Origin of the sequence: Amycolatopsis rubida (assembly GCF_900115345.1) — a bacterium.
GTDB classification, from domain to species: Bacteria; Actinomycetota; Actinomycetes; order Mycobacteriales; family Pseudonocardiaceae; genus Amycolatopsis; species Amycolatopsis rubida.
Map to the genome: position 1 here is coordinate 171,449 of NZ_FOWC01000006.1, position 55,226 is coordinate 226,674.

Here is a 55,226-nt window from a genome sequence, read left to right on the forward strand (position 1 = left end):
GGGGCGGACAATTCCGCCGCCGGGCTGACGCGGTCGGGCGTGGCGGGAAACGTCGTCCTCGTGTCGCATTCACTGGCGGGCGAAGTCGCTTTCGCCCGGAGCCGTCTGCAATGGGCTGCGGGTGCGGTGGACGCCGATCTGCCGCAGTTCTTCACTCCGGAGGAGACCGCCAAGCCGGTGGCGTTGAACGAGGAACAAGCCGAAGAGTTCCAGAAGGCGCCGTCCACCCGGCAGACCCGTCAGCCGGCGACCTGGCCGTCCGGCATTCCGGCGGCCGTGATCGTGTCCGCCGGGACGCCGGTTCCGGCTCCCGAGGACGCGCGCTCGTGGCGGCAGGCGCAGCAAGACTTCGCGCACGCCGCGCCGAACCGGACCCTGGCCACCGCTGAGCACCGTTCCCGTGACGTCCCGCTGGATCGGCCGGACGCGGTCGTCGCGAACCTGCTGAAGCGCTGACCGCCGGAAAGCGAACGCGGGACCCCGCCGCGGTGCCGGGGTCCCGCGTTCTTCGCGCGAAAGTCAGTCTTTCTTCAGCGCGTTCTTGACTTTGCCCGCAGCGTCGCCGAGAGCGTCTTTCACGTTTTCGGCGGCTTCTTTGATCCCGGCCTTCGCCTGGTCGGCTTTGCCTTCGTTCTCCAGCTTCTCGTCGCCGGTCAGCGAACCGGCGGCCTCCTTGGCCTTGCCGCCGAAGTCGTCTGCCTTGGCACCGATCTTGTCACCCGTCGACATGGGTCTCCTCCTTCATTGGCGAACAACGAACGCGGAATGCGTCAGAGTGGACGACAACGCGGATCCCGAATCGTCATTCACCCGATGATGTGATTGTCGCCACTCGTTCGGGGAGTGAGCTTTGCGCGGCGGCCGGGTCGAACCGATGAACTGAACAACGGGAACCGACTGGAGGAGATTCGATGGCTTCGACGACTGACACGGCGGCCAAGTCCCAGGACGTGGAGAAGGTCAACGCCGGTCCGCTGACCAGTTCGCAGGGGACGACCACCGTCGCGGACGTGGTGGTGCAGAAGATCGCCGGGCTGGCGACGCGCGAGATCCCGGGCGTGCACGACCTCGGCGGCGGCGCGGCGCGGGCGTTTTCGGCGCTGCGCGAGCGGATCCCCGGCGCGACCGCGTCGGCCGGGCAGGGCGTCTCGGTCGAGGTAGGGGAGAAGCAGGCCGCGGTGGACCTGCAGATCGTGGTCGAGTACGGCGTCTCGATCGCGGACGTCGCGCGCTCGATCCGGCGGAACGTGATCAGCGCGGTGGAGGGGATGACCGGGCTGGAGGTGGTCGAGGTCAACATCAACGTGGGCGACCTGCACCTGCCGTCCGACGACGAGGAGGACGCGTCCGGCGACAGCGGCCGGGTGCAGTGAGCGCGGTCGCGGGGCCGGGCCGGATCGTCGCCGCGGTGCGGCTGCCGGTGACGGCGGGCGTGCGCGGCGGGCGGTCCGGCCCGGCCGCGGGGCTCGGGCCGGGCGACCGGGTGAGCGAGGCCGGTCGCGTCCGGCGGTGGCCGGGGGCGGCGGGTCCGCTCGCTGATCCCGCGAGTGTCGCGGCGGCCGGCGTGCGTGCCGGTCGCGTCCGGCCGGGCGCCGCGAGCCGGAGCGCTGCTGCGGCGCGGAAGCTGGATGTGCGCGGCGGGGACCGTCCGGCGGCCGAGGCGATCGTGTCCCGCGAGGGCGGGCGGGTGCGATGAACCCCCTGGACGAAGCCCGCCGGATCGCCGCCGCGGTGCGGGAGCTGCCGGAGGTGGCGGACGTGCACAGCGGCGAGTTCGGCCGGGTCGCGACGCTCGGGCCGGGCGGCCGGGCCGGCGGAGTGCGGGTGACCGAAGAGGACGTCACCGTCGGCGTGACGGTCCGGGCCCCGTTCTCGGCCGGTGCCGTGGCGGCCGCGGTGCGCGCGGCCGTCGCGTCGCCCGGCCGTCCGGTGCACGTGCTGATCGCCGACGTCGAAGTGCCGGCCGCGGTGGAAACCGCGCCGGAGAACCGGAAGGAGACGGTGTCGTGAACGCAACGGGATTGGGGCTGATCACCGGCCTCGCACTGGGCCTCGCCGCCGCGATCGGCGGGTTCGGGGCGTTCCTGCTGGTCCTCGTGCTGGGCGCGGTGGGGCTGCTCGTCGGCCGCCTGCTCGACGGCAAGCTCGATCTGTCGCAGCTCACCGGCCGCGATCGGGGCTGAGCCGTGGCTGTCGCAGCGGAGGAACGGGGAAGCCTCACTATCAGCGAACACGCCGTCGAGCGGCTGGCCGCCCACGCGGCGAGCGAGCTCGACCGGGTGGGCGGGGCCGCCGGGCGGACGCTCGGGATCATTCTCGGCGGAGAAGCGCTGGACCGGTCGGCGAAAACGTCCGCCCGGATCGGGGGCGGCGAGGTGGAGCTGGACGTGCGGATCTCGCTGGAGTACCCCGCCCCGGTCGGCGCGACCACCGAACGGGTTCGCGGCCACCTGCGCGGACGGGTCGAGGAATTGACCGGGATGCCGGTCCGCCGCGTCGGCATCACGGTGACGGCCTTGCACGCTGAGGCCGCCGGGCAGAGGAGGGTGGAGTGAAACGCCGAACCCGCCGGTCTTTTCCGGCGAGCTTGACCGCCGTCGTGCTGCTGGCCGTGTGCGTCCTGGCGGCCGTCGCGGCGATCCAGCGGCTGACCGGGCACCAGCCGTGGCTGGACTATCGGGCGGCCGCCACCGCCGTCCACAACGCGCGCTGGACGGACCTCGTCCCCGCGCTGGTCTCGGCCGCGGTAGCCCTCGTCGGGCTGGTGCTGCTGTGGGCGGCGCTCCTGCCGGGCAAGCGCCGGATCCTCCCGCTGACGGGCGACCCGGATTCCGGGGCCGACACCACGGGCTACCGGTCCGCGTTGCGCGCGGCCGCGGCGGACGTGGACGGCGTCGAGCAAGCCTGGCTCTCGACCGGTTCGCGCAAGGTCAAGGTACGGGTGAAAACCGCGCGCACGCGGACGGACGGCCTGGCCGCCGCGGTCCGCGCGGCCGTCGAGTCCCGGCTGGACCACATCGCACCGGCCCGGCGGCCCGCGGTGTCGGTGCGAGTCCGTGCCGAGAGGGAGGCTTCATGAACCGCCCGGCCACGCTCAACCGCTTCTTGCTCGCGGTGATCGGCCTGGTGCTGCTCGCCGCGGGCGGTTTCGGTCTGGCCACCCATTTCCGCGTGCTCAGGCTCCTCGATCCCGAGGCGCCGCTCGTACCGGGGACAGCGGAGCCGCCCAGCTGGGTGTTCTACGCGATCGCCGCGGCGGCGGTAGTGGTGGGACTGCTCGCGCTGCGCTGGCTGCTGGCCCAGCTCGCGCACCGGCCGCGCACGGGAGTGTGGCGGTTCGAAACCGATCCCGCCTACGGACGCACCGAGTTGCGCGCAGACGACGCGGTGGCCCCCTTCACCGAGGAACTGCGCGGGTATCCCGGAGTGCACAAGGCGAGCGCGTCGCTCGCCGGAACCCGGGAGACGCCGTCTCTGGCGCTGATCCTCACGTGCGAGCAGGACGCGGACCTGGGCGAGATCCGCGGCCGCGTCGCCGGGGAAAGCCTGCCGCGGCTTGAGGAAGCGCTGGAACTGGAGGACATTCCGGTCTCGATCGAGTTCCGGTTCACCAGCCGGGCGCCCTCGCGCGTGGGGTGACGGTCGGCGAGGTGCGGACCCCGTGCACGCAGTCAGCGCGGAGCAAGCACCACGACCGGAATCTCGCGCTCCGTCCAGTCCTGGTACTTCGCGAAATCCGCGTACAGTTCGACCAGGCGCGGCCAGAGTTCGCGCCGCTCCTCCGCGGGCGCGACCCTTGCCGTGACCGGAACACCGCGGCGGCCCTTGAGATGCACGCGGGTCTCCGGCTCCGCGCGCAGATTGAAGTACCACTGCGGATGCTTCGGCAGCCCGCCCTGGGAGGCGACGACGACCAGGTCGTCGCCGGAACGCAGGTACAGCAGCGGAGTGGTGAACAGCTGTCCGGACTTGCGGCCGCGGTGGTCGAGCAGCAGGGTCGGCACGGGCTTGCGGAAGCCCGCCCCGACCCGCCACGTGTGGCCGACCCGGCCGTTGGTCAGGGTGAAGACCTTGACCTGGACGCGGGCCACGCATTTCATGAGCGCCGCCGTCACCGGCGAGTCCAGGCCTTTCGGCGCCTGTGCGGGAAGGGAAAAGCGTCCCATCGTGGCCTCCTGGCGGGGCGGGCGCGTCAGCGGGCAGGCGATTGCGGGTACCGCGCGGCGGTCGATCCGGCGAGCGGCATCGGGTCGAGTCCGAGCTTGCGGTGGTCCCAGGACCGGACCCGCTCCACGTCGACGCGGATCGCGACCCGTTTGCGGAGCATGAATTCCACCATCGGCTTCGCCTCGTCGGTGTACTCGCCGTGGTATCGCCGCCAGACGTCGACCCCGACGGCCCAGAGCGCGTCCGGATCGTCGACGACCTCGGCGCGCCCTTCGAGCGAGACGCCGCGCAGGACGTCGTAGGTCAGGCCGTCCTCGATCAGCACGGTGACGCGCGGGTCGCGGCGGAGGTTGACTGCTTTCTGCGCCTTGGCTTTCGTTTCGAACCACAGCACGCCGTCGATGACCGCGTACCACATCGCGACCGCGTGCGGATGTCCGCCGGGGCCGAGCGACACCAGCGTCGCGGTGCGCTGCGCGTCGAGGTAAGCCGACACCTCCCCGGGGGTCATCTCGATCTGTGCTCGCTGGCTGGTTCCCATCGGTTCCTCACTTCCTGCGGCGGGCCCCGGGCGGGCCGGCGAGCATCGAGGTCACGACGTCGACGAGGTCGTCGACGATCTGGCCGTCGGTCCAGCCCGCCTCGTCCGCGCTGTGCAGGCGGCGGGTGCGGCCGACGTCGCCGAGGACGTTCAGCGTCACGGTCATCGCTTGGGACAGCCGGAAATCGAGCGTCCGGCGGGGGACGCCCGGGCTCAGCCGGTCCAGCTGATCGACGAACGCGGCGTTGCGCTCGAAGAACGATTCGGCGACCGCGTCCAGCCCGTCGCCGCCGGTCGCCAGCAACCGGCCGACCAGCCGGATCCAGCATTCGCCGCCCGATTCGAGCACCGCGACCACCGGCCGCACGAACGCGCGGGCCAAATCCCGTGCGGCGACGTCTTTTCCCGGGGATTCCCGCAGCACCGCGTTCCGTTCGCCGGTCACCTGGTCGAGCCGGCTGCGCAGGACCGCGTCGAGCAGTCCTTCCTTGGAACCGAAGTGATAGTGGATCGCCGCGACATTCGTCCGCGCCGCCTGCATCACGGTCCGCAGTGACACCGCGCCGACGCCGTGCTCGGCGAAAAGCCGTTCCGCGGCGGCGATCAGGCGCTGTTCGGTCGCCTCCCCGCGAGCGGGGATCCGCGCGGCTTCGGTGCCCATGGCGCGGACTCTATCAGCCGTTTCAATCAGGTGATAGAGGTTGCCGCGGCGGTCGTACGGCGCGGCCAGCCGGGCGAGCACCGCGCCCGCGGCGTCGATCGCCTGCTCGTCGAGGTCTTCGGCCAGCTCGCGCGGCCCGGCGGCGAGGACCTGCTCGCGCTTCTCGTGCCGTCGACAGCCCGCGCCGCTCGACATGCGGCGGTCTTCCGAGACGGCCCGTCCGCGGGTGAGGTAACCGGCGCTGGCCAGGCTGTTGACCAGCTGGGTGACCGCCGCTCCAGTCGTTTCCACGAAGTTCGAAGGGAGCGGCGTCCTCTAACGCGCATTGTCGTTGTTCATAGACTGGCGGCGTGGAAGACATCGAGGCGATCGCCGTCCTGCAGGATCCGGTCCGGCGGCGGCTGTATGACTACGTGGTTTCCCAGGACCACGACGTGAGCCGGAACGAGGCGGCCGAGGGGGCCGGGATCCAGCGCACGCTCGCCGCTTTCCACCTCGACAAACTCGTGGACGCCGGGCTGCTGGACACGGAAAGCAAACGGCTGAGCGGACGTTCGGGCCCGGGCGCCGGACGTCCGGCGAAGCTCTACCGCCGGTCCGGAGCCGAACGCCAGTTCTCCGTCCCGGCGCGCGACTACCGCACCGCCGCCGACCTGCTGGCCGAGGTCGCCGAGGTCGCGCGTCTCGACGCCGAACTGCAGGCCGCCGCCCGTCGTGAGGGCCGCGCTGCCGCCGGTTCGGTCGAAGACATCGCCGCCGCGAAAGAACTGCTGGCCGCGCGGGGGTACGAACCCCGCGAGGACGGCGACCTCCTGCGCCTCGTCAACTGTCCGTTCCACGTTCTCTCGCAACGGCATCCGGGGCTGGTGTGCGGCATGAACCTGGCACTGCTGGAGGGACTGCTCGACGACGCCGAAGGCCTGCGCGCCCGGATGGATCCACGCCCCGGACTGTGCTGTGTCGTCGTCGGGCCTTCTAAAAATAATGAGAGTTGACATAGAAGGCCCGGCGATGGTGAGGTGAGGGAGTGACCGAACACCACCTCGCCCAGCTCAACGTGGGCATCACGAGATATCCCCTCGACGACCCCCGGATGCACGGCTTCACGTCGATGCTCGACACGCTGAACGAGGTCGCCGACAACGCGCCCGGTTTCGTCTGGCGCCTGATCGGGGACGGCGGCAACGACGCGACCGAGATCCGCACGCCCCTCGGCGACGACGTCATCGTCAACATGTCGGTCTGGGAAAGCCGCGACGCGCTCTGGGACTACGTCTACCGCAGCGGCCATCTGGACATGCTGCGCCGCCGGTCGGACTGGTTCGAGCTGCCGAAGGCGACGTTCCAGGTGCTGTGGTGGATTCCCGCCGGGCACATCCCGACCGTCGAGGAGGCCGTCGAGCGGCTGGAACTGCTGCGGGAAAAGGGGTCCTCGCCGAGCGCGTTCGGTTTCCGCGACAGCTATCTGCCCGAAGGCGCCGCCTCCGCGCCGTGACGGTTTCCGCGACACGTCCGGTGGGTCGCCGGGACCGGCCCGCGGGATGGCTAGGGTGTCCGGCGTGGCGAACATGTCCCGTTGGTCGGATGAGAATGGCGGCTTGGACTTCGGTCTGCTGGTGCTGCGGCTGATGCTGTCGGTCGCGATGGGGGCGCACGGGCTCACGCAGGTCTTCGGCCTGTTCGGCGGCGCGGGCATGGCGCACTTCGAGAACCTGCTGCGCGGCTACGGGTTCAGTCACAACATCGAGTTCCTGACCTGGCTGACCGGCGTCACCGAGGTCGCCGGCGCGGTCCTGCTGGCGCTGGGCCTGCTGGCCCCGCTCGCCGCGGCCGGCCTGCTGGGCGTGGCCATCAGCGCGGTCCGGGTGAAGTGGTCGGGCGGCCTGTTCGGCGGCAGCGGCCCGGGGTTCGAACTGGAACTGACGCTCGCGGCGATGGCGCTGGCTCTGCTGCTGACCGGCCCGGGGTGGTACGCCTTGGACCGGCATACGGCATGGCGGCAGAAACCGCTGGGCTTCGCGGTGGGCGGGCTGTTCCTGTCGGTGTGCGCGGCGATCGGGGTGGGTTCGCTGTTCTGATCGCTGGGTGGCCTCTGCCGGCCGGTCCGGCGCGCGATGCCGAAGTCCGTGAGGGCCACCCTGAGCGAATCCGATTCCCTCAGGGTGGCCCTCACGGACGTCTGCGGGCCGTCGCCGCACTTTCCGGTTCCCGGCGGCATGGCGCCTTTCCGCCGGGGAACTCAGGGTCTTGCCGGCCGTTCAATGAAGGCTGGCTGTTCGGAGGGCGGAAGACCGATCCCGTCCACCGCGTAGCGCTCCCGGCTCCCCGGTGCTATGTTCCTCCCAACCGCTTGCAAACCGCAATCACTTGGGAGGTCCGCCGTGCCGGACACCACCTGTCACATGTCGATGTCGCTGGACGGTTTCGTCGCCGGGCCGGCGCAGAGCCGGGAAGATCCGCTCGGCAAGCGGGGGCAGGAGCTGCACGGGTGGCACATCGGCGACCCCCGCGCCACCGACGCCGACAAGGCCGCGAATGAATGGCTGATGCGGCCGAGGGGCGCGTATGTGATGGGGCGGAACATGTTCGGCCCCGTTCGCGGCGACTGGGACGAGGACTGGTCGGGCTGGTGGGGCGCCGAACCGCCGTATCACGCGCCGGTTTTCGTGTTGACTCATCATGCTCACGAGCCGATCGAGATGGCGGGCGGGACGACGTTCTACTTCGTCACCGACGGGTTCGACGCCGCCTACGCGGCCGCGTGCGAGGCCGCGGGGGACAAGGGCGTCGACATCGCCGGCGGAGCGTCGACGGTCCGGCAGGCGCTGCTCGCCGGGGTGATCGACGAGTTCACGCTCGACATCGCGCCCGTTCTGCTCGGGTCGGGCGAGAGCATGTTCGACGGGGTGGAGTCCTTCGGTTTCGAGCCCGTCGAGGTGCTGCATTCGCCGCTCACCACCCACATCCGCTATCGCCGCGTCGGCGCGAGCTGATCAGGCACCGCCAGCGTTGCGGCGAGCAACGGACGCGAGCACCTCGCCTGCCGCGTACGGAATGTCTTCGTATCGGTGCCCGAGCAGGTGCTCGGTGACGAGCCGCGCACCGTCGAAGTCGTTGAACAGTACGCTGGGCGCGTCGTCCGGTGCTGCCCATTCGCAGGAACACGCCCGGCGTTTCGGCCGACAGCCGGGGCTTTCCGCCGGTGGTGACGAAAATCCCGCGCGGACGCAGTTCGGAGAACGCCTCGCCGTATTCGTCGGCGGGGCCCGGGCGGCAAATCGGTATTGCCGAGCAGAATGAGCAGTCCCCGGCGGCGTTCCTCCGCATCGAGGCAGCGCGGACATCTCGCCGAAGAAGGCGTTCGCGGTGTCCGGCGCCTGCGAGCGGGCCACATTGGACCGTCCGCCGCTCAACGCGCCGGTGAGCGGGTTCCGCCGGCAGCCGAGCGCGGACTTTCTGCCGGCCGAAGGCGAGGCCGGTCAGCCGCCATGCCTCGGCTGCGCCTGGAGCGGTTCGAGCACGTCGTCGACGCTGGCCTGCGATCGCGTCCGCTGGAGCCGCTTCACGCCGGCCGGAGGCCGTCCCGCCCACAGCACCGCCTGCGGCGCGTGACCAAGCGTGACGCGGTCCGCGAGCGTTTCGCGCAACCGTCGGCTGGCCCGGCTCACCCAGCCGGACGAGAGTTCGTGCACGGTGGCGGTCAGCAGCACCGAACTCAGCGCCTCTCCCGCGCGCAGCCAGGCGAGGTGATCGTCGCCGGGCGTGCTGAGCACCATCAGCGAAGCGCCGTCGCTTCGCGGTTCAGCTTCGCCTCGGGGGAACCGGTTTCCCGCCGCTCCCGCAGCGGCGCTGACGAGAACACCCTGCGCAGCGGCGAGGGATGTGCTTCGCACGTACGCCTCTTCGCGACGCATCTGGGCGGGAACCCTCGCGCCTTCGCCGATTGCGGTCATGAGGTATCTGCGGACTGCGCGGTCTTCCACTGGATGCAATACCGCGCCTTCGCGGGCGGCTGCCTGCGAAAGCCGGTCAAGGCAGTCCGACGGCACAGGCCGTCCGCCGTACGGCCGCAAGTCCTCTCGGCGCCGGGCGATCGACCTCGCCAGGACAACCTCTCCGGGAAGCGGTTCGCCCGGCCGCGGTGTCACGACGGCCAGGTGGTCCGGCTCCGGCGGGCACGGCAGCCGGTCCACCGCGCAGGTCCAGCCGAGATCGGCGAAGGCGATCCGGAGGTGGTGCAGGGCCGTGCCGCTGGCGAGCGTCTGCCCTCGCCCGGCGGGGTCGTCGGCGGCTCGGCAGCGGGCCGGATCCGCGTACAGGTGGAGAGTGCGGTAGCCGATGCGCCAGTGCCAGAACGGGGCGTCTGAGGCTCCCGGCGCGAGGAGAGCCGCGGCGACCGCTGCCTCGACGGCGGCGGGGCTGGGAACCCGCGAATTCGGCCGTGAATTCGGCATTGTTGCTTCCCAATCGAGTTGGGGGAGTGCATTCGGTCGGTGCCAGCTTCCATGGTGCGCTCCCGCGATGGCCCGCGATAGGGGCCGAGGTTCATCAATTCGGAGCGATTCGCGGCGGCGATCGGCGAAGCTCGCGGTACGCGCATTCGGGACGTCACGGCGCTTATCCGTGATCGCGGCTGAATCTCTCTGTCTCACTGCGGCCGGGCCGATCAGCGCGCGAGACCCCGGTCCCCTGCGATGTGACACTCCATGCGAACACATGTTCGACTCGCGTCCCGGGGTGCCGGGAACCGCGGGCGGCCGGGGAAGCGAGCAGGTGAGCCTGAGGTGAGCGAGTGGCCGTCGACCGTGCGGAAAGTGGATCCGCCGATGCCGGTGTGGGCGGGCGTGCGCAAGCTGCTCGTGCTGGGCACGGAGATCCGCGCGACCGTGCCGGCTGCGGATCGAGACCGAGCACCCGGGGCTGCTGTTCGAATGGGCGCGCCGCTCGGCTGGGTGACCTACCAGCTCGTCACCGGCGACGAGCAATGGTCGCGGCCGGTCAGCCACTGCGTGCCCGCCCACCTGCTCCGCCGCCGGGGGCCCGCGCGGCGCCACCAGTACGGCGGCTACCGGCCCCCGGACCCGCGGAGGACCGCGCCCGGGTAGTAATTTCCTTTGCGAGCGAGGGGAGCGGACGACAGTGGCACGTCTTCATGTCGGCTGCGCGATGTGGACGCACAAGGCGTGGCCGGGGCGGTTCCTGCCGCAGTCGCTGCCGGCCACGGAACGACTGCGGGCCTACGCGGGCTGGTGCAACGCGGTCGAAGGCAACACCACCTTCTACGCGACCCCGGCCCGGAGCACCGTCGAGACGTGGGCGCGGCAGACCGGTCCCGACTTCCGGTTCGTGGTCAAAGTGCCCAAGACCGTGACGCACGAGCGGCGGTTCGCCGGGGTCGAGACCGAGATGCGGGCGTTCCTGGACGCGCTCGAACCGCTCGGCGAGCGGGCCGTGCTGTGGACCCAGGTGCCCGGTTCGTTCGGCCCTTCGGACGTCGGCGTGCTCGGCCGCTTCCTGCGCCGTCTCCCCGCCGGCCTGCGGCGCGCGGTGGAGGTGCGGCACCCCGAGTTCTTCGGCGACGCCAGCGCGGCGGCGCTGCTGGAAGGGACGCTCGCGACCGCGGACGCGGAGTGGGTGCCCTTCGACACCACGGTCTTTTTCCGGCGCCCGCCGACCAGCGAGGCCGAGCAGGACGCCTGGGCGAAGAAACCGCGGCTGCCGCGCCGGACGCGAGCGCTGACCGACCGGCCGGTCGTCCGCTACCTGGGCCGGGACTCGGTGGAGGAGACTGTCGAGGGATGGCGGCCGTGGGCCGGGGTGGTCGCGGGCTGGCTGCGCGAAGGCCGCTCGCCGACGGTTTTCCTGCACACTCCCGACAACGGCGAAGCACCGGCGCTCGCCCGCCGGTTCCATGACGACGTGCGCGCGCTGGTGCCCGGCCTGGACGCGCTGCCCGAACCGGAGCCGGTGGAGCCCGCGACGCTGTTCTGAGCGCCGATGCCAGAAACTCGAGGCGACGCCACGACTGGCCGAGGCCAGCCGGTGGCGAGACGTTCGTGAGGGGAGCCCTGAGGGAATCGGATTCCCTCAGAGGGTGTTTCGAAACCCGCGTGGTCAGTCGCTGAATCCGTGTGTTACGCGGAAGCTTGCACACAACCGCCCAGCGAACGGCGCGCCACGCCGATATCACAGTCAACGCCCGACCACGCCACCGGGTTTCGAAACACTCCCTCAGGGTTCCCCTCACGAACTGCGGCGTTCCGGCCCGGACCATGCCAGGGTCAAGACCCGTTCCACGGCCGGATCCCGTTGTCCCGCACGGGTCGCCGCGACGACGGTCAGGGCCAGGTTGCCGCCGGAGTCCTCTGGGTGCAACGTCCGGAACACCACCCCGGGCAGCGCCCCGGCGGGCACCTGTTCGGGCACCAGGCACACGCAGGTCCCCGCCGCGACATGGCTGATCAAGCCGGGAAGACTGTCCGCGCGGGCTCCGTCGCGCGGGGCGAAACCGGCGGCGCGGCAGGCGGCGGCGACCTGTTCGGCGAGCCCGGCCAGCGCGGTCAGCGAGGGCAGCGAGAAGTTCTCGCCGGCGAGGTCGGCCAGGCGCAGGGTCGCGCGCCCGGCGAGCGGATGTCCGGCGGGCAGCGCGACGGCGAGCCGTTCGGTCGCCACTGTGCGCAGGTCGAGTCCGTCGGGGTCGGCGAGCGGGCCGCGCACGAAGGCGAGGTCGAGCCTGCCGGAACGGACCATCGACGCCAGCTCGGCCGAGGTGTTCTGGTGCAGGTGCAGGCGCAGCCCGGGAAAACGGTCCCGGGTCAGCCGGAGCACCCGCGGCAGGAACGTGTAGGAGATGCCGCTGATGAAACCGAGGTGCAGTTCGCCCTCGGTGCCGCTCGCGATCCGCTGTGCGCGGCCGACGGCGGCCTGCTGCGCTTCGAGCAGGTGCCGGGCGTCGCGGGCGAACGCGGAGCCGGCCGCGGTCAGCCGTACGGCGCGGGTGCTTCGGTCCAGCAGTCGCACGCCGAGGCCGCGTTCGAGGCGCTGGATCGCCTGGCTCAGCGGCGGCTGGCTCATCGAAAGCCGGGCGGCGGCCCGGCCGAAGTGCTCCTCCTCGGCGAGCACGACGAACTGCTCCAGCAGGCGAGTCGTCAGATCCATATCCCTCAGCATATGGATAGCGGGCCAAGAAGTATTGGCGATAGATGAATGACCTCGTCTTGACTGGGCGCGGCTGCCGAGGAAAACAGGGAGGTGCGGGCGATGTCGCCTGGCGAGGTGGACGACGGGAAGCCGCGAGGCCCGCTGACCGGAGTGCGGGTCGTCGAGCTGGCCACCGTGATCATGGGCCCGTACGCGGGCGCGCAGCTGGCCGACCTCGGCGCGGACGTCGTGAAGGTCGAGGCTCCGGGCGGGGATCCGACCCGGCATTTCGAGCCGCGCCGGCATTCCGGGATGGCGGGCGCGGCGCTGAACTTCAACCGCAACAAGCGCAGCGTGTGCCTCGACCTGAAGACCGGACCCGGACGGGACGCGCTGCTGGCGTTGCTGGGCACGGCGGACGCGTTCATCACCAACATCCGGCCGGGCGCGCTGGGCAGGCTCGGGCTGGCCTACGCCGACCTGGCGGCCGGGCACCCCGGGCTCGTCTACGTGAACGCGCAGGGTTTCCGCAGCGATTCCGCGCTCGGCGACAACGCCGCCTACGACGACATCCTCCAGGCCGCCTCCGGGCTGGTCTGGCTGAACGAGCAGGTCACCGGCGAGGCCTGCTACGTGCCGACAGTGCTGGCGGACAAGGTGTGCGGGCTGTTCATCGTCCAGTCCGTGCTGGCCGCGCTGCGCCATCGCGACCAGACCGGCGAGGGCCAGCACGTCGAGGTCCCGATGGCCGACACCATGATCGCGTTCAACCTCGTGGAGCACCTCGCCGGAGCCTCGCTGGACCCGACCGAGGAACCCGGCTACGGCTACCCGCGCGTCCTGAGCAAACAGCGCCGGGCGTGCCGCACGGCGGACGGGTGGATGTGCATCCTGCCGTACAACGACCGCAACTGGCGCGATTTCTTCGCCCACGCGGGCCGTCCCGAGCTTTTCGCCGACTCGCGCTTCGCGACCATGCCGGCCCGCGTGGCCCACGCCGACGAGCTGTACGGCCAGGTCCGCGAGCTCACCCCGCAGTTCACTTCCGCCCAGTGGCAGGAGTTCTGCGACCGCGTCAGCATCCCCGCGCATCCCGTGTACAGCCTCCAGGAAGCGGCCGAGAGCGACTACGCCCGGCAAGGCGGTCTCGTCTGGGCTGTCGAGCATCCCACCGAGGGCGCCTGCCGCCTCGTGGCCCCGCCGGTCCGCTATTCCCGCACGCCGCCGGGGATCTACCGGCAGTTCCCGCCGGTCGGCGCGGATACCGCCGAGGTGCTGGCGGAAGCGGGTTTCGACCCGGCCCGGCTCGGCTGAACCGAGTTCGTCCCACGACAACGCCGTCGTCCCGAGGAGAACCTATGCCCGCATCCGAACCCCTCGTCCCGCGCTCAGGAAGGGCGTGGACCGTCACCGCTCTCGTGCTGCTGTTCCTGCTGATCAACTACGCGGACAAGACAGTCGTCGGCCTCGCCGCCGAGCCGATCATGAACGACCTCGGCCTCGGCGAGCAGCAGTACGCCTTCGTCCAGTCCGGTTTCTATTTCCTGTTCAGCGTTTCCGGCGTCGTCGTCGGGTTCGCCGCCGCGAAACGCCGCACGAGCAGGGTCATGGTCGTGCTCGCCCTGATCTGGGGACTGACCGCGCTGCCCATGGCGGCCGGGCTCGGCTTCGGCGCCTTGGTCGCGTCGCGGATCGCGCTCGGCGCGGCGGAAGGGCCTGCGGTGCCCGCGGCGACGCACACCGTCTACGGCTGGTTTCCCACGCGCGACCGCGCGCTGCCCAACGCGTTGGTCCACATTGGACCGACGCTCGGCGTCGTGGCGAGCGCGCCGCTGCTCAGCTGGATCATCGCGGACTTCGGCTACCGGACCGCGTTCGGCGTGCTGTTCGCGCTTTCCGTGCTGTGGGCCGCGGCGTGGCTGTTGTTCGCGAACGACGGCCCTTACGCCACATCCGCCACACCAGCTGGCGTGAGTCGCGAACCGGTGCCGTACCGGGTGTTCTTCCGGTCGGGAACCGTGCTCGGCGCGATCCTCACCGGTTTCGTCGCCTTCTGGGCGACCACCACCGCGTTGGGCTTCCTGCCCCGTTACCTGTCCGCCGGGCTGGGGATCGGGCATCAGCAGGCAGGCACTCTCTCCGCGTTGCCGTCCTTGTTCGCGACCGTCGTGATCCTGGTGATGGGTGCGGTTTCCACGCGGTTCCGGCGCGGGGGAGCGGGCAGCCGCCGCGCGTACTGCCTGCCCGGGATGGCGCTGCTCGCGATTTCCGGTGCCGCGATGATTCTCTTCCCGCACACGGAAAAGGTCACCGCGATCGTGCTGATCACGATCGCGTTCGGGCTGCCGAGCGCGTTCTATCCGATGGTGTGGCTGCTCATCGGAGAGCTGGTTCCGCCGGAACGCCGCCTCGCCGTGACCGCCGCGACGACCGCTGTCGCCACTTCCGCCGGAGTGTTCGCGCCATTGGCGATGGGCGGCTTCCTCACCGCGGAAAACGGTTATGCGGCGGGGTTCGGGGTATGCGGCGCGTTGTTGCTGGCGGGCGCCGTCGCGGGTGCAGTGCTGATCAATCCGGAACGAGACCAGCGGCGGCTGCCCGCGCGCTCGCTGGAAAGCGTCAGTGCCGCATGAGGCGTGCCGACGAAGACGGAATCGCCGCCCTTGTCCTCGACTCGCCGCACAACCGCAACGCTCTGTCGGTCCGGCTGGCCGGCGAACTCACTGCGCAGCTGAGCCGCGCCGCCGAGGATCCGGCCGTCCGCGCGGTGCTGCTCACGCACACCGGCGAGACGTTCTGCTCGGGCATCGACCTGGCTGAAGCCCGGACGGGCACGGGGCTCACCGCCGAGCAGCTGACGAACCTGCTGCGCATGGTGGTCGAGATGCCGAAACCCGTGGTCGCTCGCGTGACCGGGCACGCCAGGGCGGGCGGGCTCGGGCTGCTCGGCGCGTGCGACATCGTCGCGGCGAGCCCGGCCGCGAGCTTCGCGTTCACCGAGGTGCGCATCGGGCTCGCCCCGGCCATCCTGTCGACCACGGTGCTCCCGCGCGTGGATTCGCGGGCCGCCTCTCGCTACTACCTGACCGGAGAACGCTTCGACGCCGCCGAAGCGGCCCGTATCGGCCTCGTCACGCTCGCCGCGGACGACGTCGACGAGGCGCTCGAACCAGTGCTCGCCGGACTGCGCTCCGCCGCGCCCGGGGCACTCGCCGCCGCCAAGCACCTGACCACGACAGCCGCGCGACAGTTCTTCGGCACCCACGCGAGCGAGCTGACCGCGCTCGCCGAGCGGCTCGGCGACGGCGCCGAGGCACGGGAAGGGATCGCGTCCTTTCTCGAACGCCGAAGCCCGGTCTGGACGGCAACCCGTTTCACCATCAGGAAGGAGTCGCGATGACTTCCACCCCCGGTCTCGACATCCGCGTCGAAGACCAGATCGGCTGGATCGTCCTGGACCGGCCGCGGCGGAAGAACGCCTTCACCGGCGAAATGCTGCGTGCCTGGGCCGAGGCGTACCGAAGTTTCCAAGCGGACGACCAGGTCCGCGCCGTGGTCGTCACCGGCACTGGCGACGCTTTCTGCGCGGGAGCCGATCTCGGCGATCTCGGCCGGTCCCGCACCCCGCTGGGCAGCAGGCGGCTGATGACCGAGCACGTGCACCCGGTCGCGATGGCCGCGGAAGACCTCGCCAAACCGCTGATCGCCGCTGTCAACGGAGCGGCGGTCGGCGCGGGCATGGACATGGCCCTGATGTGCGATTACCGGATCGCCTCCGAGCGGGCCCGGTTTTCGGAGGGGTACGTGCGGGTCGGTCTCGTCCCCGGCGACGGCGGCTGCCATTACCTGCCGCGGATCATCGGCCGGTCGCGAGCGCTGCGGCTGCTGTGGACCGGCGAGTTCGTCGACGCGGACCAGGCGCTGGCCTGGGGGCTGGCGGACGAGACCTGCCCGCACGACCGGCTGGCCGCGCGGGCCCGGGACTTCGCCGGGACACTGGCGGCGCGGCCGCCGGTCGCGGTCGAGCTGATCAAACGCGCGGTCCGGGCGGGCGAACACGCGGATCTGCGGACTTCGCTGGACCTGATCGCCTCGCACCAGGCCGTCGTCCAGTCGACCGCCGACTCCGCCGAAGCGCTCGCTGCGTTCGCCGGCGACCGGCCTGCGCGCTACACCGGGGAGTGAGCCAGATGACCGAAGATCTCCGCCGCCGGGTGCGGGACTTCCTCGCCGCCCGTCCGTTCACGCCGCGCTGCGATTCCTGGGCGGGCTCGTACGACCTGGGCTTCAGCCGCGAACTCGGCGAAGCCGGGCTGCTGGCCGTCTCCTGGCCGGAACGTCTCGGCGGCGGTGGCGGCACGGCTGTCGACCGGCTGGCCGTCACCGAGGAACTGCTGCGCGCCGGTGCTCCGCTGGCCGCGCACTGGGTGGGGGAACGGCAGATCGGCCCGGCTCTGCTCCGGCACGGCAGTCCGGAGCTGCGGGAGGAGTTCTGCCCGCCGCTGGCGCGCGCGGAGTGCACCTTCGCGCTCGGGATGAGCGAACCGGACGCCGGTTCCGACCTCGCTTCGCTGCGCACGTCCGCCGTCCGGGACGGAGACGGCTGGCGCGTCACCGGGCGCAAGATCTGGACCAGCGGCGCCCACCGGGCAAGCCACCTGTACGTCCTGGCCCGCACCTCCCGCGAAGCCGACCGGCACGACGGGTTGACGGAGTTCGTCGTCGCACTGGACTCCCCGGGGATCACCGTCACGCCGATCCTGGATGTGCGGGGCGAACACCACTTCAACGAGGTCGGTTTGGACGAGGTGGCTGTTCCGGACCGGTGGGTGATCGGCCGCGCCGGCGAGGGCTGGCGCCAGGTCGTCGGCCAGCTCGCCTTCGAACGGGGCGGCCCGGAGCGGTTCCTCTCGACATATCCGCTGTTGTCGGCTGTGCTCGACGCGGGGCTGGCGGACGGCATCGCGCGGAGCGGGCTGCGTGCGCTGGCGGCGCGGTTGCAGATCCTGCGCGCCTGGGTGCTGGAAACCGCGCGAGTGCTCGACGCCGGCGGTTCCCCGGTCGTGCCCGCCGCGACGAGCAAATACCTCGGCCACCAGTTCGAGCTGAGCGTCATCGAGTGGGCGCGGCCGCTCATGCCGCGCGCCGCGCCCGAGGTTCGCGCGCTCTACGACCAAGCCCTGGCCGCCGCACCCGCTTCCGGCCTGCGGGGCGGCGCGGCTCCCGTCATGCTGTCGATGATCGCCAAGGACAACCGATGACCACGCATTCTCTGGAAACCGACCTCGACGTCTCGGTCACCGAGGCGATCGCGGACTGGGACCGGCCCGGCGACCTCCGCGAGCACTGGCGGATCGCGACCGGGCTCGGCTGGACCGCCATCCTGGACGACTTCTCCGGCCGGCGGGAACTCCTCGACGCGGCGTGCGGCGCGGTCACCGCCCTAGCCCGCGGCGGGATCGCGCTCCCGCTCCGCCAGACGCTCGTGGCCCGCGCCGCGGCCGAGACCCCACTGTCCACAGAGGACGCCATTGCCGTGCATCCCGCCGCGCGAGGAATCTGGGCTCCGATCGCGGACGTCCTCGTCGGCGCGGACGGCAGGGTCACGACCGGTGCGCCCGCCGAGGCCGGGCGAGATCTCGCGGACCGGCCGTATTCTGTCTCGCCGTCGTCTCCGGAGATTCCTTTGCGGCTCACCGGGCTGGCCGAAATCCTTCGCTGCCAGGAAATGCTGGGCGCGGCCCAAGGAGCGTCCGCCGAAGCCCGCCGGTACGTCACCGAACGCGTGCAGTTCGGCAAGCCGCTGGCCGCCATTCCCGCGGTGCGGACCACGCTGGGACAGCTGAAAGTCGATGTCCGGCAACTGGAAACGGTCACGCACGAGGCCAGGCTCCGGTTGTTCGGCGACGACGGCGCGCTCGCCTTCGCGCTGGCCACCGCCCGCGAGGTCGCTGCGGAGGTCGCCCCGAGGATCGCGCAAACCGCGCACCAGCTGCACGGCGCGATGGGCATCACCTACGAGGCCGCACTGCATTGGCGAACCGAACTGCTGTGGGCGGACTGCGACGAAGGCGCGCGGTGGGGCGACGACGGGATCGCCGCCATACCGGTGGACGAAACCGCGCTCTGGTCGCTGACCGCTCCGGGAGACCGCGGCAAGCGTGATGAGCGAACCTGATCGCGAACAACGGCGGTTCGAGCGCGACCAGGACGGTTTTCCTGGTCCGCTCGGCCCAATTCTTCGCGAAACGGCTTTCGGTTGTCTCCCTTCGTGGTGAACTCGAGCCCGGTATTCACGGGCGAAGGGGATGAGTCGTGCTGGTGCGTTCCAGATCGTTGCCGGGTTCGAGTGTGCTCGCGGCCGGTGCGCTGGCGCAGCCGTCGTGCCGGTCCCGTGCGGCGAAGCGAGCCTGACCACCGCTGCCGCCACCGCCAACGCTCATCCGGGCAGCTCGATCGACCTGACGGAAGACTGTACCTATCAGCTCACCGCGGCATTGCCCGCGATCACCGCCGCAACGACCGTCAACGGCTATCACGCCATTCTCGCTCGCACGCAGACGACTGCCCCATTCCGCATCCTGCGCGGCGACGCGGCCGGGGTCGGCGAGCTGGTCGGGAGCCTGCCGCGGGTCGGCGCGGCAGAAGACGTCGCACCGGGACGCTTTTTCTCGCAGCCCGAGTGCTTTCGTGCGTTCGGCGATCTGCTTGATCAGCCACCGGCCGCGGCCGGTGTTCCGCCGCGAGCCGGGTTCGTCTCCGGCGACGTCGCCGCGTCCGGCGGGTGAGGACAGCTGATCGACTGGTCGGGCACTGCCAGGAACCTTGCGGTGGACTGGGACGTCCGGCCGGTCCGCAGCACGGACGCGACCTGGCGGGCGTGCAGTCCCGCGTCGGCAGGCAGTCATACGACGTGACAACGCAAGAGGCTTGGGGCCCGCCGAAATCTCCTGAGCTGACCTGGGGCGTCCTGGGCATCCACGACGGTGCTGTCTATGCCGCCACCGGTCCGGGACGCGGAGCGTTCGTCGCTTCCCGCTGGACACCGGGTGCGGAACCGGTGGACCTCGCGCCGCCGGTGCATCGGCGCGACCCGTTGTCCGGGACCCAGCTGCGAGAAGAAGCCAGGGGACTGGCGGTGTTCACCTCGTCCGGGGAACGGCTGGAGGCTGCGGAACCCTATCGCTGGCGTTTCGTGCCGGGCGGAGGTATTCGTTCCGGCACGATCCGCCCGCCGTGGAGCTGGTCGACCCGGCCACCGGGTCAGCCGCCCAGCACCCGCTTCCCGAGGGGTGTGACCTCAGCGAAACCGTGCCGGCCGCACCGGTCTGGGAAACCCCCGGCACCCTGGTCTTCTCCCAGCCGCACGGCGTTCGGGCATTTCGACCGGCCCGAAATCGCGGGATACCGCCCGTTCCCGATCGAACCGGTCCTCGCCGGAGGGCCGGACGCCCCGGGCCGCCGTCCTCGCGGCGACGACCCGGAGCGGTTGCCCGATCCCGGCACTCGAACCCGGGATCAGCGACGAGCCGCCGCGACTGCCAGCTTCCACACCGCGTACCCGATCGCGTCGGAGTTCTTCTCCAGCGGCGGGTCCGGGATGTTCGACGTCGTGTCGCAGGCGCGGTGGTAGCAGTTGTCGAACGCCGCGCCCGGCGTGCCGCCCCACTTCTCGGCCTGTTCGTAGCTCTTGATGTCGCCGGCTCCGGTCGCGAGACCGCCGACCGGGATGCCCGCGCGCTTGAACGACGCGTGGTCGGACCGTCCGTCGCCTTCGGTGTCGCCCTCGGTCTCGATGTTGACGGAGGCGAAGTACTCGTCGAAGACGGCCTTGACCGAAGCGACGTCGTCGTAGACGAAGTAGCCCCAGTTCTTCGAACCGATCATGTCGAAGTTGAGATAGGTCTTGATTTTCGCGCGCTCAGTGCTCGACAGCGTGCTCACGTAGTACCGCGAGCCGACCATGCCGGACTCCTCGTCGGCCCACCACGCGAACCGGACGCGCTTGGCCATCGCCGGATTGGTGCGGGCCAGCGTCAGCGCGACCTCGAGGATCGACGCGCTGCCGGAACCGTTGTCGTTGATGCCGGGGCCGGCGCTCACCGAGTCGAGGTGCGCGCCGAGCATCAGGACCTGGTTCGCGTCGCCCTGCGGCCATTCCGCGATCAGGTTCTGCGACTGGCCGGTGCAGCTCGTGCAGGTCTGCCGCTTCGTGGTGTAGCCCGCGTTCTTGAGCAGGTTTTCCACATAGGACACCGACGCCGCGTACCCGCCGCCGCGCGGCGAACGCGTGCCGCCGTTGGCGCGGGCGATCGCCTGGAACTGGGTGAGGTGGGTCTTGATGTTGGCCAGCGAGATGTCCGGGGCCGCGAGCGCCGAGGCGGGCGCGGCGGTGGCCGCGGGCACGCTGACGACGCCCAGTACCGCCACCAGGGCGGTGACCCCGGCGCCGAGTCTTGTCTTCCACTTCATGACAGTGCGTTCCTTCGGTTGGAGTGGGGGGAGCGGCTGTTCTCGGGGGATGGGCCGGGGGCCCGCCGCGCGGTGGCGAGCGGGACCCGGCCGCGTCAGGTCAGCGCGTCGTGCAGGCCGGTTCGCCGGACACCGCGGGCACGGAGACGGCGTTCCAAGCTGCCTTGGCGGCGTTGAATTCGGTGCAGCTGCCCGGATAGAGCGCGATCGCGGCCTGCAGCGTCGCCTTGCGGGCCGCCTTGTGGTTCCACGACGAGGTCTTCTTCAGCAGGCCGTTGTAGAAGATCTTGGCGGCCTTCTGGATGCCGATCCCGGTGACGCTGCTGTTGTCGCAGGTCGGGCTGGCGGGCTTGCCGCCGCCCGGGTTCGAGCCTTCGGCGAGCAGGTAGAACCAGTGGTTCTGCGGACCGGCCGCGGCGTGCACCTCGGTGCTCGGGATCGACGACGAGTAGCAGTTCGGGTCGCCGGCCTTCGACGGGTCGTACATGGAGCGGATCGGGCCCTGGCCGACCAGGTTGACGCCCTCGCCGACCTCGTAGTCCGGCCGGTCCTTCGCGTTGTTCGCGTACGCCTCGGTCATCGCGCCGAAGATGTCGCCGGTCGACTCGTTCAAGCCGCCGTTCTCGTTGCCGGAACCCGCGCCGCCCGGCGTGGTCTGGAAGATGCCGTGCCCGAACTCGTGGCCGACGACGTCCATCGAGGTGGCCTGGCGCCGGTTGTCCTGCGAGTGCCCGAAATGCGTCGAAGAGCCGTCCCAATAGGCGTTGACGTCGTTCAGGCCGACGGACGCCGGGTAACCGCGGCCACTGCCGTTGATGCCGTCGCGGCCCAGCCAGTCCTTCAGCATCTTCCACTCGGTCTGGACGCTGAAGAGGGTGTCGACGCAGCCGGTTTCGAGGTTCGTGCCGGAGCCGTTGCCCCAGCTGTTGTCCGGACCGCTGTAGACAGACCCGCCCTCGCGGCCGCAGCTGATGCCCGGGCGGCCGGGGTCGCGCATCGAGTACGAGCTGCCGGAGCCGGTGGTGTCGATGGAGACGGTGCCGACGTAGTAGCTGTTGCCGGTGCCCGCCGCGTTCACCGCGTTCGGCTGGGCCTGGGACTTGGCTCCGGAGCTGAAGGTCTTGATGTCGTCCCGCTGGTCGAGCACCGCGCCGGTGACGGCGTCGACGAACACGTGCAGTCTGCTCGGCGCCGCGGCCGTGCGCCCGGTGACGACGACCTCGTAGGCAAGTTTCGGATTCGACCCGGCCAGCACCACCTTTTCGGGCGTGCTCACACTGTCCACAGTGGGCAGTTGGGCGCGTGCGGCGGAGGCGGCCTTCGCGGCGTCGAGAACGGCTCGCGTCCCGACGGCGATGGGCGCGGTTTCCGCGGCGCTGGTGTCCCGGACATTCCCGGCTCCGTCCGCGACGACGACCGCGTCCCCGCCGACGACCCGCAGGCCGTGGTAGGTGCGCTCGTAGGCGCTGTAGAAGAGTCCGGCGTCGCCCGCGGTCTGGCCGACGCGCCGGAACGCCTCCGCCGGGCCTCGGCCGAGCCCGCCGAGCCCGGAGGCGACTGCCTGGTCAGCGGCGCGAGCGGCGGCCGCGTCCGGGGACGCGGGCTGGGCTTCGGCGGCCGCGCTCGCCGGGACGGCCGGCAACGCGAGGGACATGGCAAGACCGGCGGCGGCCGCCAAGCCCGTGGTGAATCCGCGATGAGGCATCGAGATCTTCCTTCCATGAAGGCAGGACGATGGGGTGCGGGGAGAGGGAACGCGCCCGGCCGCTTACGGTGGGTGTGCGGCCGAGCACAGTCGAGTAAAGGATCGGCGCAGGGGGGCGTCAATGCTCCAAACAGACCAACGGAATGTTCCGGATTCGGCGGTCAATTGGGATATGCCGTGCCGGTGCTGGGTTTCTTCGCGCGTTCGGCGCCCGGGCGACTTTCGTAGGGAATGTCCCGGGTGCCGTACGAATGTCGGAAACGACCGAGCGGCGGAATGGCCGGGCGGACGGGGAAGCGCTCTTCCCCGGCGATCGCGTCGAGCGCTGTCCGTCGGGGATCGGCGAGGTGCTGCTGCCAGGCGAACTCGATGCCCTCGCCGCGTTCGCCTGCCTTGGACCAGCGGCTGAACTCACGGCATTGAGCTGCCGGGCCAGCGCGCCGCCCGAGCAGGATCGGACGGGACCGCCGGCGCGGCCTGCGCCATCCGGGAGCCGAATTCGTTCGGCAGCGCGCACTTGGACGCTTCAGCGTGGCCCGGGCAGAGACCGCTCCGGCCCGGTCATGGCCGCGCACACGTCGGCGGCCGCTGTCCACAGTCCTCAATGGCCGGTCGCGACAGTCCGGTACTGCATCCCCCGTTCCCGGGCACGGCCGGGAAAGGAGAATGCTCGCCGAACAGAACGCAGCGGCTAGGCGGTCGCGTGCCCGAAGACGGCGGCAAGGGTTCTTCGTGGGTGGCGGGTACGGTCCGGCCCGACGAGTCATGGGACCGCGCCGCCTCGGTGAACAGCCGACGCCGCACTGGCATCAGGTCGAACGCGGATTCGCCGGGCGAGGGAAGGAAAGCGTCGAGCGAGGCCGCTTCGGATGCGCGTCCGCGACACCGGCGACGGCCATTCCGCCGTACCTGTGGCCGACAAGGACGACGACGTCCGCGCGTCCGCAGCCGACGGCGGCGAGCGCGACGTCGAGGCGCCGCATCCGGGTCGGGTGGTCCTCGCCGCACAGGTTCCCGTGCTCGTCCCGAGCGACTTGCCCGGCAAGGAAAACGAGGTCGCCGACGCGCACGACCGGGGTGAAGGCGCCGGGAACGCGGTGGAGTCCGGTGGGCTCCAGGTACGCGGTCATCCCCGCGCCGCCGCTCCGGCCCAGGCGGTGATCGCGGCTTCCCGGCGTGCCGCATCCGGAGGATCGGTTTCGCGGCGGACCCACGCGATGTGACCGTCCGGCCGGAGGAGAAGTTCGCTGAGGTCCCCGGGTTTGGCGCCGGCCACGGTGATCCGGTCTTTCCAGCCCTCGGCGACCTGCTCCGCGCCGTCTCCGAAATAGCCGAAGGTGCCGCTGTGCACCAGATTCGGGCCTTGCGGCCCGAGCATGCGGGTGCCGACGAGCGGGTCGCCGTCCGGCGCCGGATAGGACGTCGACAGTGCGGAAACCAGACCGGCCAGCCGGGCGTTGACCTCGGGGATTTCGAGCAGCGAATCCAGCAGCCCGCGCAGCGCGGCGACCGGGCGCCGGTAATCGGGGACCAGGGTGAGTTCCAGCAGCAGTGTCTGAGCCTGGGTGTTGCCGGCGACCAGGTGCCCCACCGGGAAACGCTCCGCGTGGTAGGTGCCGAGCAGGCCCGGCGGCGCCCAGCCGTTGAGCTCGGCGGCGAGTTTCCAGCCGAGGTTCATCGCGTCCTGCAAGCCGGTGTTGAGGCCCTGGCCCGCCGCCGGGAAGTGGATGTGCGCCGCGTCGCCCGCGAGGAAAACGCGGCCGGACCGGTAATTCTCGGCCACTCGCGTGGCGTTGCCGAACCGCGAGAGCCAGCGCGGCTCAGCGATGCCGAAGGACGTGCCCGTCAGCTGCACCAGCGTTGCGCGGAACTCCTCGAAGGTCACGGGTTCCGTTGCCGGGACACGCATCCGCTCCGGGCTGGTGACCACGATGCGGGTCAGTCCTCCGGAAAGCGGGGCGATCAGCAGGGGAATGCGCCCGGCCGCGGCGATCGCCTCCTGGTCGACGACGGCGAAGTCGCCGAGCATCGAACTCATCGTGTCGTCCGAGCCCGGGAAACCGATGCCGGCGGACTCCCGGACCTTGCTCCGGCCGCCGTCGCAGCCCACGAGATACGCGGCGCGAAGCCGGAAGTCCCCGTCCGGCCCGACGCCCGCGACAGCGACCCCGTCGTCGTCCTGAGCCAGCGACACGACTTCGTGTCCGTAGGAGATTTCGACGCCGAGTTCCCGTGCGCGCTCTTCGAGCAGTCGCTCGGTCCGCGTCTGCTCCAGGAACAGGGTGTAGCCGTGGCGAGTGTCCAGCGCGGAGAAGTCGAGTTTCCGCGACAGGCCGGCGAAATGCCAGCTCGGAACGGTGCGGCCCTGGGCGAGAAACCGCTCGGCGATGCCGCGCAGTTCGAGGATCTCGATGCTGCGCGGGTGCAGCGTGAGCGCGCGGGACTGCCCGTGCCGCGCCTTCTGCCGTTCCAGGATCCGGACCCGCACTCCGGCCAGCGCCAGTTCGGCGCCGAGCAGCAGCCCCGTCGGGCCCGCCCCGCTGATCACGACCTCGGTGTCCACAACCGCCTCCACTATTTTCCGAACAACGTTCATTTAAACCTTCCGCTAGTGTCCTGAGGAAGCGCGAAGCTGTCAAACACGCTGGTAGGCTCACCTCGACATGACCGCGCACCAGCCCCGCACCCGAGGACGCCCGCCCGCTGCCGACCGGGCCCACGTCACCGCCGCCGCGCTCCGGCTGCTCGACGAAGAGGGCCTCGACGCGCTCACCATGCGGAAGCTGGCCAGCGCAGTCGGCGTCCAAGTGGGGACGCTTTACGGCTACTTCCCGACCAAAACGGCCTTGCTGACCGCCATGGCCGAGGAGATGCTGAGCGGCTGTCGCGCCGCGGCCGACGGAATCGCCGATCCGCGCGAACGGGTACTGGCCTTCGTGAGAGGTCTGCGCACCGCGCTGCTGTCCTATCGCGACGGTGCGCGGGTGTACGCGGGCACGCACGCCATCGGGCCGAACACCCTGGGCTTCGCCGAATCCCTCAACGGTGCCTTGCGCGAGACCGGGCTCGACGCCGCAGCGGCGATGAAAACCGCGCTGCTGGTCCTGCACTTCGCGACAGGCCACGTCCTGGAGGAACAGGCGGCGATCCAGGCAGGCCCGGACCTGCCTGTCGGCGTCGGCCGTCTGCGCGAGGCGATCGAGGACGGGGATTATCCGCATCTCGCGGAGGCTCAGGACCATCTGACCGGGGCGGACTTGACCGAACTGTTCGAGCAGGGTCTGCGTCTGCTCACTGCGGATTTGCCTTGACGGCTGGGTTTCCCTGCGCGGTCGACGGTTCCGGCGCGTTGTGTGTCCGGCTTGAGGAACGGGTGGCGGTCCAGTGCGGTCCGGACCTGCCTGTCGGCGTCGGCCGTCTGCGCGCCCAAGACCGCGCCGGCACGGAGGCGTTCGTCCACTACGACCTCGCCGCGACCCGGCTGGCGCCATTCGGCGCCTGGCTGTTCCATCGGGCCCGGATGCGGGAACCGCTGGGACGACACGACGGCGTCGCCTCCGCGCGGCGTGCCCACAGCGACACCGTGCTGCTGTCGGCCGCGCAAGCTGCGGGAATGGCGACGTTTTTCTTCGAAGCGACCAGGTACACCGACCCGCTCTGCGCGGCGATGCGTCCGGTCGTCGGCCTCGGCCCGCCGTTGACCGGCGAGGTCCTTCGCGCGCTAGGACGCCGGGCCCGTGGGCTGGCCCCAGCGAGATGACCGTGCTGGTTCCGCTAGCGCTGGGCACACTCGCGCTCCTCGACGCCGCCCTAGCCGGTTTCCAGGCCGCGACCGGCCGCAACGCCCGGATCCGCAAGAGTCCCTGCTACCTGAGGGCCTCCCGCCGGGGCCTGGTGAGCGGCGCCGCGGACCTCGGCTTTCCGGCGTTGCTGAGCGCGCCGGCTTTGGCGTCCTCGGCGGATCCCGGCGCCCGCTACGCCGAACTGGCCGTCGCGGGCGCCAGGTGCTGACCCCGTTCGCGGTGGTCGTGGTGGTTTCGCTGCCGCCGATGCGGGGGGAGCACGTTCGTGATCCTGATCGGGCTCGGACCGTTCACGCTGGCGAGGCCGGCGGTCGTGAGCCGCCGCGGTCATCGTGCTGGCTGTGGAGCCGATGGTCCATCGCCGCTGGTACCGGGATCCGGGGTAACGCCTGACGTCCAGCACGTCGGTGGAAGGGCGAAGCCACCGTGAATCGATTTCGGCGATGTCGCCTTGACCTGTCCCACGACCCGGTGAACACGGCTGGCGTGATCGAGTTTTCCGGCGAATAGTTCAGCGACAGCGGGAAATGCGCCGCTCCGGAGAGCGAAGGCCTTGCGGCCCGGGAGGAAGTGCCCTCCGGCGGTGGGCCTCTTGCGCTCCGCGAGGCGGAATCGGGATCCTGGGCCCACCGGGCGCCGGGGAGGAGCCGGGCGATGGACGAGGCGGAGCTGACGCATCGCGAATGCGTCCGGCTGCTCCGGTCACCCGAACGGGGCCGTCACGGGATTGTCGCGATCGACGGGCTGCAGCCGGTCGATCGCGTCTGCCTTCTTCTCGACACGGGCGACGTGCTGATCCCGACCGGGCCGGACAGCGGGCTGGTGCGCGTGGCCGCCTTGCGCCCGGTTTCGCTGGAGTTCACCGATCGGGGCAAAGACGGGCAGCTGCGGTGGACCGTCCGCGGAATCGGCCTCGCCCGGCCGATGACCGGGCTCGACGTTCCGCATCCGGTGCCGCGCAGCACGGTGCTCGCCGCGGCGCCCGACGCGTTCCGCAACGGGGTCCGGGTCGTCGTGGCCCGCTACCGCGGCAACCGGTCCGGGGACGGGTTCGCGATCCCCGCGCCGCGCGTCGGCTGAGAAGGGCGCGCGGCCCGCTGTCGCTGGTAACCGTTTGGCGACGCCGCCGCGGAACCCCGTCCGGCTGGCCGTGACCGGATAGGATGCGTTTGCCTGAAATCAGTTGTTCATGCGTTTCGCTCGATGCGAGCGACGTGCGGCTGGGTGATCAGGAGGGGGACTGCGAGGCGAAGCCGGGGCCGTGCACCGGCGGCCGGGTCGCCGAGCGGAGGCGTCATTCAGCCGGAAGGAACCATGAGTACCGCTGTCAGCACCGCGAGAACCAATGTCAAGACCTTGACGTTCGTCACGATCTGGATCCTCGTTGCCGGGGCCGTGCTGCTGAGCACGGGATTCGTCATGCTCATCGCCGCGCCGCCCAGCAGCGGCGCCAATATCGGCGCCGGAGGAGCCCTCCTCTTCGGCCTGGCTGCGACCGCGGCGGGTCTGCTGCTCGGCGTGGCGACAGCGGTGGCCGCGCTGCGGGTCCGGAGGCGCGAGGGGCGCCCCGACGCTCGTCTGCCGACCTGGGAGAAGCGTCTCCGGCGCTTGACTGCGGCCGCGGCCGGCCTGGTCACGGTCGGGGCGCTCGTGCTGAGCTGGGCAGCTCTCGTCTTCGCCGGCGGACGCGACCGCAGCACCGATCCTCACCCGATTTTCGTGACCGGCCTGTGCATTGCCGGTTGCGGTTTGCTCGCCGGGACCCCGCACGCGTTGTACTGGCTGTCGTGCCGGCGGACCCGCTTCCCCTTCTCGCGTCGCGCATAGGGCTCACGCGGGCCGCATCGTCCGCATGGTGCGCTCGATCTCCCAAAAGGCGCGCACCGCTAGGATCTTCCCCGCCTCGTCGACCCGGTAGACGAACACCCCTTCGGCCTCCAGCACCTGCCCGCCGTTCTCGCTGCGGACGTGGCCGGTGAAGGCGACCTCGTCCCCGCAGGCGAACGAGTCGTCGAAGAGGAACTCGATCGAGTCGTTGGGCGCGATCGCCCGGTCCCAGAACGCCGAAATGGCGTCGCGGCCGCGATGTCCGTTGCCTTCCGGGTCGAAATGCGAAGGGCCGACCGGATCCTCCACGAGGGCGTCCGCGGCGAACAGCGCCAGCCAGGCTTGCTTGTCCCGCCTCCGCACGGCGGCGTGCAAGGCCTGGCTGGCGGTGCGCGCGGGATGGTCGGTGGTCATCGAACCTCCTGGTGTCGATCGTCGCTAGCCTGGGAACCATGGTGTTCGACTCCACGCGGCTGGATCTCCAGCCCTACGCCGGGTTCGCCATGGAGCGCTACGTCCGGCGCACGTATTGCAGCTGGGCGGACGCCGGCTGGGAGTCCCTGCTCGTGCAGCGGTTCGAGCACGTCCCCGTCGCCGAGGAAATGGCGTTGCCCGCCGCGGCGGATCTGCATTTGGTGTTGCCGGTCGGGAGAACCGCGGCGATGGAGACGCGCCGGGGCGGCCGATGGGGGCGCACTCCGTGGAGGCCCGGGCGCGTCGAGCTGATGCTTCCGGATCAGCCCGCTGTACGGCGTTACCGGGCAACGGGCGTGTTGGACAGCGTGCAGGTCCACATTCCGCGGGACACCGTCGACGCGACGGCCGCGCAGCTGGGCGGCGCCGCGGTGGACTTCGACGCGATGGCCGCGTCGTTGACGGCGGGGGATCCGCTGGTCGAGGAGATCATCCGGGCCGTCGGCGGCGCGGGCGGGGACGGCGATCTGTATGCCGAGTCCGCGGCGGCGTTCCTGACGATGCAGCTGCTCACCCGGCACACGCAACGATCCGCTGAGGCGGTGCCGAGGCGGGAGAACGCGAGGGTCCGGACGGTCGTCGCGGCGATGCGCGAGCGGCTCGCCGAGCCGGTCGCCCTGGCCGACCTCGCCGGGGAGGTTCACCTGAGCGTCTACCACCTGGTCCGGGTGTTCAAGGAAGCGACCGGGGAGACGCCGTACCGGTATCTGACCCGGTTGCGGATCGACGAGGCGAAACGGCTGCTGCGCGGCACCGAGCTGACCATCGCCCAGATCGCGGTGCGCTGCGGGTTCGCCACTCCGGCCGCGCTGTCGACGGCCTTCCTGCGGCACACCGGGACGCGGCCTTCGGCGTACCGCGATTCCTGACGGCCCCGGCATCAGGGCTTGCGCTGCTGCCGGAACGCTTCCCGGATCTCGGACACCAGCAGGTCGGGCTGCTCCAGCCCGGGGAAGTGGCCGCCGCGGTCGAGTTCGTGCCAGGAGCGCAGGTCGAGGTAGCGGCGTTCGGCCCAGCGGCGGACGGCCGGCCAGGGGTCGGCCGGGAAGATCGAGCAGGCGGTCGGCACGGTCACCGGCTGCGCGTTCTCCGCTTCCGCGCCGCGGGCCACCCAGCGCATCGCCTCCCAGTACCAGCGCGAAGAGGACGCGCCGGTGCCGGTCAGCCAGTACAGGGCGATGGTGTCGATCTGCTGCGAAATGCTTACCCCGCCGCCGGATTCGGGCCGGGTATCGGAGTAGGCGGCGAATTTCTCGCCCAGCCACGCGGCCAGCCCGGCGGGCGAGTCGAGCAGCGAATAGCCCAGGGTCTGCGGCCGGGTGCTCATTTGCATCCCGAAGCCGTAGCCGTCGGCGAGGTGCAGGTTTCGCCGGTCCAGGACGCGTTGTTCGGCGGGGCTGGGCGCGAGCAGGTCGTCGGGCACGGGCGAGGCGATCGGCATCGTCAGGTGCAGGCCCGCGACGCGCTCGGGCACGAGGCGCGCGAGTTCGGTGCTCACGAACGCGCCCCAATCCCCGCCGTGCGCGCCGAATCGCGGATAGCCGAGCACGGTCATCAACTGCGCCCACGCCCGTGCGGTACGGCCGGGATGCCATCCCCGCTCCCGCGGCCGGTCGCTGAACCCGAATCCCGGCAGCGCGGGAATCACCAGGTGGAAGGCGTCGCGCGCGGAACCGCCGTGCGCGACCGGATCGCTCAGCGGGCCGATGACGTCCTCGAACTCGAGAACCGAACCGGGCCAGCCGTGCGTCAGCACCAGCGGGAGCGCGTGCGGCTCGGGGGAACGCACGTGCCAGAAGGCGATCCCCAAGCCGTCGAGAACGATCCGGTAGTGGGGGACGGCGTTCCACCGCTCCTGCCGCGCGGGCCAGTCGTGCTCGCGCCAAGCCGTCAGCAGGGTCGACAGCCGCGCCAGCTGGATTCCCTGGGACGCGTCCGGCACGGTCTCGTGCTCGGGCAGCCGGACCTGGTCCAGCCTGGCCCGCAGATCGGCGAGGTCCGCGTCGTCGACGCGAACGGCGAAGCGTTCGGGGACGGGCGTCTCGCCCGCAGAAAAGTCAGCCACGCACCGAACCGTAGGACCGGGCGGGGCCTGCCTCAACGTTCGAGATTGCTGTGTGCGAGTCAGTAATTGCTGTGCGGCAGCTGCACGTGTCGGCGGCCCACCCGGTGCGCAAGTATCTTTTCGCTTTTTTCCCTTTAACCGGGGTGCCAGAAGGTGTAACGAGCTGCTTTTCCAGCTCGACTAAGCACTGCTCAGCCGAACGTTCTCCTGATGGCTCGGCCCGGTCGCGCTCGTGGCCCCCCGGGACAATTTCATTCTGCTGGACGGCGGTTACCGGATCACCCAAGGGCAGGTGCCCGGGAGCGGACGCTTTTGACGCGCTATTGACCTTCGCGGCTAAGCAAATCGGAAAGGTTTCCGCGACCGGCGGAAGAGACGTCGTAACGCAGTCATCCGAGATGGTCGTTCATGCCGTCGACCCAGTCGATGTGGCGCTGCGCGGTCGAACGCGTAAGCACGAGCCCGGCGGAAAGCGGGATCTGGTTGGGCAGCTGCGCATGAACGTCACCCAGCCTGGCGCGGCGACCGGCACGATGGTGTCGCCGACGAGCGGCGCGCCCTTCTCCGTCGCGATGTGCGCGACGGCGGAGCCGGGAAATGCCGCCCGCTTCGACCAGGGTGATCCCGGGCAGGATCCCTTCGGTGCCGTGCCATTCGCGGATCACCGGGTCTTCTCGCTGCACCCATTGCCGGTCCGCGGAATGCACCAGCACTGGGGACGTTCCCGAGACGGCGGCTCAGGGCCGCCTGCGAGCCCTGCAGGTGCGGGTGGCTGGCCACGATCGCCGCTGCTCCGCCGAGTTCGGCGAGCTTGTCGAGCAGCGGCCGGTCGAGAGCGTTGGGCGGATCCCGCAGCAGGGTGCCTGCTTCGGTCCGGACCAGGCAGGTCCGCCGGCCGATGCCGGACTCCGGTTCGCGATGCGGGCGGTGGATTCCCGGTTCCGGTTCTTCGCGGACCAGTTCGTGCGGGAGGGCCGCCAGTTCGTCCATCGTGGTCCGCCCCTGCCCGGAGGCGCGGACGTATTGTCGTTCGTCCGCGCGGATCCGGCAGATCCCGGCGGGCGGCTTTTCGGTGTCCGGGTGTTCGACCCCGCACGTTCGGCACAGCCAAACGGTCGTGCGGCCACTCTGGTATCTCTCCTCGACTTGAGGTCAAGGGCTGACCGCCGTCGTCACGGCGCGGCCTGCCGCCACTGTTCGGCGGCCTCGATCATGTCCTGCCGGATGTGCTGAAGCCAGTGACTGGTCGCGAGCAGCCGGGCGCCGACCACGGTGTCCCCGCCGAACAGTTCGGCGCCTTGGCGGGTGAAGCCTGCCCACTGGGCGATGCCTTCCATGCTGGCCAGCCATGCCTGCTGCCACACGTCGTCCTCGATCAGGTAATGCTCGCGGCGGCCGTTCCGCTCGCGGCGCAGCATGCCCCGTTCTTCGAGCCAGCCCACCGCCTTGGAGACCGATGCCGGGCTGACGCGCAGCCGGGCGGCGAGTTCGGCCGCCGTCCGGCTGCCCGACTCGGCGGTGAACAGGCAGATCAGAACCCGTGCCATCATCGACGGCATCCCGGTCTGGGCGGCCATCCGCGCGAACCGCGTCTCGAAGTCGCTTCGGGTCTGCGGATCGGCCGCGGCCCGGGGAGGGGGGACCGGCGGCGCGGCGGGGGCCCGGCGCCGCGCCCGCAGCCGGGCGGCCTGCTCGGCTCGGTCGGCCCGGTAGCCGTGTGCCCCGCCGTTGCGGGCGACCTCGCGGATCACCGTCGACTTCGACCTGCCCAGCCTGCGGCCGATCTCGGCGTAGCTCAGTCCGTCCGCCACCCCGGCCGCGACGCGCAGTCGTTCCGGGTAGCTCAACCTGCCGGATGGCATCAGATCGTCTCCGCCTTGCTTGTCCCAGAGCCCGTCCGGTGCATTCATCTTCAGGCCAATGCATCGATAGCAGGGCTTCTGCCTGCGTATATGCAGATTCTGTGTTTGCGGCTCACTAAAACATCGTCCTACTGTTTCCCGCAAGAGGTTCACGGGAAGGGAGCTGGCGATGACCAGCACACTGCCGGTCGAGCGTCCGGCCGGCCTGCCGTTCGACCCGCCGCGCGGGCTGGCCGAACTGCGCGAGAAGAGTCCGCTCAGCCGGTTGGACTACCCGGACGGCCACGCCGGATGGCTGGTGACCGGGCACGCCCTGGCCCGCGAGGTACTGGCCGACCGCCGGTTCAGCGCGCGAGCCGAAGTGCGGCACCTGCCGATCTCCGGTGCTCCCGCCGGCGATCAGCCTGCGCCGCCGGGCATGTTCGCCAGCATGGACGCACCCGAGCACACCCGCTACCGGCGGCTGCTCGCCGGCCAGTTCACCGTCCGCCGGATGCGCCGGCTGACCGAGCGGATCCAGGCCGTCGCGGACGGATGCCTGGACGCCATGGCCGAGCGCGGCAGCCCGGCGGATGTGGTCCCGGCCCTGGCGCGGCCGCTGCCGGCGCAGACGATCTGCGAACTGCTCGGGGTTCCCTACGCCGAGCGGGACCGGTTCCAGCAGCAGGCGCTCACCCTGTTCCGGCTGGACAGCACTCCCGAGCACACCCGCGCGGCCTACGCCGCGGTCCACGGCGTCATCGGCGAACTGGTGGCAGCCAAGCGAAAAGCCCCCGCCGACGACCTGCTCAGCGACCTGACCGGCAGCGATCTCACCGACACCGAACTGGTCAACATCGGCTTCACCTTGCTGGGCGCGGGCCTGGACACCACCACGAACATGCTCGCACTGGGCGTCTTCGCCCTGCTCGAACATCCCGGCCAGCTCGCGCTGCTGCGCGCCGATCCTGAGCTGGCCGGCAACGCGGTCGAAGAACTGCTGCGCTACCTGAGCATCATCCCGTTCACCGTGCGCACCGCGCTGGAAGACGTCGAACTCGCCGGCGAACAGGTGCGCGCGGGCGAGTCGGTCACCATCTCGCTGCCCGCCGCCAACCACGACCCCGCGCACTTTCCCGCACCGGACGACCTCGACCTGCGCCGCAAGCCGAGCGGGCACGTCGCCTTCGGCCACGGCATCCACCAGTGCCTCGGGCAGCAACTCGCCCGCGTCCAGCTGCGGGTCGCCCTGCCCGCTCTGCTGACCCGGTTCCCGTCGCTGCGCCTTGCCGTGCCTGTTTCGGAGATCGCGATGCGCACCGACATGCTCATCTACGGCGTGCACCAGCTGCCCGTCGCGTGGGAGGCCTGACCTGTGGCGAAAGGGTGCTCGGTCCTGCCCGGGATGCGCGCACAAGGGGCGGGCCGCATCGTCATCGTCTCCGGTCCCGGCCCGCTCGACTGATCCGGTTCGCCCGGTCGAGCCGGGCCGACCGGGCTTCCCCGCCGCGCAGGCGAGGCACGCCCGGCCTGCCCCGCCTCGCCCGGGCTGCGAGCCCGGCCGGATCTGCGACGATGGTGACGATCGTGTCGACGACGGGAGCGCTGATGGACGAGTCGAGCCGCCGGGATCCGTGGCGTCCGGGCCAGGACTGCCAGGCGGTGGCCACGGCCCGCTCGCTGGGCCAGGACGTGGACAAGATCCACGGGGACGCCTGGGGCGTCGTGGGCACCTTGGGCGACAGCGTCTGCTACCTCGGCGTCACGGACAAAGTCGAGGCGATCCACGAAGCACTGGCGCGCCGGATCCGCGAGCGCGACCTGCCCGTCCGGCTGCTGGCCCCGAACTACTCGGGCGGGATCTCGGACGGCCAGCGCAACGGCACGCCGCAGATGCGGTACTCGCTGATCGGCCGCGAGACGGCGAACGACGGGCTGTCGCTGCATTTCGAGGGCAGCGAGATCCGGGGAGCCGTCGCCGTGGTGGCCTGCGACAAGCCTCCGGTCGGGGCCACGGCGGCGATCCTGGAGCGCGACGTGCCCGCGGTGGTGGTGTCCGACGGGTCCATCCGGCCGGGCACGGACCCCGAGACCGGGGAAAGGATCGACCTGGTCAGCTGCTTCCAGGTCGCCGGGGACCCGGACGCGGCCAAACGCGAGCGGTGGGCGCGCAACGCGTGTCCCGGGCACGGCAGCTGCGGCGGGATCTTCACCTACAACACGATGCAGTCCTTCATCGCCGTGCTGGGGCTGGAGCCGCTGCACATGGTGTCGCCCGCGTCCGAGGATCCGCGCCGGACCGGGGAATTCCCCGGACAGATCGTGGACTGCCTGGAAATCATGACGCAGCGGGGGATCACGCCGCGGCGGCTGGCCGCCCCGGTCGCGTTCCGCAACGCCGCCGTCGTGGCGATCGCGCTGGGCGGCTCGACGAACGTGGTCCTGCACGCGCCGGAGATCGCCCGCGCGGCCGGCCTCGACTTCTGGTCCGAGGTCATGACGCAGCAGGAGTTCAACCGGCTCTCCCGGACCGTCCCGGTGCTCGTCGACGCCCGGCCGTTCGGGCAGTACAGCATGGTGGACATCGACGAGGCCGGCGGCCTCCAGGCGGTGGTGGCGGAACTGCTCCGGCACGACCTGCTCGACGGCTCCGCCCTGACCTGCACCGGAGAGACGCTCGCCGAGCAGGTCGAACGGCTCGCCCCGCCCGCCCCGGACCGGCGGGTGGTCTTCCCTGTCACCGAGCCGTTCAAGCCCACGGGCGGCCTGCGGCTGCTGTCGGGCAACCTCGCCCCCGACGGCGGTGCGGTGATCAAGCTGGCCGGGGTCGAGACCGGTGTCGTCGACGGACGGTTCGAGGGACGGGCGCGGGTTTTCGACAGCGAGCAGGCTCTGCTGCGGGCGCTCGTCGAGACGCCGGACGAGTTCGCGGACCGGGACATGGTCGTCATCCGCTACGAAGGGCCCAGGGGCGCTCCGGGCATGCCCGAAATGCTCGACCCGACCTCCCGCATCACCGCGCTGTGCCGGCGGAAAGGCATCTCCGTCGCGCTGATGACCGACGCGCGGTTCTCCGGAGGATCGGTCGGCCTGGTCATCGGGCACGTCGGCCCGGAGGCCGCGCTCGGCGGACCCATCGCCCTCGTCGAAGACGGCGACACGATCACCGTCGACCTGAACACCGACACCCTCGAGTGCGCCGAACTGGCCGACCCCGGCGTCCGGCAGGCTCGCCTGGCGAAGTGGCACCAGGCCGCCGAGGCGAACGGCGGCGTCCACCCGCTGGTCCGCCCGGTGACGTCCCGCCTGCTCCGCCGCATGCGCGCACTCGCCGCCTCCGCGATCGACGGGGCGGGGATGGCGGAGGTCGTTTCCTGATCCGGCCGAATACGAGGGGGCGGCGGGGGAGCAGCCCCGCGGTGTGAAAGCGAAGGTCTCCTCGCCCAGGGCGGCGAGGAGGCCTTCATCCCTCCACTATGGACTCAAAAGCGCGCGGGACGTCACCGGCATTTCACGACGCCGTCGGAGATCGCCACTCCGCCGACCGTGCCGTCGGCCGCGGGAGTGAACTCGAAGCGCCAGCCCGGCTTCTCCGCGACGGGCGGCTCGAACCGCCCGGCCGCGCCGAGCTTCAGACCGCGCGCGTCGTACGCCTTGTGCAGGTCGGCCAGCGGCGATCCGACGCCGATGCCCTCCGCGGTCCTGGCGTCGGGCGGCGCGCCCAGCTCGTGCAAGCCGTTCTTGCCGAACGACGCGCCGCCTGCCGCGGCGAACGCCTTGTCGCGCTCCTCCCGCTTGCCCGCCAGGCCGGCACTCGCCAGCGCGGAGTCGGCCGCCAGCCTGGCCTGGTCCGGCGCAGGACCGCCCTGCCAGCTCAGGACCGTGCAGCCCTCCAGCGCGGACACCGGCGCGCTGGCGAGCTTCCCGGTGGCGATGCCGCGATACCCGGCCGCACCGAACACCTCGGCGTGCGCGGCGGTCTCCGACGAACACGCCGCCAGTCCGGCGACAGCGGCGATCGCCACGGCCGCCCGGCCGATGGACAGGACAAAACCCTGGTGCGTCTGATTCCCCTCGTACCGGACCCAATCTCACGGGCCGTCGTTCCCGGCGCACCGAGATGTCCGGCAACCGACCGGACCCGGAGGACGTTTCCCCATTGATTACCGGGACGGCGGAACCGAGCGATCTCACGATGACCCCCATGCGCAACAATGGATCTCGGCATGGTGAAAAACGCCCAGCCGATCGCATGAACGCGGCGCTTTTCGTGTCGTGACAGTCTCTTTCCCGGCCGATTGCAGTCTCCTTCCGCTCGCCGGCAACCGAAGACCCGATCATGATCGCTTTCGGTTCCCGGCACGACGGCCCGGCCTCCACCGGCTGGTGCGGCTGCCCGGCGGCCGCGAGGTCGTGTTCGCCCGTCCCCGGCGATCGTCCGCGCCGGGAGGGAATGACGCGAGTGCGCCGCACACCCCCTCGTTTTCGCGATTTCCGTTCGCGGCCGCCGGTCCTGGACCTCAGGTAGCCGCGCTGGGAGCCGCCCCCGTCCCGCTTGCCCCGGCGGCCCGCGGCGCTCGGCTGCCCCCTGCGGCCGATATCCTTCGAGGCCGAGATCAGCCCCGCTGCGAGCAGAACGATGACGACCCCACCCAGGATGACGAATGCTTCCAGCATGATTCCCCCCGTTGGCCCGCTGTTCTCCCTCATGGTCCGATGCCGCCACTCTAGGCCGGTCCGGGGCCGGCGGCGGGAAACTTGCGGATTGCTGAGGCTCGGCAGAGCGGAATCGAGGGTCCGCGGGAATATTCCTCGCATTCCGGAACACCGAACCGCTGCGGCGGAGTGCTTCACGACCCCGTGCTTCGAGCGGCCGGAGCGGAGATAGATCCGTACCCCTACGGTCCGGTTCCCGGATTGCGACCGCGCGGCCGGGCACCGGAAGGTGACTTTCCAGTCCTAGGAAAGGAAACCGCTGTGAAGAGACCCCACCGGACACTGGGCTTGCTGGCCGCCGGGCTGGCCGTCCTCTCCGCACCGCTGCTCGACGGCACGGCCCAAGCGGCACAACCGGCACAACCGGCACACCCGGCTCCGAACGCCGCCGCGGTGGCCCCGACCGGAGACACGCACATCCCGCCCGCCATGCGGCCGCAGTTCTACCACGGGCAGGACAGTTCGGTCGCGGAGTTCCCGTTCATCATCGCCGGGCTGCGCGAGGGCGGCCCGCGTCCGCAGGGCCAGACCTGCACCGGCTCGGTCGTCGCGCCGCGCAAGATCCTCATCGCGGCGCACTGCAAGGCCTCCGAGGGCAAGAAGACGTTCCTGTACGGCCTCGACGACCTGAACGCGGGCGGCGGCACCCGGCTCGGCGTCGTCAGTTACGAGACCCACCCCAAATACGTGAACTTCGACCAGGGCTACGACGTCGCGATCGTCACCACGGACGCGGACATCCCGGTGCCGAACGGCCAGTACGCCAAGGTGGCCACCTCCGCGGACACCGAGCTCAACCAGCCCGGCAAGAACGGCGTCGGCGTCGGCTACGGCAAGAAGGACTTCAACGACGACTCGCGGGACGTCACCGTCGACAAAGCGACGCTGCCGATCCGCGAGGGCTCGAACTGCCAGGGCGTCGGGGCCGGTTTCCAGGACGCCACGATGATCTGCGCCGGCTACTCCAACGGCGACCCGACGATCCTGCCCGGCGACAGCGGCGGCCCGCTGATCGTGGACGGCAAGGTGGTCGGCGTCGCTTCGTGGAGCCGCAGCGACTTCAAGTGGTACAGCGTCTACGGCAGGCTCAACAACGACATGGGCGACTGGGTCGCCGAGCAGATCGGGAACGTCGGCAACGACAGCTTCTCCCTCGGCGTCAGCCCGGGTTCGGTCCAGGTCGACCCGGGCAAGTACATCTCGGCCACGGTCACCAGCCAGGCAGGCGAGAACGGCGCCGAAAAGGTCGATCTCACCGCGTCCGGGCTCCCCAGCGGCGCGAAAGCGACCTTCCAGCCCGCCGGCATCACTTCGGGCGGCACCGCCAAGCTGACCATCGAAACCGCGGCCAGCACCCCCGAAGGCTCTTACCCGGTCACGATTTCCGGCAAGGGCGCCACGGACACCGCCACCCTGAAGCTCACGCTCACCGTCGGCACGGGCGCCCCGGCCGATGACGTCAAGGTCGCCGTGACGCCCGGAAGCGGCTCGGCCGGAGCGGGTTCGTTCAGCAGCGTGACCGTGTCGGCGACCGGCGGGACGGGCTCGCTCAAGCTGTCCGCCTCCGGTTCCGGGCTGCCGATCGCCCCGTTCTTCAACCCGCAGGCCGTTTCCTCCGGCGGCAGCTCGACGATGCAGGTGGTCGCGCCCTTCCAGGCGGGCACCTACCCGATCACCGTCACCGCCACCGACGGAAACGGCAAGAGCGGCAGCGCCACCTACACCCTCACCGTCCGGTGACCGCACGGTGCGCCGCGGCCAGCCGGACCGCGGCGCACCGTCTCCCCGGGTCAGAAGGTGATCGAGAATCCCTCGATCGAACCGGTGTCGAACCGGTTCACGTCCTTGACGCTCAGCTTCCACGTTCCGTTCGCCGCTTCCGCGGAGGCGTCCACGGTGTAGGTGGTGTGCACGCCGGCCGCCTCGCCGATCCCGCCGGACTTGCGCAGCGAGTACACCTTTCCGCTCGGGCCGACGAGGTCTGCCGCGAGGTCCGCGGTGTAGGTGTGGGCGATGTCCACCTTCACCGGGAGGGTCGCCGAGGCCTTGCCGTCGCAGCTGTCCTGGGTCACCGAACTGGTCACCGCGGCGCCGGCGTCCGGAATGGCCACCGGCGTGGTGTTCGACTTGACGCCGCACTTCGGGGCGGGCCCGGTGCCGCCGATGAAGGAGACATTCAGCAGTTTGTTCGGCGAACCGCTGCCCGCGTTCTTGATCACGCCGCCGACCGCGCCGGACACCAGGGCGTCTTGCGTCTGCTGCGCGGTGGCGCCCGGGCTGGCGGCGAGGTAGAGCGCTGCCGCGCCGGTGACGTGCGGCGTGGCCATCGACGTCCCGCTCATGTTCGCGGTGCTGCCGCTGGACAGCCCGAGGGACGTGATGTTGTTGCCGGGCGCGAAAATGTCGGTGCAGGAACCGTAGTTCGAGAACGACGCCCGGTTGTCGTTCTCGTCGGAGGCGTTCACCGTGATCGCCTCCGGCACGCGGGCCGGGCTGGTGCCGCACGCGTCGGTCGAGGAGTTCCCGGCGGCGACGGAGTAGACCACGCCGGAAGCGATGGACTTCTTGATCGCGTCGTCGCCGGCCCCGACCTGGTCCATGGTCAGGCTCATGTTCGCCACGGCGGGCTTGGCCGCGTTCGCGGTGACCCACTCGATCGCGTCCACCGCCGCGGAGTCCGGGCCGTTGCCGGAACAGTCGTTGCCGAGCACCTTGAGCGCGACGATCTTCGCCTTCTTCGCCACGCCGTAGGTCTTGCTGCCGATCGTGCCCGCGGTGTGCGAACCGTGCCCGTTGCAGTCGATGCCGTCGCCGCCGACGAAGTCCTTGCCGACGCTCGCGCGACCCTCGTACTCCGGGTTGTCCGGCTTGATCCCGGTGTCGAGGTCGTAGGCGGTGACGCCTTCTCCGGTGTTGGGGTAGGCGTACGCGTGGTCGAGCGGCAGGTTTTTCTGGTCGATCCGGTCGAGGCCCCAGGTCGGGTTCTGCTGGCTGCCGGCGATCCTGGCGGTGCCGTCCTCGTAGACGGTGCGCACGGCCGGATCGGCGGCGAGCCGGCGCGCCTGCCGGTCGGTCATCCCGCGCACGGAGAACCCGCGGAGCGCGACCGAGTAAGTCGAGCGGACTTCGCCGCCGTAACGCTGCGTGAGCGAAGCCGCCGAGGATTGCCCGCCGTAAGCGTCCTTGAGCGCCACGATGTATTGGTCGCCATAGTGGTGTTTCGCCGCTACCACGGTGCCTTCGGCCGCCTGTGCCACGCCCGCCGTGCCCAGCGCCGCCGCGCCGAACACGGCGAGCGCCAAAGCCGTCGTTGCCTTTCCGCGCATCTGGAACTCACCCCGAAACTTCTCGATTTCCTGTGACGGAGAGCCACAGAGCCACCACTCTTCGGCTGCCCGCCCGGTCCGAACAAGCGAGGCTGCGGTCCGTAGGACTACGTAACTATTGGCCCGCGGCCGCCGGTCCTACGAAAGTCCGGTAACCGGCCGCGCGGGTTCCGTGCGCACGCGGCGCGACCTAAACTCCGTTCACACGAGAAGGATGGTTTGGGTGCTGTGCCGCTTTTTCCGGGATCGGGAGGCCATGGTGCGCGACGACGCCGCGGCGGGCGCCACCGTGCTCGTCGGCCGGGCCGAGGAACTGCGCTCGCTGGTCGCGGCCAGCACCCGGCCGCCGTCGGTCGTGCTGGTCGAGGGCGAGGCGGGCGTCGGAAAGACCCGGCTGGTCACGGAATTGCTCCGGCACCGCGAGCTGACCGGGCGCCGGGTCCTCGCCGGGGGCGGGCAGGCGATGCGCGAGCCGTTCCCGCACGGCGCGGTGCTCGAAGCGCTGCGCGACGCCGACCGGTACCTGCCCGACGCGCGACCGCTCAACGGCGTCACCGGTGCGCTCCGCCCGTATTTGCCCGAACTCGGCGCGCACCTTCCCCCGACCCCGGCCTCGCTGGGCGATCGCCGAGCCGACCAGCACCGGCTCTTCCGCGCGGTCCGCGAAGTCCTCGACGCGCTCGGACCGGTGCTGCTGGTGGTCGAAGACCTGCACTGGTGCGACGACGGGTCGCGCCGGCTGCTGCGGTTTCTCCTGGCCGAGCCGCCGAGGGACACCAGCCTGCTGCTGACCTGCCGCAGAGCGGAGGCCCCGGGCGGCGTCCCGCTCGGCAGCGCCTTCCGGCCCGCGGCCGGCGTGACGAATCTGGTGCTGGAACTGCGTCCCCTCGACGCCGAACAGACTCGGCTGCTCGCCGGCGAACTGCTCGGCGGCAGCGTGTCCGCCGAGTTCGCCGCGCTGGTGCACGAGCGCACCGCCGGCATTCCGTTCGTCATCGAGGAAACCGTGCGCACGCTGGACGCGCAATCCGCCGCGCACGCCGACCGCATGACCGCGCGCCGTGTCCTCGACAGCGTCGCTGTGCCCGCGCGGCTCCGCGAAGCCGCGCTCGAACAGCTTTCCGGTCTTCCGGCACCCGCGAGACGGATCACCGAGACCGCCGCAGTATTCGGCGCGCCCGCATCCGCGCAACTCCTCGGCGCGGTGGCGGGGCTGCCGCCACCGCGGGCCAGACAAGCGCTCGTACTCGCGCTCGAACGGCACGCACTGGTCGAACTGGCGGATTTCCACTACGGCTTCCGGCACACGCTCGCGCGACAGGCGGTGTACGACGCCATCCCCGGCCCCCATCGGCAAGAACTGCACCGGCGCGCGGTTTCCGTGCTCTGCCGACAGAATCCCGTGCCGCTGGCGCGATTGGCCCAGCACAGCCGAAAGGCAGGCGCGATAGCCGACGCGCGGCGCTACGGAGAGGCCGCCGCGGACGCCGCGACCTCGGCCGGCGATCTCTCGACCGCGACCGAACTGCTCTGCACCCTGCTGTCGGAACCGGGACTCGATTCCTCCGATGTGGACCGGATGGCGGTGAAGCTGAGCGAGCTGGCGAACTACGGCACCGCCCAGCACGAGGTGGCGGGCGCGCTGGAACGGCTGCTGTCCGACGACCGGCTGTCCCGCACGCACCGCGGGCAGATCCGGCTCAGCCGCGGGCTGCTGCTGATCCGCCAGGCCGGCGGCATCGAGGCGGCCCGCACCCAGATCGAGCTCGCCGTGCACGAGCTCGGCCACCGGCCCGATCTCGCCGGCCGCGGCATAGCGGTGCTGGGCCAGCCGTGGTTCGGGGCCACCCCGGTCGCCGAGCACCTGCGCTGGCTCGCCCGGGTGGACGAGGTCGTCGCGAACACGACCGATCGCACCCTCGTGCTGACCCTCCTGGCGAACTGCCTCCCGTCCCGGCTCCAGATCGGCGACCCCGGCGCGCTGGCGGCGATGGACGCCGTCCCGACCGCGGTCTCGTCGGCCGAACAGCAACGCCAGCTGGCCCGGTTGCACGCCAACGTCGCCGACGCGTGCGCGTGGATCGGCCACCACCGGCGCGCGGGCAGCATGGTGCGCAGCGCGATCGAACTCGCCTCGAACTGCGGCGCGCCGTACCTGATCGGCATCGCACGCTCCACCGGCGTCCACACCGACTGGCTCACCGGCCGCTGGAACGGGCTCGACGAGAAGGCCCGCTCGCTGCTGGCCGAATACCGGCAACTGCTGCCGATGAGCGGCGAGCTTTCCCTGGTGCTGGGACTGCTGGCGACCGCGAGGGGGGAATGGGACCGGGCCACCGCCCATTTCGCCGCGGTCGGCCCCGACGAACCGGAGAACGCGGTGACCCCCGTGGTGCTCGCCGCGCACGCCGGAATCGCGGGCATGCTGCTGTCGCACTCCGACGACGAGGCTGCCGTGGCCCGCGCGGACCTCGGGCTGGAACTGTTGCGCGCCAAAGGAGCCTGGTCCTGGTCCGGCGAGCTGCTGCCGGTCGCCGTCGAGTCGTACTGCCGCATCGGCCGCATCGGAGCCGCCGCCGCGCTGGTCGCCGAGGCCGTACAGAAGATCCGCGACCTCGACGCACCGCTGGCGGCCGTCTCGCTGCTCTTTTGCCACGGCGTCCTTTCCGCGCATCGTCACGACCACGCGCGCGCAGCGAAGTTCCTCCGCGAAGCAAGCGACGGCTACGACCGGCTGCCCGCCCCGTATCCGGCTGCTTTGGCCAGAGAACAGCTCGCGCGCAGCAAGCTGACGATGGGCGAACCGGGGGCCGCCGAGGCTTTCCCGGCCCTGGCAGAGGAATTCGCCCGCCTAGGCGCGACCCGGGCCGCCGCCCGCTGCCGCCACACCCACCGCGCGACTGGAGCCATAACCCCGTCTCGGCGCGGCAGACGGGGTTACGGCAACGAACTGTCACCGCGCGAGCAGGACGTCGCGCGGCTTCTGGCGGACGGGCATACGAATCGGGAGATCGCCGAGGTGCTGTTCCTTTCCCGCCGTACGGTGGAGCAGCATGTTGCCAGCGTGCTGCGGAAACTCAAGCTCACCTCGCGCGGGGAGCTGGCTGCTGCCGTCCGGTGAATCGCCAGACGCGACGACCGGCGGGCTCCGGTCGGGGCCGCGAAGTGCTCCACGCCCGGTTCTCGCTGATCAAGTGCGGTCAGTCCGCGCGCCGGGTGTCCCCGTGCTCGGGGAGCTTGCGGCATAGTGCGAAACCGTCGTCGTGCCGAGTCCCAGGTGCTGCCAGTTCGGCACCACGAGGCTCTTGGCCCGCGGTTCGACCCGAAAAAGAAAACCGGCCGTCGAGCTGTTCAGGTATCGCCCCGTTCGACACCCCGGCACCGCTCTGGCCGCGGCCTTGCGGCTCGTCGCAGTCCAGGGCCGGTGATGACGTGCGGTGCCGGCGGTTCGCGACAACGGTCTCCCGGCGTCGTTTCTCGGGTGTCGTTCGGCAGCATCGTGGTTCCCCGATACAAGTGCGCGGATCATCGCGGAAGCGAAGTGTTGTGGCCAGGCCGGAGCAACCCTGACCACAACACGCCAGCAAACGGCCGTCGCTCGGTGCCGGCGTCGGCGGAAGCTCGAACTTGCCGCAGCCGGGGATGAACGGGGTGCGCGTCGGACGCGTTGAGGTCGTAGGACAGCCAGACCGTGCCGTACGGGCAGTCGCTGATCGAGTTGATCGCCAGGCCCCGGCGCCCGGGACCGCGGCGGCCGCCGCTATCCGGAAGAACCGGCGCGGCGGGCGGCGTCATGGGCGGGCTATTTCGGCGTGTAGCACTGGATCCCGGTCTTCCAGTTGCCGTCCTGGGTGGGGGTGGCTCGGCCGCCGGTGCAGAAGCGGTCGCCGGAGCCGATGCCGGCGACCGCGGAGTTCATCGCCGAGTCGATGGTGGTGCCCGCGCCGAGGTAAGGCCAGAGCAGGTACTGGTCGACGTCGATCTTGGGCACGTAGCACCTGATGGACATCACGAAGCCGCCGTCGACGGTGATCGAGTCGCCGAACGCGGAGCACATCGTGGTGCCGGGCCCGCCGGACTTGCGGGCGATCTCGAGTGCGGCGGCTTCCGCGGAGTCCGCGGTGTTGCCGCTGGCTCCGAAGCTCCAGTAGAGCATGTTCTGGGTGCTGAACGTGGGGATCTGGCACGACATGCCTGCCTCGTAGCCGAATCCGATCGGGGTTCCTCCGGCGGAGACGCCAGCGCAGCGGGTTCCGCCGTATGTCGCCTTCAACGCTTGGACGGCCGCCACCGCCTTGTCCACGGTCGAGCCGTACGCCCGGTAGACCCAGTTCATCGTGTCCGCGGCCGAAGCGGCCGTCACTCCGGTCAGTGTCGTGGTCGCGACCATAGCCGCCACGGCACACCATCTCGTTGTCCGGCGCACCAGCGCTGTCCTTTCTCAAGCCCTGTCGAACATGACAAGGGCAGGGTCGCCGACTCCCGGCCGCGTCCGCCACGGCAGAAATGCCTGCGGCAGCAGGGCCCGAACGGCCCAGTGCGCTCCGCCGCCTGCGCCGAAGCTCGTCCTGGCAGGGCGAACTCGCCGTGATGGTGGCTCCAGGACTTCGCGGGCGGCGATTTCGCCGCTGATTTCTGTCGCATCGACGCTTTCGATATTCGGGTTCGGAGCGCGACGGGTGCTCCGGCAGCGTCGACGGGTAGTTCCGGGCCTTCGGCGACGGTGGTGTCGTGCTCGGCGACACCGCTGCCGGACTCGGAAACGTTCGTCCCAAGTGGACACACGGCCAGCCCGGCCGGCCGGGCTGGGCGCGCCGCGTCCGGCACCGCCGCTGCGCCGTCCGGGTGCGGGATTGCGACAAACGTGAACCTACCTTCGTCGGTGTCGCCCTTGCCCGAATCTGTTCGAGAATCACGAACCTGAGGTTGATCACGTTCCGTTTCGACGACGAGACGGCCCGGACCGCCGATGGCCGCGGTCCGGTCACCCGACGCCCCAGGGAGGGGATGCCTCCGCAGCTAGCCGAGCCCGGCACCGGATCCGGAGGCCCGGATGCGGACTCCCCATCCGGTGCACGTCCTTTCTCTCCCGTTCCGCGCAGGAGGAAACACATGCGATCGACACGTTTCAGGCTGAGCGCTCTCGCCGTCGGCTCGTTCGGCGCGCTGGCCCTCGCCATGACCACCGTGCCCGCCGCGTCCGCGGCGGCGACACCGGCCGCGGTCATGAACAGCCTCGGTTCCGCCACCGGCGGGCACTACCTCGACGACAGTGGCGCTTCGGTCGTCACCGTGCTGAACAACGCCGACGCGGCCAAGGTGCGCGCTTCCGGCCTGAACGCGAGGGTGGTGAAGTACAGCCTGGGCCAGCTCGGCTCGGTGAAACAGCAGCTGGACGCCACCGGCGGTGTGCCCAGCGCCGGCTGGGGCCTCGATCTCGCCCGCAACCAGGTCGTCGTCGACGTCTACGACGCCACCCCGAAGGCGGAGAAGGACGCGCTGCTGGAGACCGCCCGCCAGCACGGCGACATGGTCCGCGTCGAACACCATCCCGGCGCCATGTCGTTGTTCATCAAGGGCGGCGACCAGATCAGCAACGGCCAAGCGTCCTGTTCCAACGGGTTCAACGTGGAGAAGGACGGCAAGAAGCTGCTCCTTTCCGCCGGCCACTGCGAGAAACTCGGCGGCGGCGGTCCGTGGAATGACGGCAAGACCGTCGACGCGGTGTTCCCCGACGAAGACAACATGCTCGTGGAGAACGCTTCGGGCGAGGGACCGAGCGAGATCAACGACGGCACCAAGATCACCGAGTTCGCCGACGCGACGGTGGGCGAGCAGATGAAGCGCGCCGGGATCACCTCCGGCGTGACGTCGGGCAAGGTCACCAAGGTCGACTACACCTTCGAAGCGGAGGGCTACACGGTCTACCACGAGTTCTGCACGACCGCGCACTCCGACCACGGAGACTCCGGCGGTCCGGCCTACGACGGGGGCAAGGGCCTCGGCACCCTCTCCGGCGGAGACACCCAGACCTCGTGCTTCTTCCCGGCCACGCTGTCGGCGAAGAGGTACGGCGTGACGCTGCCCAAGTCCTGACCCTCGGGCGCTGTCGGGAGGGGCCGGAGCAGGTCCCTCCCGGCGGCCGCACTCGTGTGTCGTGACAAGGAAGGCCAGTGCCGTCGCCTGGATACCTGATGCGGTCCCGCGCGATCGGCAGCCGTCGAACCGGGCGAGCGCTTCGATTTCGAGTGCCGGGGCACCGGATTCGAGAACCGCGCGTGCTTCCCGCCATGCGGCGTATGCGGCTTCGGGGGCCGCGAAGCCCGGTTGGTCCCGGGCGCAGACGGCGAGGAAGGCTTCTGCGGAGTTCCGCTGCTTGATCGCCTCCTCGGCTCGTGACACGCGCCGCGTGCGGTCGTCGAATTCCGGCTTGCCACGAAGAGGACACGGCCGGCGGCTCGACGTTCCTCGCCCTCGGCTCGCTTCGCTGCTTGAGTTGCGACGTTCACCGCGAACTCGGCGGCTCGGGTCTGGGCCTTCGCCGCATCGGTCGGTTTCTTCGACGATTTTCGCCGCCGTACGTTCTTGAGCGGCCAAACACGAGGCGCGCCGCTCGTCCAGTGCGCGCTTGCGTCCGACCCGCTTGCCCAGTCCTTCCTTCTGCCCGACCATCTCGGCAGTGAGGCCGGTCAGTGCGCGAGATGGCGCGCCCGAGGCCGAGCGGTTTCTCGGTCGTCGGGGCGGTTCTCTCGCGGCGGCGGTTCATTCCGTGACCTACCCGACGGCTTCCGCCGTCGTTCTGGACTTGCAGGTCCAAAATTGGATTTCTATCCTCGCTGAGGTGCCGTCCGAAACGGGCGGATGCCAGGAATTCTTGCCGAGACAGGAGAAGTTCGCCATGGGTCCGGCCGGCAATGACAAAGCTGGGCCGGGAATTCGCCGAGACTCTTTCGAAGAAAGACGCCGGGGCGCTCGCGCCGTTCCTTTCCGAGGACGAGCCGGTGCGCGGGCGGGACACGGCCGTCGCGGTGATCGCGGAGCAGGTCCACGGGCTGGCGCCGCCCGGCGGGAAGCTCGCGCCGATCCGCACCATGGCTGGCTGCGAACTGTCCGGCGGCAAGATCGCTGCGTGGCGGGACTACCCGGACCCGGCCTACGCCGCGACCCTGCTCCAGGCCTGACCGAAAACTCACGAGGGACGAGGAAATGCACGCAGTAGCAGTGGAAGAATACGGCGGGCCGGAAGTATTGCGGTACCGCGAATGGCCCGATCCGGAACCGGCCGCCGGGGAAGTGCTGGTGGACGTCGAGTTCGCCGGGGTCAATTTCATGGACACCGGGTCCCGGGCGGGGTTCGGCCTAGCCGGGCAGCCCCCGCTGATTCCCGGGGTCGAAGGGGCGGGCCGGATTTCCGCACTGGGCGAGGGGGTGACGCATTTCGCGGTCGGCGACCGGGTGGCCTGGGTCGGCGTCTACGGCAGCTACGCCGAGCGGGTGGCGGTTCCCGCGGCGCGGGCGGTGCCGGTGCCGGACGACATCCCGAGCGAGGTCGCGGCCGCGACGATGATGCAAGGCCTCACCGCGCACCACTTCGTCACCGAGTCCGCGCCGCTGGCGGCGGGCGAGATCGCGCTGGTGCACTCGGCCGCGGGCGGGGTCGGGCGCACCGTGACGCAGCTGCTGAAACTGCGCGGGGCGCGGGTGATCGGCCTGGTGTCGCGGGAGGAGAAAACCGCCGCGGCGAAGGAGGCCGGCGCGGACGACGTGCTGGTGTCCTCCGGCGGCGACTTCGTCGAGCGCGTCCTGGACCTGACCGGCGGCGAAGGCGTGCACGCGGTCTTCGACGGCGGCGGTTCGGCGACGTTCCAGTCCTCGCTGGAGGTGCTGCGCCGGTCGGGGACGCTGGTCTACTTCGGGCCGCTCAACGGCGACATCCCGACCGTGCGGATGCTCGATCTGCCCAAGAGCGTCAAGCTCACCTACGCGGTGTACGCCGATCACATCGCGACGCGGGAGTTGCTGCTGCGGCACACCGCCGACCTGTTCGGGAAGATCCGCGAGGGGCAGCTGCGCATCGACGTGAGCCGCCGCTACCCGTTGCGGGACGCGGAACAGGCGCACCGCGACATCGAATCGCGGCGCACGTCGGGCAAACTGCTGCTCGCCGCGCGATGAAACTGTCCGACGGGACGGACATCCCGCAGCTCGGCCTCGGCGTGCTGTTCGTCCCGGACGGCGAAACCGAGCAGGTCGTCGGTGCCGCGCTGGAACTGGGCTACCGGCACGTCGACACCGCGCAGCTCTATCACAACGAAGCCGGGGTGGGCCGGGCGCTGGCCCGCTCCGGCCTCGCGCGGGACGAGCTGTACGTGACGACGAAACTGCACAACGGCTTTCACGAACCGGCCAAAGCGAAGGCGTCCCTGGCGGAGTCGCTGGAGAAACTCGGCCTCGACCGGGTGGACCTGTTCCTCGTCCACTGGCCGCTGCCGACCCTCTGCGGCGGGGATTACGTCTCGACCTGGCAGGCGCTGATCGAACTGCGCGAGGAGGGGCTGACGACCTCGATCGGGGTGTCGAACTTCCAGCCCGCGCACCTCGACCGGATCGTCGCGGAAACCGCGGTCGCGCCGGTGGTGAACCAGATCGAGGTCCATCCCTATTTCGCCAACGAGACCGTGCGCGCGGCGACCCGCCGGCACGGGGCGCTCGTGGAGGGCTGGTCGCCGCTCGCGCGCGGCGCCGTGCTGACCGATCCCGCGGTCGCCTCGATCGCCCGCGAGCGCGGCCGGACGCCGTCGCAGGTGGTGCTTCGCTGGCATCTGGACCGCGGCGACGTGGTGTTCCCGAAATCGGCGAACCGCGCCCGGCTGGCGGAAAACCTGGCCGCGACGGAGTTCACGCTGTCCCCGGCCGAGCGCGCGCGACTGGACGCGCTGGACCGCGGGGAAGCGGGGCGGACCGGCCCGCACCCGGACACCCTCGACGTGATTCCCGGCTGAACCCCGCACAGCGCCCGGACAGGCGAGCCCTCGCCTGTCCGGGGCGGCTGCGCGGACGCTTCAGAACCGGTCGACGTCCCGGATCGCCTGCGCGAACTCGGCGGGCGCCTCCTGCGGCACGTTGTGGCCGATGCCGTTGAGCACCCGGTGGTCGTACCTGCCGGAGAACTTCGCCCGGTACGCCGCGCCGTTCGCCGCCGCGCCGTCGAAATCGCTGGCCAGCGTGATCGTCGGCGGGGTCAGCACCGGGCCGGCGAAGAGCTTCTCCTCCAGCTTGCCGTACTGCGGTTCGCCGTCGGCCAGCCCGAGCCGCCAGCGGTAGTTGTGCACGACGATCGCCACGTGGTCGGGGTTCGCGAAGGACTGGGCCGTGCGCTGATAGGCGGCGTCGTCGAAGTGCCAGGCGGGCGAGACGGTTTTCCAGATCAGCCGGTTGAACTCGTCGCGGTTGCGCGTGTACCCGAGCACGCCGCGCTCGGTGGCGAAGTAGTACTGGTACCACCAGCCGAGTTCGGCCGCGGGCGGCAGCGGCTGCTGCTGTGCTTTGACATTCGTGATGAGGTACCCGCTCACGAGCACCTGTGCCTTCACCCGCTCCGGCCACAGCGCGGCGAGCACGGCGACGGTGCGCGAACCCCAGTCGAACCCGCCGAACACCGCTCTCGGGATCTTCAGCGCATCCATCAACGCGATGATGTCCGAGGCCACGGCCGACTGCTGTCCATTGCGGACGGTGCCGCCGGAGAGAAACGCCGTAGTCCCGTAGCCGCGCAGGTAAGGCACGATCACGCGATAGCCGTCCTTGGCGAGGGCGGGCGCCACGTCCACGTAGCTGTGGATGTCGTAGGGCCAGCCGTGGAGCAGGATGACCACCGGCCCGTCCGCCGGACCGGCTTCGGCGTACCCGATGTTCAGCACGCCGGCCCGCACCTGCTTGAGCGGGCCGAACGATGTGTGCCCGCCAGCGGGAACCGCCGGCGCCGCCGCGGTCCGCGCTGAACACGCGGCAAGCGAGGCCGTCGCCACCCCCGCGGCGACTGCCTGCGAAAACATTCTCCTGCTGATCATCGGGAACACTCCTGAACCGGGTCGAATCTGTGCTTCGACCGTACGGAGCGGCCCCCGGCGCGTGCGCCCGTCGGATGACGGAACCGGTGTAGGTCATCGGTGCGCGGGCCGCCGAAGACCTCGCAATTAAGTCAGGCGATTGACTTAATCTCGCGGGTTGGCCATGATCGCCGGGGTTGCCGGTTGCGAGCAGGAGGTTGGGATGCCCGAGAGCGACGTGGAGCAGGTGCCGCGGTTTCCGTTCGAGCAGCCGGGGGCGTTGGCGCCGCCTGCGGAGTGGGCCGAGCTGCGGGCGGGGTGTCCGGTCGCGCGGGTCGCGTTGGCGAGCGGGGACGAGGCGGCGTTGATCACCCGCTACGCCGATGTGAAAACCGTGCTCTCGGATCGCCGGTTCACGCGTCCGACTCCGGCGGACGACGCGGCGCGGGTCGCGGACACGGAGAGCGGCGGGGTGTTCAACAGCGAGATGGCGACGGTGATCCCGCAGCACGGCGCGGCGCATCTGAACTGGCGGCGGATGATCGGGAAGTGGTTCACGGCCAAGCGGATGAACGCGTTGCGGCCGGGGATCGCGGCGATGGCCGAGCAGCTGGTCGGGGAGATGGTGGCGAAGGGCGGTCCGGCGGATCTGAAGGCGGGGCTGGCGTTTCCGCTGCCGGTGTGGGTGATCTGCGACATGCTCGGCGTTCCGGACGCTGATCGGGACCGGTTCGCGCACTGGTCGGACGTCATGCTCAGCATGACCCGCTACACGCAGGAGGAGTTCGACGCCGCGCAGGCGGATTTCGGCCGGTACATGGGCGCCCACATCGCGGCGAAACGCGCGGAGCCGGGGGAGGACCTGCTCAGCGCGCTGATCACGGACACCGACGCGGACGGCGAGCACTGGTCGGACGCGCTGCTGACCGCGACCGGGATCGGGCTGCTGATCGCCGGGCACGAGACGACGGCGAACATGATCGCGAAGATGGTCGCGATGCTGCTGGCCGACCGCACGCGGTGGGAGGAGCTGCTCGCCGACCCGTCGCTGGTGCGGACCGCGGTGGAGGAGACGCTGCGGCTGGACGCGAACGCGGGGGTGGGGATGTCGCGGTATCTCACCGAGGATTTCGAGGTCGCCGGAACCGTGCTTCCCCGTGGCACCACGGCGATGTGCAGCATGGCCGCGGCCAACCGGGACGAGTCCGCGTTCGAGGCCGCCGCCGAGATGGACTTGCGGCGCAGCCCGAATCCGCATCTGGCGTTCGGGGCGGGCGCGCACGCGTGTCTGGGGCAGCCGTTGGCCCGCACGGAGCTTCAGGTGGCGCTGGAGGTGCTGGTGCGCATGCTGCCGTCGCTGGAACTCGCCGTCCCGGCAGCGGAACTGCGGTGCATCGAGGGCCTCGCGGTGGGCGGGTTGCGGGAACTGCCTGTGCGATGGTGACGGCCATGCCGAACAAAGCCACTGGCGACGACCTCGACAAACCGCTGCGGGCGCACGCGACCCGAGAGCGGATCCTGTCCGCCGCCGAGCGCCTGTTCGCCGAGCACGGGATTCTCGCGGTGTCCAACCGCCAGGTCGGCGAAGCCGCCGGACAGGGCAACAACACCGCGGTCGGCTACCACTTCGGGACCAAGGCCGATCTGGTCCGCGCGATCGCGCGCAAGCACTCCGCCGCGATCGAGGAGCGGCGGCAGCGGAGGCTGGCCGAGATCGGCGAAAGCGCGCAGCTGCGGGACTGGCTCGACTGCCTGGTGCGTCCGCTGGCCGAGCATCTGGCCGCGCTGGGCAGTCCGACCTGGTACGCGCGGTTCGCCGAGCAGGCCATGGCCGATCCGACGCTGCGGCCGATCGTCGTGGCGGAGTCGCTGTCCTCGCCGTCGCTGGCGCGGATCGTCGAGGGTTTGCGGCAGCGGCTGCCCGACCTTCCGCCCGAAGCGGCCGCCGAGCGCAGCGACATGACCCGCACCCTGCTGGTCCACCTGACCGCCGAACGCGAACGCGCCCTCGCCGGGAAAGCCCCCACCCCGCGCCCGGGATGGGACGAGGCCGCCACCGGACTGATCGACGCGCTGATCGGGCTGTGGCAGGCGCCGGTCACCGCGTCGCCGAACGAAAGGAAAAAACGCCGATGAAGGTCACTGTCGACGAGGAACGGTGCTGCGGCGCGGGCACCTGTGTGCTGCTCGCGCCGGAGGTGTTCGACCAGCGCGAAGAGGACGGCATCGTGCTCCTGCTCGACCAGCGCCCCGGCGAAGAACTGCACGCGACCGTCCGCGAAGCCGCCAGCGTGTGCCCCGGGGTCGCGATCTCCGTGGACGAGAACTCGTAAGCGGCGCCGCGGTTCCTCCGGCCGTCTTCGCCGCACCCGGACGCCTTTCCCTCGCGGATATGGTTAGGCTAACCTTCGCCTTGCCGTCCGTCGAGCGAAAGCTGGTTCCGCATGACCGTCGATCTCCTCGGCACCGAGCCGACCGTGCACTTCGAGGCCGAGGTGCTCGCCGTGGCTCCGCTTGGCGAGAGCCTGGTCCGGGTGACCTTCGGCGGTCCGGGGATGCGGGACGTGACGACGTGCGGGCCTGATCAGCGGATCAAGATCTTCCTGCCCCGGGAGCCGGGGGCCGGCGCGCGGGTGCCGACCGGCGAGGACTGGTACCGCCGCTACCGCGAGATTCCCGAGGCGGAGCGGCCGTACATGCGCACTTACACGATCCGTGCCGCGCGGCCGGGCGAGATCGACGTCGATTTCGTGCGGCACGGCGACAGCGGTCCGGCGACGCGCTGGGCCGCCGCGGTGAAGCCGGGCGACCGAGTCGTCGTCTACGGCCCGAACGCGAGGTTCGAGGACGACGGCGACCCTGCCCGCCGGGGTGCGGATTACGGTGCTCCGGCCGACGCGAGCTGGCAGCTGATCGCCGGCGACGAGACCGCGCTGCCCGCGATCGGCGGCATCGTGGAAAGTCTGGCTCCGGGCCAGCGGGCTTACGTCTTCGCCGAGGTGCCGGTCGCGGCGGACTGCCAGGAGTGGCAGACCGCGGGCGAGGTCACCGTGACCTGGCTGCCGCGCGACGGCGCTCCGGCCGGGACGAGTGCGGCGCTGCTCGCCGCGGTGCGCGAAGCCGACCTGCCTGCCGAGCCCGGTTATGCGTGGCTGGCGGGGGAAGCGCGGCAGGTGCGGGATTTGCGCCGGCACTTGGTCGGCGAACGCGGGATGGATCGCAAGCGCATCGATTTCTGCGGGTACTGGCGCTACGGGAAGTCCGAGGACGCCCCGTTCGAGCCGGAACCGCGGGACTGAGGCCCGCTGAGGTGAGGAACGCGGGGGAAACGACGACGCCGCGCGCCGCCGTCCGGCTGCTGGGGCAGTGCCTGCGCGCCCAGTGGAAACACGTGCTGCCCGCGATCGCCGGGGGTGCGGTCTTCCAGCTTTCTTCGGTGATTTTCCCGCTCTGCGTGGAAAAAGCCATCGACCAGGGCATCAACGCCGGGGACCAGGCGGCGACGCTGCGGTGGGCGCTGGCCATCGTCGGGGCGGCGGCGCTGCTGGTGGCCGGGCTCGCGCTGATGCAGTGGCAGATCACCGTCGCGGCGGTCTCCGCGTCGAACGGGCTGCGGGCCGGGCTGCTGGACCACGGGCTGCGGATGGACCGGCGCGGCCTGGCGCGCTTCGGCCGCGGCGACCTCGCCACCCGCGGCACTCGCGACGTCGATTTCGTGCACCACTGGCTGGCCGGATTCGCCTCGATGGTCACCGGGCTGGGCGGATTCGCCGTCATCCTGGTGCTGATCGGCAGGCTGGACGGCCTGCTCGCGCTGGTCGGCCTGGCCACGGTGCCCGCGCTGGTCGCGCTGAACATCGTGCTGCCCCAACGGTTCTCGGCGGCCAACAACCGGCTGGCGGCCGCGCACGGGGCGCGCGCCGACTCGGTGGAGGAACTGCTTTCCGCGAGTGTCGCGGTGCGCGGGATCGGCGGCTTCGGGCCGCTGCTGGACCGGCACGCCGAGCACAGCCGGACGGTCGCCGAGGAGACGGTCGCGACCGCGAAGGCGGCGGCGAACTGGGCCGCCACCGGGCCGTTCGTGCCGGGCCTCGCCACCGCGGCCGGGCTGCTGGCCGGCGGCTGGGCGGCGATCGACGGGGCGCTGACCGTCGGCGGCCTGGTCGCGTTCACGACGTGGATGGCGATGCTGGGCATGTGGGTCGGGGTGCTCACCGACCGGTTCACCCAGCTCGGCGAGGCGCTGACGGCGGGGCGGCGGATCGCCGAGGTCCTGGCCGCGCCTGCGGCGGCGGACGCGGGGCAGCCGCTGCCGGGACCGGCGGCTCTGGTCGCGTCGGGAGCGGTGGCCCGCCCGGGGCCGGACCGGACGATCGGGCCGTTCGACCTCACTGTCGCGCCGGGGGAGTTCGTCGCGGTCACCGGGCCGATGGGCGCGG

General features: G+C 70.9%; 57 protein-coding genes and 1 pseudogene (1 of these 58 cut by a window edge). 40 read left to right on the forward strand and 18 right to left on the reverse strand.

Annotated features, from left to right (window positions below; translation table 11 throughout):
* The first annotated feature begins 60 nt into the window (after positions 1-60).
* Entirely contained in the window at positions 61-456 is a 396-nt protein-coding gene (locus BM362_RS23730; RefSeq protein ID WP_143132467.1) for a hypothetical protein, read from the forward strand.
* A 63-nt stretch (positions 457-519) separates the two neighbouring features.
* Here BM362_RS23730 and BM362_RS23735 read toward each other — a convergent pair whose 3' ends face one another.
* Positions 520-729, reverse strand: coding sequence for a CsbD family protein (locus BM362_RS23735; protein WP_067592088.1), 210 nt, complete (start codon positions 727-729; stop codon positions 520-522).
* Between the two features lie 182 nt (positions 730-911).
* Between BM362_RS23735 and BM362_RS23740 the strand changes: the two genes are divergently transcribed.
* Genes BM362_RS23740 through BM362_RS23770 form a run of 7 tightly spaced genes read left to right on the forward strand, consistent with a single transcriptional unit; the run spans position 912 to position 3,639 of the window.
* Complete coding sequence (locus BM362_RS23740) at positions 912-1,373, forward strand: Asp23/Gls24 family envelope stress response protein (protein WP_067592091.1); 462 nt, start codon at positions 912-914, stop codon at positions 1,371-1,373.
* A complete protein-coding gene (locus tag BM362_RS23745) occupies positions 1,370-1,696 on the forward strand; it encodes a hypothetical protein (protein ID WP_093574584.1) in 327 nt (108 codons plus the stop codon). Before BM362_RS23740 ends, BM362_RS23745 begins: the two co-directional genes overlap by 4 nt.
* On the forward strand, positions 1,693-2,010 hold the full coding sequence (locus BM362_RS23750) for a hypothetical protein (protein ID WP_067592097.1): 318 nt from the start codon (positions 1,693-1,695) through the stop codon (positions 2,008-2,010). Before BM362_RS23745 ends, BM362_RS23750 begins: the two co-directional genes overlap by 4 nt.
* Positions 2,007-2,183, forward strand: a complete 177-nt coding sequence (locus tag BM362_RS47600) for a hypothetical protein (RefSeq protein WP_037370607.1) — start codon at positions 2,007-2,009, stop codon at positions 2,181-2,183. The genes BM362_RS23750 and BM362_RS47600 overlap by 4 nt, the downstream gene beginning before the upstream one ends.
* Positions 2,184-2,186: 3 nt before the next feature.
* Entirely contained in the window at positions 2,187-2,555 is a 369-nt protein-coding gene (locus BM362_RS23760) for an Asp23/Gls24 family envelope stress response protein (protein WP_093574585.1), read from the forward strand.
* A complete protein-coding gene (locus BM362_RS23765) occupies positions 2,552-3,079 on the forward strand; it encodes a DUF6286 domain-containing protein (protein WP_093574586.1) in 528 nt (175 codons plus the stop codon). Before BM362_RS23760 ends, BM362_RS23765 begins: the two co-directional genes overlap by 4 nt.
* On the forward strand, positions 3,076-3,639 hold the full coding sequence (locus tag BM362_RS23770) for an alkaline shock response membrane anchor protein AmaP (RefSeq protein WP_093574587.1): 564 nt from the start codon (positions 3,076-3,078) through the stop codon (positions 3,637-3,639). Before BM362_RS23765 ends, BM362_RS23770 begins: the two co-directional genes overlap by 4 nt.
* 32 nt (positions 3,640-3,671) lie before the next feature.
* Here the strand turns inward: BM362_RS23770 and BM362_RS23775 are convergent, their stop codons facing one another.
* The 3 genes from BM362_RS23775 to BM362_RS23785 are packed head-to-tail and all read right to left on the reverse strand — an operon-like array spanning position 3,672 to position 5,660.
* Positions 3,672-4,166 (reverse strand): nitroreductase family deazaflavin-dependent oxidoreductase, encoded by a 495-nt coding sequence (locus BM362_RS23775; protein WP_067592109.1) that lies wholly within the window; start codon positions 4,164-4,166, stop codon positions 3,672-3,674.
* A 26-nt stretch (positions 4,167-4,192) separates the two neighbouring features.
* Positions 4,193-4,708: a pyridoxamine 5'-phosphate oxidase family protein gene (locus BM362_RS23780; RefSeq protein ID WP_067592111.1), complete on the reverse strand. Its 516-nt coding sequence runs from the start codon at positions 4,706-4,708 to the stop codon at positions 4,193-4,195.
* Positions 4,709-4,715: 7 nt separating this feature from the next.
* Entirely contained in the window at positions 4,716-5,660 is a 945-nt protein-coding gene (locus BM362_RS23785; protein ID WP_244287253.1) for a TetR/AcrR family transcriptional regulator, read from the reverse strand.
* Positions 5,661-5,719: 59 nt separating this feature from the next.
* Here BM362_RS23785 and BM362_RS23790 point away from each other — a divergent pair, with 59 nt between their 5' ends.
* From BM362_RS23790 to BM362_RS23805, 4 genes are all read left to right on the forward strand, one after another.
* A complete protein-coding gene (locus BM362_RS23790; protein ID WP_093574588.1) occupies positions 5,720-6,364 on the forward strand; it encodes a helix-turn-helix transcriptional regulator in 645 nt (214 codons plus the stop codon).
* A 32-nt stretch (positions 6,365-6,396) separates the two neighbouring features.
* Entirely contained in the window at positions 6,397-6,864 is a 468-nt protein-coding gene (locus BM362_RS23795) for a DUF3291 domain-containing protein (RefSeq protein WP_067592118.1), read from the forward strand.
* Positions 6,865-6,967: 103 nt separating this feature from the next.
* Positions 6,968-7,447 (forward strand): DoxX family membrane protein, encoded by a 480-nt coding sequence (locus BM362_RS23800; RefSeq protein WP_202505624.1) that lies wholly within the window; start codon positions 6,968-6,970, stop codon positions 7,445-7,447.
* A 324-nt stretch (positions 7,448-7,771) separates the two neighbouring features.
* Positions 7,772-8,362 (forward strand): dihydrofolate reductase family protein, encoded by a 591-nt coding sequence (locus BM362_RS23805; RefSeq protein WP_198545606.1) that lies wholly within the window; start codon positions 7,772-7,774, stop codon positions 8,360-8,362.
* A 486-nt stretch (positions 8,363-8,848) separates the two neighbouring features.
* Here BM362_RS23805 and BM362_RS23815 read toward each other — a convergent pair whose 3' ends face one another.
* Positions 8,849-9,823, reverse strand: a complete 975-nt coding sequence (locus tag BM362_RS23815; RefSeq protein ID WP_093574590.1) for a nitroreductase family protein — start codon at positions 9,821-9,823, stop codon at positions 8,849-8,851.
* 330 nt (positions 9,824-10,153) lie between these two features.
* Between BM362_RS23815 and BM362_RS23820 the strand changes: the two genes are divergently transcribed.
* A complete protein-coding gene (locus tag BM362_RS23820; protein ID WP_093574591.1) occupies positions 10,154-10,474 on the forward strand; it encodes a hypothetical protein in 321 nt (106 codons plus the stop codon).
* Between the two features lie 61 nt (positions 10,475-10,535).
* Complete coding sequence (locus BM362_RS23825) at positions 10,536-11,360, forward strand: DUF72 domain-containing protein (RefSeq protein ID WP_067592163.1); 825 nt, start codon at positions 10,536-10,538, stop codon at positions 11,358-11,360.
* Positions 11,361-11,612: 252 nt separating this feature from the next.
* Here BM362_RS23825 and BM362_RS23830 read toward each other — a convergent pair whose 3' ends face one another.
* Complete coding sequence (locus BM362_RS23830) at positions 11,613-12,527, reverse strand: LysR family transcriptional regulator (RefSeq protein ID WP_093574592.1); 915 nt, start codon at positions 12,525-12,527, stop codon at positions 11,613-11,615.
* A gap of 102 nt (positions 12,528-12,629) precedes the next feature.
* On the opposite strand from BM362_RS23830, the gene BM362_RS23835 reads away from it, so the two are divergent.
* The 7 genes from BM362_RS23835 to BM362_RS23865 all read left to right on the forward strand — a co-directional run bounded on the left by BM362_RS23835 (position 12,630) and on the right by BM362_RS23865 (position 19,297).
* On the forward strand, positions 12,630-13,823 hold the full coding sequence (locus BM362_RS23835) for a CaiB/BaiF CoA transferase family protein (RefSeq protein ID WP_093574781.1): 1,194 nt from the start codon (positions 12,630-12,632) through the stop codon (positions 13,821-13,823).
* A 44-nt stretch (positions 13,824-13,867) separates the two neighbouring features.
* The gene (locus BM362_RS23840; RefSeq protein WP_093574593.1) at positions 13,868-15,142 is read left to right on the forward strand and encodes an MFS transporter; all 1,275 of its coding nucleotides are present in this window, start codon (positions 13,868-13,870) and stop codon (positions 15,140-15,142) included.
* Positions 15,139-15,909, forward strand: coding sequence for an enoyl-CoA hydratase family protein (locus tag BM362_RS23845; RefSeq protein WP_093574594.1), 771 nt, complete (start codon positions 15,139-15,141; stop codon positions 15,907-15,909). The genes BM362_RS23840 and BM362_RS23845 overlap by 4 nt, the downstream gene beginning before the upstream one ends.
* Positions 15,906-16,694 carry an enoyl-CoA hydratase/isomerase family protein gene (locus BM362_RS23850; protein WP_093574595.1) on the forward strand — a complete coding sequence of 263 codons (789 nt, stop codon included), beginning with the start codon at positions 15,906-15,908 and terminating at the stop codon, positions 16,692-16,694. The genes BM362_RS23845 and BM362_RS23850 overlap by 4 nt, the downstream gene beginning before the upstream one ends.
* Positions 16,695-16,699: 5 nt before the next feature.
* Positions 16,700-17,770, forward strand: a complete 1,071-nt coding sequence (locus BM362_RS23855; RefSeq protein ID WP_208865316.1) for an acyl-CoA dehydrogenase family protein — start codon at positions 16,700-16,702, stop codon at positions 17,768-17,770.
* Positions 17,767-18,687, forward strand: a complete 921-nt coding sequence (locus BM362_RS23860) for an acyl-CoA dehydrogenase family protein (RefSeq protein WP_093574597.1) — start codon at positions 17,767-17,769, stop codon at positions 18,685-18,687. Before BM362_RS23855 ends, BM362_RS23860 begins: the two co-directional genes overlap by 4 nt.
* A 205-nt stretch (positions 18,688-18,892) precedes the next feature.
* Positions 18,893-19,297, forward strand: coding sequence for a hypothetical protein (locus BM362_RS23865; RefSeq protein WP_093574598.1), 405 nt, complete (start codon positions 18,893-18,895; stop codon positions 19,295-19,297).
* 730 nt (positions 19,298-20,027) lie between these two features.
* Here BM362_RS23865 and BM362_RS23870 read toward each other — a convergent pair.
* From BM362_RS23870 to BM362_RS23885, 4 genes and pseudogenes are all read right to left on the reverse strand, one after another.
* Complete coding sequence (locus BM362_RS23870; RefSeq protein WP_067595743.1) at positions 20,028-20,981, reverse strand: M28 family metallopeptidase; 954 nt, start codon at positions 20,979-20,981, stop codon at positions 20,028-20,030.
* Positions 20,982-21,090: 109 nt separating this feature from the next.
* A pseudogene (locus tag BM362_RS23875) lies at positions 21,091-22,686 on the reverse strand (M4 family metallopeptidase); the annotation flags it as partial.
* A gap of 809 nt (positions 22,687-23,495) precedes the next feature.
* Positions 23,496-23,816: a RidA family protein gene (locus tag BM362_RS23880; protein WP_093574600.1), complete on the reverse strand. Its 321-nt coding sequence runs from the start codon at positions 23,814-23,816 to the stop codon at positions 23,496-23,498.
* Positions 23,813-25,249, reverse strand: a complete 1,437-nt coding sequence (locus BM362_RS23885; protein WP_167545406.1) for an FAD-dependent monooxygenase — start codon at positions 25,247-25,249, stop codon at positions 23,813-23,815. Before BM362_RS23885 ends, BM362_RS23880 begins: the two co-directional genes overlap by 4 nt.
* A 100-nt stretch (positions 25,250-25,349) precedes the next feature.
* On the opposite strand from BM362_RS23885, the gene BM362_RS23890 reads away from it, so the two are divergent.
* The 5 genes from BM362_RS23890 to BM362_RS23910 all read left to right on the forward strand — a co-directional run bounded on the left by BM362_RS23890 (position 25,350) and on the right by BM362_RS23910 (position 28,316).
* A complete protein-coding gene (locus BM362_RS23890; RefSeq protein ID WP_093574602.1) occupies positions 25,350-25,997 on the forward strand; it encodes a TetR/AcrR family transcriptional regulator in 648 nt (215 codons plus the stop codon).
* Positions 25,994-26,446: a hypothetical protein gene (locus tag BM362_RS23895; protein WP_244287254.1), complete on the forward strand. Its 453-nt coding sequence runs from the start codon at positions 25,994-25,996 to the stop codon at positions 26,444-26,446. Before BM362_RS23890 ends, BM362_RS23895 begins: the two co-directional genes overlap by 4 nt.
* Positions 26,447-26,448: 2 nt before the next feature.
* Positions 26,449-26,697, forward strand: a complete 249-nt coding sequence (locus tag BM362_RS49235) for a hypothetical protein (RefSeq protein WP_244287255.1) — start codon at positions 26,449-26,451, stop codon at positions 26,695-26,697.
* A 446-nt stretch (positions 26,698-27,143) separates the two neighbouring features.
* Positions 27,144-27,569: a hypothetical protein gene (locus BM362_RS23905; RefSeq protein ID WP_093574603.1), complete on the forward strand. Its 426-nt coding sequence runs from the start codon at positions 27,144-27,146 to the stop codon at positions 27,567-27,569.
* Between the two features lie 276 nt (positions 27,570-27,845).
* Positions 27,846-28,316 carry a hypothetical protein gene (locus BM362_RS23910; RefSeq protein WP_143132468.1) on the forward strand — a complete coding sequence of 157 codons (471 nt, stop codon included), beginning with the start codon at positions 27,846-27,848 and terminating at the stop codon, positions 28,314-28,316.
* Between the two features lie 3 nt (positions 28,317-28,319).
* Here the strand turns inward: BM362_RS23910 and BM362_RS23915 are convergent, their stop codons facing one another.
* Positions 28,320-28,730 (reverse strand): nuclear transport factor 2 family protein, encoded by a 411-nt coding sequence (locus BM362_RS23915; RefSeq protein WP_067587471.1) that lies wholly within the window; start codon positions 28,728-28,730, stop codon positions 28,320-28,322.
* Between the two features lie 38 nt (positions 28,731-28,768).
* On the opposite strand from BM362_RS23915, the gene BM362_RS23920 reads away from it, so the two are divergent.
* Positions 28,769-29,659, forward strand: coding sequence for an AraC family transcriptional regulator (locus BM362_RS23920; RefSeq protein ID WP_093574782.1), 891 nt, complete (start codon positions 28,769-28,771; stop codon positions 29,657-29,659).
* A gap of 11 nt (positions 29,660-29,670) precedes the next feature.
* On the opposite strand, the gene BM362_RS23925 is transcribed toward BM362_RS23920, so the two are convergent.
* The 3 genes from BM362_RS23925 to BM362_RS23935 form a co-directional block, all read right to left on the reverse strand.
* Positions 29,671-30,855: an epoxide hydrolase family protein gene (locus tag BM362_RS23925; protein ID WP_208865317.1), complete on the reverse strand. Its 1,185-nt coding sequence runs from the start codon at positions 30,853-30,855 to the stop codon at positions 29,671-29,673.
* A gap of 389 nt (positions 30,856-31,244) precedes the next feature.
* The gene (locus BM362_RS49240; protein WP_244287256.1) at positions 31,245-31,568 is read right to left on the reverse strand and encodes a hypothetical protein; all 324 of its coding nucleotides are present in this window, start codon (positions 31,566-31,568) and stop codon (positions 31,245-31,247) included.
* Between the two features lie 459 nt (positions 31,569-32,027).
* Entirely contained in the window at positions 32,028-32,717 is a 690-nt protein-coding gene (locus BM362_RS23935) for a GbsR/MarR family transcriptional regulator (protein ID WP_067587810.1), read from the reverse strand.
* A 169-nt stretch (positions 32,718-32,886) separates the two neighbouring features.
* On the opposite strand from BM362_RS23935, the gene BM362_RS23940 reads away from it, so the two are divergent.
* Both BM362_RS23940 and BM362_RS23945 read left to right on the forward strand, forming a co-directional pair.
* A complete protein-coding gene (locus BM362_RS23940) occupies positions 32,887-34,068 on the forward strand; it encodes a cytochrome P450 (RefSeq protein WP_093574606.1) in 1,182 nt (393 codons plus the stop codon).
* A 215-nt stretch (positions 34,069-34,283) separates the two neighbouring features.
* Positions 34,284-36,074, forward strand: a complete 1,791-nt coding sequence (locus BM362_RS23945) for a dihydroxy-acid dehydratase domain-containing protein (RefSeq protein ID WP_232791818.1) — start codon at positions 34,284-34,286, stop codon at positions 36,072-36,074.
* A gap of 122 nt (positions 36,075-36,196) precedes the next feature.
* On the opposite strand, the gene BM362_RS23950 is transcribed toward BM362_RS23945, so the two are convergent.
* Positions 36,197-36,721 (reverse strand): hypothetical protein, encoded by a 525-nt coding sequence (locus tag BM362_RS23950; RefSeq protein ID WP_244287257.1) that lies wholly within the window; start codon positions 36,719-36,721, stop codon positions 36,197-36,199.
* 952 nt (positions 36,722-37,673) lie between these two features.
* Between BM362_RS23950 and BM362_RS23955 the strand changes: the two genes are divergently transcribed.
* Positions 37,674-39,152, forward strand: coding sequence for a trypsin-like serine protease (locus BM362_RS23955; RefSeq protein ID WP_244287258.1), 1,479 nt, complete (start codon positions 37,674-37,676; stop codon positions 39,150-39,152).
* Positions 39,153-39,202: 50 nt separating this feature from the next.
* Here the strand turns inward: BM362_RS23955 and BM362_RS23960 are convergent, their stop codons facing one another.
* Complete coding sequence (locus tag BM362_RS23960; protein ID WP_093574607.1) at positions 39,203-40,738, reverse strand: S8 family serine peptidase; 1,536 nt, start codon at positions 40,736-40,738, stop codon at positions 39,203-39,205.
* Positions 40,739-40,997: 259 nt separating this feature from the next.
* Between BM362_RS23960 and BM362_RS23965 the strand changes: the two genes are divergently transcribed.
* On the forward strand, positions 40,998-43,859 hold the full coding sequence (locus tag BM362_RS23965; RefSeq protein ID WP_244287259.1) for an ATP-binding protein: 2,862 nt from the start codon (positions 40,998-41,000) through the stop codon (positions 43,857-43,859).
* A gap of 681 nt (positions 43,860-44,540) precedes the next feature.
* Here the strand turns inward: BM362_RS23965 and BM362_RS23975 are convergent.
* Positions 44,541-45,137 (reverse strand): hypothetical protein, encoded by a 597-nt coding sequence (locus BM362_RS23975; RefSeq protein WP_143132469.1) that lies wholly within the window; start codon positions 45,135-45,137, stop codon positions 44,541-44,543.
* A 713-nt stretch (positions 45,138-45,850) separates the two neighbouring features.
* Here BM362_RS23975 and BM362_RS23980 point away from each other — a divergent pair.
* The 4 genes from BM362_RS23980 to BM362_RS23995 all read left to right on the forward strand — a co-directional run bounded on the left by BM362_RS23980 (position 45,851) and on the right by BM362_RS23995 (position 49,740).
* A complete protein-coding gene (locus tag BM362_RS23980) occupies positions 45,851-46,834 on the forward strand; it encodes a S1 family peptidase (RefSeq protein ID WP_067587488.1) in 984 nt (327 codons plus the stop codon).
* Between the two features lie 818 nt (positions 46,835-47,652).
* Entirely contained in the window at positions 47,653-47,919 is a 267-nt protein-coding gene (locus BM362_RS23985; RefSeq protein ID WP_093574610.1) for a hypothetical protein, read from the forward strand.
* 25 nt (positions 47,920-47,944) lie between these two features.
* Positions 47,945-48,913 carry a quinone oxidoreductase family protein gene (locus BM362_RS23990; protein ID WP_093574611.1) on the forward strand — a complete coding sequence of 323 codons (969 nt, stop codon included), beginning with the start codon at positions 47,945-47,947 and terminating at the stop codon, positions 48,911-48,913.
* The gene (locus tag BM362_RS23995; protein WP_093574612.1) at positions 48,910-49,740 is read left to right on the forward strand and encodes an aldo/keto reductase; all 831 of its coding nucleotides are present in this window, start codon (positions 48,910-48,912) and stop codon (positions 49,738-49,740) included. The genes BM362_RS23990 and BM362_RS23995 overlap by 4 nt, the downstream gene beginning before the upstream one ends.
* Before the next feature lie 60 nt (positions 49,741-49,800).
* Here BM362_RS23995 and BM362_RS24000 read toward each other — a convergent pair whose 3' ends face one another.
* Entirely contained in the window at positions 49,801-50,808 is a 1,008-nt protein-coding gene (locus BM362_RS24000; protein WP_067587496.1) for an alpha/beta hydrolase, read from the reverse strand.
* A gap of 202 nt (positions 50,809-51,010) precedes the next feature.
* Between BM362_RS24000 and BM362_RS24005 the strand changes: the two genes are divergently transcribed.
* The 5 genes from BM362_RS24005 to BM362_RS24025 form a co-directional block, all read left to right on the forward strand.
* The gene (locus BM362_RS24005; protein ID WP_093574613.1) at positions 51,011-52,231 is read left to right on the forward strand and encodes a cytochrome P450; all 1,221 of its coding nucleotides are present in this window, start codon (positions 51,011-51,013) and stop codon (positions 52,229-52,231) included.
* 5 nt (positions 52,232-52,236) lie between these two features.
* Positions 52,237-52,923 carry a TetR/AcrR family transcriptional regulator gene (locus BM362_RS24010; RefSeq protein ID WP_067594162.1) on the forward strand — a complete coding sequence of 229 codons (687 nt, stop codon included), beginning with the start codon at positions 52,237-52,239 and terminating at the stop codon, positions 52,921-52,923.
* Positions 52,920-53,120, forward strand: coding sequence for a ferredoxin (locus BM362_RS24015; RefSeq protein ID WP_067594130.1), 201 nt, complete (start codon positions 52,920-52,922; stop codon positions 53,118-53,120). The genes BM362_RS24010 and BM362_RS24015 overlap by 4 nt, the downstream gene beginning before the upstream one ends.
* Before the next feature lie 111 nt (positions 53,121-53,231).
* Positions 53,232-54,086, forward strand: coding sequence for a siderophore-interacting protein (locus BM362_RS24020; protein WP_093574614.1), 855 nt, complete (start codon positions 53,232-53,234; stop codon positions 54,084-54,086).
* A gap of 11 nt (positions 54,087-54,097) precedes the next feature.
* A protein-coding gene (locus BM362_RS24025) for an ABC transporter ATP-binding protein (RefSeq protein ID WP_167545407.1) crosses the window boundary here: on the forward strand, positions 54,098-55,226 show its 5' portion. It continues 563 nt past the right edge of the window; 1,129 of the gene's 1,692 nt are visible here — the first part of the coding sequence; it begins with the start codon at positions 54,098-54,100; its stop codon lies off the right edge, out of view.

Bases quoted from the DNA above. Each gene is read 5' to 3' on its own strand.
- BM362_RS24020 (WP_093574614.1), top strand. From the start codon at position 53,232: ATGACCGTCGATCTCCTCGGCACCGAGCCGACCGTGCACTTCGAGGCC.
- BM362_RS23855 (WP_208865316.1), top strand. From the start codon at position 16,700: ATGACCGAAGATCTCCGCCGCCGGGTGCGGGACTTCCTCGCCGCCCGT.
- BM362_RS23770 (WP_093574587.1), top strand. From the start codon at position 3,076: ATGAACCGCCCGGCCACGCTCAACCGCTTCTTGCTCGCGGTGATCGGC.
- BM362_RS23920 (WP_093574782.1), top strand. From the start codon at position 28,769: ATGGTGTTCGACTCCACGCGGCTGGATCTCCAGCCCTACGCCGGGTTC.
- BM362_RS23740 (WP_067592091.1), top strand. From the start codon at position 912: ATGGCTTCGACGACTGACACGGCGGCCAAGTCCCAGGACGTGGAGAAG.
- BM362_RS23735 (WP_067592088.1), bottom strand. From the start codon at position 729: ATGTCGACGGGTGACAAGATCGGTGCCAAGGCAGACGACTTCGGCGGC.
- BM362_RS23905 (WP_093574603.1), top strand. From the start codon at position 27,144: ATGGACGAGGCGGAGCTGACGCATCGCGAATGCGTCCGGCTGCTCCGG.
- BM362_RS23845 (WP_093574594.1), top strand. From the start codon at position 15,139: ATGAGGCGTGCCGACGAAGACGGAATCGCCGCCCTTGTCCTCGACTCG.
- BM362_RS23815 (WP_093574590.1), bottom strand. From the start codon at position 9,823: ATGCCGAATTCACGGCCGAATTCGCGGGTTCCCAGCCCCGCCGCCGTC.
- BM362_RS23870 (WP_067595743.1), bottom strand. From the start codon at position 20,981: ATGAAGTGGAAGACAAGACTCGGCGCCGGGGTCACCGCCCTGGTGGCG.
- BM362_RS23940 (WP_093574606.1), top strand. From the start codon at position 32,887: ATGACCAGCACACTGCCGGTCGAGCGTCCGGCCGGCCTGCCGTTCGAC.
- BM362_RS23780 (WP_067592111.1), bottom strand. From the start codon at position 4,708: ATGGGAACCAGCCAGCGAGCACAGATCGAGATGACCCCCGGGGAGGTG.
- BM362_RS23825 (WP_067592163.1), top strand. From the start codon at position 10,536: ATGTGGACGCACAAGGCGTGGCCGGGGCGGTTCCTGCCGCAGTCGCTG.
- BM362_RS23805 (WP_198545606.1), top strand. From the start codon at position 7,772: ATGTCGATGTCGCTGGACGGTTTCGTCGCCGGGCCGGCGCAGAGCCGG.
- BM362_RS23935 (WP_067587810.1), bottom strand. From the start codon at position 32,717: ATGCCATCCGGCAGGTTGAGCTACCCGGAACGACTGCGCGTCGCGGCC.
- BM362_RS23830 (WP_093574592.1), bottom strand. From the start codon at position 12,527: ATGGATCTGACGACTCGCCTGCTGGAGCAGTTCGTCGTGCTCGCCGAG.
- BM362_RS24010 (WP_067594162.1), top strand. From the start codon at position 52,237: ATGCCGAACAAAGCCACTGGCGACGACCTCGACAAACCGCTGCGGGCG.
- BM362_RS23850 (WP_093574595.1), top strand. From the start codon at position 15,906: ATGACTTCCACCCCCGGTCTCGACATCCGCGTCGAAGACCAGATCGGC.
- BM362_RS23960 (WP_093574607.1), bottom strand. From the start codon at position 40,738: ATGCGCGGAAAGGCAACGACGGCTTTGGCGCTCGCCGTGTTCGGCGCG.
- BM362_RS23750 (WP_067592097.1), top strand. From the start codon at position 1,693: ATGAACCCCCTGGACGAAGCCCGCCGGATCGCCGCCGCGGTGCGGGAG.
- BM362_RS23995 (WP_093574612.1), top strand. From the start codon at position 48,910: ATGAAACTGTCCGACGGGACGGACATCCCGCAGCTCGGCCTCGGCGTG.
- BM362_RS23990 (WP_093574611.1), top strand. From the start codon at position 47,945: ATGCACGCAGTAGCAGTGGAAGAATACGGCGGGCCGGAAGTATTGCGG.
- BM362_RS23860 (WP_093574597.1), top strand. From the start codon at position 17,767: ATGACCACGCATTCTCTGGAAACCGACCTCGACGTCTCGGTCACCGAG.
- BM362_RS23890 (WP_093574602.1), top strand. From the start codon at position 25,350: ATGACCGCGCACCAGCCCCGCACCCGAGGACGCCCGCCCGCTGCCGAC.
- BM362_RS23880 (WP_093574600.1), bottom strand. From the start codon at position 23,816: ATGACCGCGTACCTGGAGCCCACCGGACTCCACCGCGTTCCCGGCGCC.
- BM362_RS23840 (WP_093574593.1), top strand. From the start codon at position 13,868: ATGCCCGCATCCGAACCCCTCGTCCCGCGCTCAGGAAGGGCGTGGACC.
- BM362_RS23915 (WP_067587471.1), bottom strand. From the start codon at position 28,730: ATGACCACCGACCATCCCGCGCGCACCGCCAGCCAGGCCTTGCACGCC.
- BM362_RS23775 (WP_067592109.1), bottom strand. From the start codon at position 4,166: ATGGGACGCTTTTCCCTTCCCGCACAGGCGCCGAAAGGCCTGGACTCG.
- BM362_RS24005 (WP_093574613.1), top strand. From the start codon at position 51,011: ATGCCCGAGAGCGACGTGGAGCAGGTGCCGCGGTTTCCGTTCGAGCAG.
- BM362_RS23835 (WP_093574781.1), top strand. From the start codon at position 12,630: ATGTCGCCTGGCGAGGTGGACGACGGGAAGCCGCGAGGCCCGCTGACC.
- BM362_RS24000 (WP_067587496.1), bottom strand. From the start codon at position 50,808: ATGATCAGCAGGAGAATGTTTTCGCAGGCAGTCGCCGCGGGGGTGGCG.
- BM362_RS23985 (WP_093574610.1), top strand. From the start codon at position 47,653: ATGACAAAGCTGGGCCGGGAATTCGCCGAGACTCTTTCGAAGAAAGAC.
- BM362_RS23980 (WP_067587488.1), top strand. From the start codon at position 45,851: ATGCGATCGACACGTTTCAGGCTGAGCGCTCTCGCCGTCGGCTCGTTC.
- BM362_RS24015 (WP_067594130.1), top strand. From the start codon at position 52,920: ATGAAGGTCACTGTCGACGAGGAACGGTGCTGCGGCGCGGGCACCTGT.